This window comes from Bacillus sp. LJBS06, assembly GCF_016924995.1.
Taxonomy (GTDB): domain Bacteria; phylum Bacillota; class Bacilli; order Bacillales; family Bacillaceae; genus Bacillus; species Bacillus stercoris.
This window is the reverse complement of record NZ_CP070483.1, coordinates 2,905,744-2,962,785: the sequence shown is the minus strand read 5'-3', so window position 1 is coordinate 2,962,785 and position 57,042 is coordinate 2,905,744. Positions and strand designations below refer to the sequence as shown.

General features: G+C 44.1%; 58 protein-coding genes, 2 pseudogenes and 1 other annotated feature (2 of these 61 cut by a window edge). Of the genes and pseudogenes, 48 read left to right on the top strand and 12 right to left on the bottom strand.

All coding sequences use genetic code 11. The features are described 5' to 3' along the window. The 9 genes from JQX68_RS15055 to motS all read left to right on the top strand — a co-directional run. Positions 1-2,540, top strand: partial view of a DNA translocase FtsK gene (locus JQX68_RS15055; protein WP_147772367.1) — the 3' portion only. 304 nt of this gene lie to the left of the window's left edge; only the last 2,540 of its 2,844 coding nucleotides appear in the window; its start codon lies off the left edge, out of view; it ends in the stop codon at positions 2,538-2,540. A 249-nt stretch (positions 2,541-2,789) separates the two neighbouring features. Continuing rightward, a complete protein-coding gene (gene murC, locus JQX68_RS15050) occupies positions 2,790-4,088 on the top strand; it encodes a UDP-N-acetylmuramate--L-alanine ligase (RefSeq protein WP_014665012.1) in 1,299 nt (432 codons plus the stop codon). A gap of 161 nt (positions 4,089-4,249) precedes the next feature. Beyond that, positions 4,250-4,672, top strand: a complete 423-nt coding sequence (locus JQX68_RS15045; RefSeq protein ID WP_136654351.1) for a DUF948 domain-containing protein — start codon at positions 4,250-4,252, stop codon at positions 4,670-4,672. A gap of 30 nt (positions 4,673-4,702) precedes the next feature. Then, complete coding sequence (locus JQX68_RS15040) at positions 4,703-5,155, top strand: YtxH domain-containing protein (protein ID WP_040082123.1); 453 nt, start codon at positions 4,703-4,705, stop codon at positions 5,153-5,155. A 23-nt stretch (positions 5,156-5,178) separates the two neighbouring features. Beyond that, positions 5,179-5,505 carry a bacillithiol system redox-active protein YtxJ gene (gene ytxJ / locus JQX68_RS15035; RefSeq protein ID WP_014665009.1) on the top strand — a complete coding sequence of 109 codons (327 nt, stop codon included), beginning with the start codon at positions 5,179-5,181 and terminating at the stop codon, positions 5,503-5,505. A gap of 237 nt (positions 5,506-5,742) precedes the next feature. Next, on the top strand, positions 5,743-6,819 hold the full coding sequence (locus JQX68_RS15030) for a bifunctional 3-deoxy-7-phosphoheptulonate synthase/chorismate mutase (RefSeq protein ID WP_040082124.1): 1,077 nt from the start codon (positions 5,743-5,745) through the stop codon (positions 6,817-6,819). Between the two features lie 275 nt (positions 6,820-7,094). Beyond that, the gene (gene ccpA / locus JQX68_RS15025) at positions 7,095-8,099 is read left to right on the top strand and encodes a catabolite control protein A (RefSeq protein WP_136654350.1); all 1,005 of its coding nucleotides are present in this window, start codon (positions 7,095-7,097) and stop codon (positions 8,097-8,099) included. Between the two features lie 62 nt (positions 8,100-8,161). Continuing rightward, positions 8,162-8,980, top strand: a complete 819-nt coding sequence (motP, locus tag JQX68_RS15020; RefSeq protein WP_040082125.1) for a flagellar motor protein MotP — start codon at positions 8,162-8,164, stop codon at positions 8,978-8,980. Then, positions 8,970-9,698: a flagellar motor protein MotS gene (motS, locus tag JQX68_RS15015; RefSeq protein WP_014665005.1), complete on the top strand. Its 729-nt coding sequence runs from the start codon at positions 8,970-8,972 to the stop codon at positions 9,696-9,698. The genes motP and motS overlap by 11 nt, the downstream gene beginning before the upstream one ends. A 10-nt stretch (positions 9,699-9,708) precedes the next feature. On the opposite strand, the gene JQX68_RS15010 is transcribed toward motS, so the two are convergent. Genes JQX68_RS15010 through acuA form a run of 3 tightly spaced genes read right to left on the bottom strand, consistent with a single transcriptional unit; the run spans position 9,709 to position 12,172 of the window. After that, a complete protein-coding gene (locus JQX68_RS15010; RefSeq protein ID WP_069150083.1) occupies positions 9,709-10,872 on the bottom strand; it encodes an acetoin utilization protein AcuC in 1,164 nt (387 codons plus the stop codon). Continuing rightward, the gene (locus JQX68_RS15005; protein ID WP_014665003.1) at positions 10,869-11,513 is read right to left on the bottom strand and encodes an acetoin utilization AcuB family protein; all 645 of its coding nucleotides are present in this window, start codon (positions 11,511-11,513) and stop codon (positions 10,869-10,871) included. The genes JQX68_RS15010 and JQX68_RS15005 overlap by 4 nt, the downstream gene beginning before the upstream one ends. A gap of 26 nt (positions 11,514-11,539) precedes the next feature. Beyond that, entirely contained in the window at positions 11,540-12,172 is a 633-nt protein-coding gene (acuA, locus tag JQX68_RS15000; RefSeq protein ID WP_014665002.1) for an acetoin utilization protein acetyltransferase AcuA, read from the bottom strand. Between the two features lie 159 nt (positions 12,173-12,331). On the opposite strand from acuA, the gene acsA reads away from it, so the two are divergent. The 3 genes from acsA (at position 12,332) to sr7p (ending at position 15,921) form a co-directional block, all read left to right on the top strand. Continuing rightward, complete coding sequence (acsA, locus tag JQX68_RS14995) at positions 12,332-14,050, top strand: acetate--CoA ligase (protein ID WP_014665001.1); 1,719 nt, start codon at positions 12,332-12,334, stop codon at positions 14,048-14,050. 54 nt (positions 14,051-14,104) lie between these two features. Further along, positions 14,105-14,342, top strand: a binding site (T-box leader). Between the two features lie 50 nt (positions 14,343-14,392). Further along, entirely contained in the window at positions 14,393-15,661 is a 1,269-nt protein-coding gene (gene tyrS / locus JQX68_RS14990; protein ID WP_095432436.1) for a tyrosine--tRNA ligase, read from the top strand. A 131-nt stretch (positions 15,662-15,792) separates the two neighbouring features. Continuing rightward, positions 15,793-15,921: a small protein SR7P gene (gene sr7p, locus JQX68_RS21880; RefSeq protein ID WP_041521401.1), complete on the top strand. Its 129-nt coding sequence runs from the start codon at positions 15,793-15,795 to the stop codon at positions 15,919-15,921. Positions 15,922-15,942: 21 nt separating this feature from the next. On the opposite strand, the gene rpsD is transcribed toward sr7p, so the two are convergent. Beyond that, positions 15,943-16,545, bottom strand: a complete 603-nt coding sequence (gene rpsD, locus JQX68_RS14985; protein ID WP_014664997.1) for a 30S ribosomal protein S4 — start codon at positions 16,543-16,545, stop codon at positions 15,943-15,945. A gap of 295 nt (positions 16,546-16,840) precedes the next feature. On the opposite strand from rpsD, the gene JQX68_RS14980 reads away from it, so the two are divergent. Then, the gene (locus JQX68_RS14980; protein ID WP_205440331.1) at positions 16,841-18,580 is read left to right on the top strand and encodes a diguanylate cyclase domain-containing protein; all 1,740 of its coding nucleotides are present in this window, start codon (positions 16,841-16,843) and stop codon (positions 18,578-18,580) included. 37 nt (positions 18,581-18,617) lie between these two features. On the opposite strand, the gene JQX68_RS14975 is transcribed toward JQX68_RS14980, so the two are convergent. Continuing rightward, positions 18,618-19,109 (bottom strand): GAF domain-containing protein, encoded by a 492-nt coding sequence (locus JQX68_RS14975; RefSeq protein ID WP_014664995.1) that lies wholly within the window; start codon positions 19,107-19,109, stop codon positions 18,618-18,620. Between the two features lie 126 nt (positions 19,110-19,235). Here JQX68_RS14975 and refZ point away from each other — a divergent pair, with 126 nt between their 5' ends. After that, positions 19,236-19,859 (top strand): transcriptional regulator RefZ, encoded by a 624-nt coding sequence (gene refZ / locus JQX68_RS14970; RefSeq protein WP_205440330.1) that lies wholly within the window; start codon positions 19,236-19,238, stop codon positions 19,857-19,859. Here the strand turns inward: refZ and hisJ are convergent. Continuing rightward, positions 19,856-20,662, bottom strand: a complete 807-nt coding sequence (gene hisJ, locus JQX68_RS14965; RefSeq protein WP_014664993.1) for a histidinol-phosphatase HisJ — start codon at positions 20,660-20,662, stop codon at positions 19,856-19,858. The genes refZ and hisJ overlap by 4 nt on opposite strands. Before the next feature lie 196 nt (positions 20,663-20,858). Between hisJ and ezrA the strand changes: the two genes are divergently transcribed. After that, positions 20,859-22,562: a septation ring formation regulator EzrA gene (ezrA, locus tag JQX68_RS14960; protein WP_148343553.1), complete on the top strand. Its 1,704-nt coding sequence runs from the start codon at positions 20,859-20,861 to the stop codon at positions 22,560-22,562. Between the two features lie 104 nt (positions 22,563-22,666). Here the strand turns inward: ezrA and brnQ are convergent, their stop codons facing one another. Next, on the bottom strand, positions 22,667-24,004 hold the full coding sequence (brnQ, locus tag JQX68_RS14955; protein WP_069840125.1) for a branched-chain amino acid transport system II carrier protein: 1,338 nt from the start codon (positions 24,002-24,004) through the stop codon (positions 22,667-22,669). Between the two features lie 201 nt (positions 24,005-24,205). Between brnQ and JQX68_RS14950 the strand changes: the two genes are divergently transcribed. From JQX68_RS14950 to JQX68_RS14930, 5 genes are all read left to right on the top strand, one after another. Continuing rightward, entirely contained in the window at positions 24,206-25,351 is a 1,146-nt protein-coding gene (locus tag JQX68_RS14950; RefSeq protein ID WP_014664990.1) for a cysteine desulfurase family protein, read from the top strand. 3 nt (positions 25,352-25,354) lie between these two features. Beyond that, on the top strand, positions 25,355-26,560 hold the full coding sequence (gene thiI, locus JQX68_RS14945; RefSeq protein ID WP_014664989.1) for a tRNA uracil 4-sulfurtransferase ThiI: 1,206 nt from the start codon (positions 25,355-25,357) through the stop codon (positions 26,558-26,560). 93 nt (positions 26,561-26,653) lie between these two features. Beyond that, positions 26,654-26,863, top strand: coding sequence for an alpha type acid-soluble spore protein SspA (gene sspA / locus JQX68_RS14940; protein ID WP_003223491.1), 210 nt, complete (start codon positions 26,654-26,656; stop codon positions 26,861-26,863). 178 nt (positions 26,864-27,041) lie between these two features. Beyond that, positions 27,042-28,631 carry an acyl-CoA synthetase MbcS gene (gene mbcS, locus JQX68_RS14935; RefSeq protein ID WP_205440329.1) on the top strand — a complete coding sequence of 530 codons (1,590 nt, stop codon included), beginning with the start codon at positions 27,042-27,044 and terminating at the stop codon, positions 28,629-28,631. Positions 28,632-28,650: 19 nt separating this feature from the next. Further along, positions 28,651-30,240, top strand: coding sequence for an amidohydrolase (locus tag JQX68_RS14930; RefSeq protein WP_205440328.1), 1,590 nt, complete (start codon positions 28,651-28,653; stop codon positions 30,238-30,240). Between the two features lie 32 nt (positions 30,241-30,272). Here JQX68_RS14930 and JQX68_RS14925 read toward each other — a convergent pair whose 3' ends face one another. Beyond that, a complete protein-coding gene (locus JQX68_RS14925; protein ID WP_134975939.1) occupies positions 30,273-31,076 on the bottom strand; it encodes an NAD kinase in 804 nt (267 codons plus the stop codon). A 185-nt stretch (positions 31,077-31,261) separates the two neighbouring features. Between JQX68_RS14925 and sppA the strand changes: the two genes are divergently transcribed. From sppA to JQX68_RS14860, 14 genes and pseudogenes are all read left to right on the top strand, one after another. After that, complete coding sequence (sppA, locus tag JQX68_RS14920; protein WP_205440327.1) at positions 31,262-32,269, top strand: signal peptide peptidase SppA; 1,008 nt, start codon at positions 31,262-31,264, stop codon at positions 32,267-32,269. Positions 32,270-32,281: 12 nt separating this feature from the next. After that, positions 32,282-32,776, top strand: coding sequence for an RDD family protein (locus JQX68_RS14915; protein WP_014664983.1), 495 nt, complete (start codon positions 32,282-32,284; stop codon positions 32,774-32,776). Between the two features lie 74 nt (positions 32,777-32,850). Then, a complete protein-coding gene (locus JQX68_RS14910; protein WP_041521400.1) occupies positions 32,851-33,531 on the top strand; it encodes a DUF2953 domain-containing protein in 681 nt (226 codons plus the stop codon). Positions 33,532-33,544: 13 nt separating this feature from the next. Beyond that, the gene (ytfJ, locus tag JQX68_RS14905) at positions 33,545-34,000 is read left to right on the top strand and encodes a GerW family sporulation protein (protein ID WP_040082144.1); all 456 of its coding nucleotides are present in this window, start codon (positions 33,545-33,547) and stop codon (positions 33,998-34,000) included. A gap of 108 nt (positions 34,001-34,108) precedes the next feature. Further along, a complete protein-coding gene (tpx, locus tag JQX68_RS14900; RefSeq protein WP_003223506.1) occupies positions 34,109-34,612 on the top strand; it encodes a thiol peroxidase in 504 nt (167 codons plus the stop codon). 59 nt (positions 34,613-34,671) lie between these two features. After that, complete coding sequence (locus JQX68_RS14895) at positions 34,672-35,661, top strand: class I SAM-dependent methyltransferase (RefSeq protein ID WP_103030837.1); 990 nt, start codon at positions 34,672-34,674, stop codon at positions 35,659-35,661. Next, positions 35,633-35,834 (top strand): annotated as a pseudogene (locus JQX68_RS14890) (hypothetical protein). The gene JQX68_RS14895 and the pseudogene JQX68_RS14890 overlap by 29 nt, the downstream one beginning before the upstream one ends. A gap of 172 nt (positions 35,835-36,006) precedes the next feature. Beyond that, positions 36,007-37,194 carry an acetate kinase gene (locus JQX68_RS14885; protein ID WP_003223511.1) on the top strand — a complete coding sequence of 396 codons (1,188 nt, stop codon included), beginning with the start codon at positions 36,007-36,009 and terminating at the stop codon, positions 37,192-37,194. Between the two features lie 84 nt (positions 37,195-37,278). After that, on the top strand, positions 37,279-37,791 hold the full coding sequence (locus JQX68_RS14880; RefSeq protein ID WP_003229354.1) for a MogA/MoaB family molybdenum cofactor biosynthesis protein: 513 nt from the start codon (positions 37,279-37,281) through the stop codon (positions 37,789-37,791). A 169-nt stretch (positions 37,792-37,960) separates the two neighbouring features. Continuing rightward, complete coding sequence (locus tag JQX68_RS14875; protein ID WP_014664976.1) at positions 37,961-39,172, top strand: argininosuccinate synthase; 1,212 nt, start codon at positions 37,961-37,963, stop codon at positions 39,170-39,172. Beyond that, the gene (argH, locus tag JQX68_RS14870; RefSeq protein WP_014664975.1) at positions 39,169-40,554 is read left to right on the top strand and encodes an argininosuccinate lyase; all 1,386 of its coding nucleotides are present in this window, start codon (positions 39,169-39,171) and stop codon (positions 40,552-40,554) included. Before JQX68_RS14875 ends, argH begins: the two co-directional genes overlap by 4 nt. A 64-nt stretch (positions 40,555-40,618) precedes the next feature. Next, a complete protein-coding gene (locus JQX68_RS21875) occupies positions 40,619-40,750 on the top strand; it encodes a hypothetical protein (RefSeq protein WP_041521399.1) in 132 nt (43 codons plus the stop codon). A 125-nt stretch (positions 40,751-40,875) separates the two neighbouring features. Next, positions 40,876-41,643 (top strand): SDR family oxidoreductase, encoded by a 768-nt coding sequence (locus JQX68_RS14865; protein ID WP_069150069.1) that lies wholly within the window; start codon positions 40,876-40,878, stop codon positions 41,641-41,643. A 62-nt stretch (positions 41,644-41,705) separates the two neighbouring features. Beyond that, positions 41,706-42,389 (top strand): metal-dependent hydrolase, encoded by a 684-nt coding sequence (locus JQX68_RS14860; protein WP_014664972.1) that lies wholly within the window; start codon positions 41,706-41,708, stop codon positions 42,387-42,389. A 50-nt stretch (positions 42,390-42,439) separates the two neighbouring features. On the opposite strand, the gene ytlI is transcribed toward JQX68_RS14860, so the two are convergent. Further along, a complete protein-coding gene (ytlI, locus tag JQX68_RS14855) occupies positions 42,440-43,366 on the bottom strand; it encodes a LysR family transcriptional regulator YtlI (protein WP_014664971.1) in 927 nt (308 codons plus the stop codon). A gap of 152 nt (positions 43,367-43,518) precedes the next feature. On the opposite strand from ytlI, the gene snaA reads away from it, so the two are divergent. From snaA to JQX68_RS14790, 13 genes and pseudogenes are all read left to right on the top strand, one after another. Beyond that, positions 43,519-44,055, top strand: coding sequence for an N-acetyltransferase SnaA (gene snaA / locus JQX68_RS14850; protein WP_014664970.1), 537 nt, complete (start codon positions 43,519-43,521; stop codon positions 44,053-44,055). 13 nt (positions 44,056-44,068) lie between these two features. Further along, positions 44,069-44,878: a sulfur-containing amino acid ABC transporter substrate-binding protein TcyJ gene (gene tcyJ, locus JQX68_RS14845; protein ID WP_069150067.1), complete on the top strand. Its 810-nt coding sequence runs from the start codon at positions 44,069-44,071 to the stop codon at positions 44,876-44,878. A gap of 13 nt (positions 44,879-44,891) precedes the next feature. Beyond that, positions 44,892-45,704 carry a sulfur-containing amino acid ABC transporter substrate-binding protein TcyK gene (gene tcyK, locus JQX68_RS14840; RefSeq protein ID WP_069150066.1) on the top strand — a complete coding sequence of 271 codons (813 nt, stop codon included), beginning with the start codon at positions 44,892-44,894 and terminating at the stop codon, positions 45,702-45,704. Between the two features lie 21 nt (positions 45,705-45,725). Continuing rightward, positions 45,726-46,445: a sulfur-containing amino acid ABC transporter permease TcyL gene (gene tcyL / locus JQX68_RS14835; protein ID WP_069150065.1), complete on the top strand. Its 720-nt coding sequence runs from the start codon at positions 45,726-45,728 to the stop codon at positions 46,443-46,445. A 29-nt stretch (positions 46,446-46,474) separates the two neighbouring features. After that, positions 46,475-47,182: a sulfur-containing amino acid ABC transporter permease TcyM gene (gene tcyM / locus JQX68_RS14830; RefSeq protein ID WP_069150064.1), complete on the top strand. Its 708-nt coding sequence runs from the start codon at positions 46,475-46,477 to the stop codon at positions 47,180-47,182. Continuing rightward, positions 47,179-47,958 carry a sulfur-containing amino-acid ABC transporter ATP-binding protein TcyN gene (gene tcyN / locus JQX68_RS14825; RefSeq protein ID WP_069150063.1) on the top strand — a complete coding sequence of 260 codons (780 nt, stop codon included), beginning with the start codon at positions 47,179-47,181 and terminating at the stop codon, positions 47,956-47,958. The genes tcyM and tcyN overlap by 4 nt, the downstream gene beginning before the upstream one ends. Further along, entirely contained in the window at positions 47,955-48,959 is a 1,005-nt protein-coding gene (locus JQX68_RS14820; protein WP_205440326.1) for an LLM class flavin-dependent oxidoreductase, read from the top strand. Before tcyN ends, JQX68_RS14820 begins: the two co-directional genes overlap by 4 nt. A 14-nt stretch (positions 48,960-48,973) precedes the next feature. After that, positions 48,974-49,257: pseudogene (locus JQX68_RS14815) on the top strand (glutaredoxin family protein). Continuing rightward, the gene (locus JQX68_RS14810) at positions 49,254-50,582 is read left to right on the top strand and encodes an LLM class flavin-dependent oxidoreductase (RefSeq protein WP_147772355.1); all 1,329 of its coding nucleotides are present in this window, start codon (positions 49,254-49,256) and stop codon (positions 50,580-50,582) included. Before JQX68_RS14815 ends, JQX68_RS14810 begins: the two are co-directional and overlap by 4 nt. A gap of 46 nt (positions 50,583-50,628) precedes the next feature. After that, positions 50,629-51,321 (top strand): RNA-binding riboflavin kinase RibR, encoded by a 693-nt coding sequence (gene ribR / locus JQX68_RS14805; protein ID WP_069150059.1) that lies wholly within the window; start codon positions 50,629-50,631, stop codon positions 51,319-51,321. 17 nt (positions 51,322-51,338) lie between these two features. Further along, positions 51,339-52,589, top strand: a complete 1,251-nt coding sequence (gene sndA / locus JQX68_RS14800) for an S-alkyl-N-acetyl-metabolite deacetylase SndA (RefSeq protein ID WP_069150058.1) — start codon at positions 51,339-51,341, stop codon at positions 52,587-52,589. 18 nt (positions 52,590-52,607) lie between these two features. Continuing rightward, entirely contained in the window at positions 52,608-53,510 is a 903-nt protein-coding gene (locus tag JQX68_RS14795; protein ID WP_069150057.1) for a sulfite exporter TauE/SafE family protein, read from the top strand. A 176-nt stretch (positions 53,511-53,686) separates the two neighbouring features. Next, positions 53,687-55,006, top strand: coding sequence for a CBS domain-containing protein (locus JQX68_RS14790; RefSeq protein WP_069150055.1), 1,320 nt, complete (start codon positions 53,687-53,689; stop codon positions 55,004-55,006). An 18-nt stretch (positions 55,007-55,024) separates the two neighbouring features. Here JQX68_RS14790 and JQX68_RS14785 read toward each other — a convergent pair whose 3' ends face one another. Then, positions 55,025-55,327 (bottom strand): YtpI family protein, encoded by a 303-nt coding sequence (locus JQX68_RS14785; RefSeq protein ID WP_014664957.1) that lies wholly within the window; start codon positions 55,325-55,327, stop codon positions 55,025-55,027. Between the two features lie 130 nt (positions 55,328-55,457). Between JQX68_RS14785 and nrnA the strand changes: the two genes are divergently transcribed. Beyond that, a complete protein-coding gene (nrnA, locus tag JQX68_RS14780) occupies positions 55,458-56,399 on the top strand; it encodes a bifunctional oligoribonuclease/PAP phosphatase NrnA (RefSeq protein ID WP_014664955.1) in 942 nt (313 codons plus the stop codon). A gap of 17 nt (positions 56,400-56,416) precedes the next feature. Here the strand turns inward: nrnA and JQX68_RS14775 are convergent, their stop codons facing one another. Both JQX68_RS14775 and ytrI read right to left on the bottom strand, forming a co-directional pair. Beyond that, positions 56,417-56,608, bottom strand: a complete 192-nt coding sequence (locus JQX68_RS14775; RefSeq protein WP_003229407.1) for a YtzJ family protein — start codon at positions 56,606-56,608, stop codon at positions 56,417-56,419. A gap of 102 nt (positions 56,609-56,710) precedes the next feature. Next, positions 56,711-57,042 carry the 3' portion of a sporulation membrane protein YtrI gene (ytrI, locus tag JQX68_RS14770; RefSeq protein WP_003229408.1) on the bottom strand. Its footprint extends 172 nt past the window's final position, so 332 of the gene's 504 nt are visible here — the last part of the coding sequence; its start codon lies off the right edge, out of view — the gene reads right to left on this strand; its stop codon occupies positions 56,711-56,713.

The window sequence follows — 57,042 nt, the reverse complement described above, 5'->3', positions numbered from 1 at the left end:
AGCAGCATACATATCAATCATCAGAGCCGGCGAAGAAACCGTTTAAACCGACAAATATCCCTTCGCCAATCTATGGATTCAATCAAAAACCATCCGTTAAAAAGGATGTGCCGAAAAAGCCTTCTGAAACATTGAACGAACCGGATAAACCGGTAAAAGAGAAGGTAACATTGCTGTCAGAAGAGATCGAACGTGAACGCGGCTATCCTGCTTCAGACACACAGGCGCACTCCAAAAAAGAAAATCCTTTCTTTCCGGATATCCAATTTGAAAAACAGCCTTCTGGCGTTTTAAACAGAAAGGATACAGAGAGTGATGGGGCACCAGGTAATGAAGTGCCATTTGAATCAGGCGTTCAACAGCCGCAAAAAGAGGAGTCTTTCTTCCCAGCTGAACATGCCGAAGGGCAAGCAATGCCTGAGATACTCACAGATACGGCGAATGAAGGCCTTTCAGGCAGTGAAGTAAGCCGCGAAGACATCATGCCTGCAACGGCTGAGGAAAAACAAAGGGAAGAGCAGGCAGAGAAATTTGACGAGCCTGTTTTCTCCGCTGAACTTGATGAACAGCCAACAGCTCCTGAACCTCTGGCAGAGGCAGCATCTGAGGATGAAAAATCAGAAGAGCCGTCAGACAGCACAGTATACAATTGTCACGAAAACGCGGCAGAAGGTGCTGAGTCTCCGTTCGTTCAAGAAGAACAAATGGAATTTCGTCAGGAAGAGCCTTCATTATTTACTGATCACCAGCATTCATCTGGAGCTCTGGATCAAACAGAAACTGAGGCGGAAGAATCAGAAGAGCCATCAGAAAGCATAATAAATAATCAGTATGACATTCCGGCAGAATCTAAGGAAACGAAGATAGATGTTCAGCCAGACAGCCAGACAGAGCTTGAGGAAACTGAACGGATGGACCAAGCTTCCAAACCGCTTTCTGCAACCCATGAAAACCGGCAGGAAATCCGGACAGACAAACCTCACGAAGCTTCAAAAGAGCCGAAACCAAGGCCTGGTGTGCAAGAGAACAGGTCCGAACAAAACGCACCTTCTCAAAAAGGGCCATCCGTTCCTTTTAATGTCATGATGCTGAAAAGAGATACGCATAAACAGCAAAAAGCAGAGGAACGCCGCGGCAGCTATGTATTTCCGAATGTTGCACTGCTAGATGTCCCGCCAGCGCAGGTCCAAGATGATACTGCGTGGATCGAAGAACAGCGTCAGCTTCTTGATTTGACCTTGAAAAATTTCAATGTCCGCGCCAATGTCGTCCATGTAACCCAGGGGCCGTCTGTCACGAGATTCGAAGTGCATCCTGAACCAGGTGTAAAGGTGAATAAAATCACCAACTTGTCTGATGATATTAAGCTCAGTCTCTCAGCAAGAGATATTCGGATTGAAGCGCCAATTCCGGGGAAAAACACGATCGGGATTGAAGTGCCGAACCGCACGAGCAAGGTGGTTGATTTGCGCCAAATGATTCGCAGCTCAGCTTTCAGGACAAGCAAGTCACCGCTTACGGCTGCGCTGGGATTAGATATTTCAGGGAATCCTGTTGTTATCGACTTGAAGAAAATGCCGCATGGCTTGATTGCCGGCGCCACAGGCTCGGGAAAAAGCGTATGCATCAATACAATATTAGTCAGCCTGCTTTATAAAGCTGATCCGAGTGAGGTAAAGGTGCTGCTGATTGATCCGAAAATGGTAGAGCTGGCTCCTTACAATAAAATTCCTCACCTCGTCAGTCCTGTCATTACTGATGCTAAAGCGGCTACAGCTGCTTTGAAATGGGTCGTTGAGGAAATGGAGCGCCGCTATGAGCTGTTCGCCCATTCAGGTGTCCGTGACATTGACCGCTTTAATCAATTAACCGGGGAACACCAAATGGGTGAAAAGCTGCCGTATTTAGTTGTCATTATTGATGAGCTTGCAGATCTGATGATGGTAGCGCCAAACGATGTGGAAGAAAGCATAGCGCGGATCGCCCAAAAAGCAAGAGCATGCGGTATCCATCTTCTCGTCGCAACTCAGCGTCCGTCAGTAGATGTCATTACAGGCCTGATTAAGGCGAATATCCCGACGAGAATCGCCTTTTCTGTTTCAAGCCAGGTTGATTCCCGAACGATTATTGACATCGCCGGTGCAGAAAAGCTTCTCGGAAAAGGGGATATGCTCTTTTTGGAAAACGGCTCGGGAAAACCGGTCCGTCTGCAAGGTAACTTTGTGTCGGATCGTGAAATCGACCGCGTTGTTTCTCACGTCAGAAACCAAATGCCGCCAACCTATTTATTTGAACAAGAAGAGCTCGTAAGACAAGGATCAGCCCTGAAAGAAGAGGATGAACTGTTTTACGAAGCGTGTGAGTTTGTTGTAGAGCAAAACAGTGCGAGCACTTCAAGCCTGCAGAGAAGATTCAGAATCGGTTACAACCGGGCGGCAAGGCTGATCGATATGATGGAAGCGGAAGGCATGATCTCAGAGGCAAAAGGAAGCAAACCCCGTGAGGTGCTGATCACCGCAAGTGATTTAATAAACGAATAATATGGGTTCATTTTCACACCAAACATGGTATGATAGTGTTTAGAGCATTTAACAGCCATGCCGCTTTACAGCAGCTGCGCATAGACAAATCTTGATATCTAGGTTTAATCGGAAAGAAATAACCGGATACTGAACATAACAAAACATATAAAATACGCCGCCAAGGGAAGCTTTTCACCCGCCGCGGTCGCAAATTGAAATGAGCGTCATATACTGGGGAACAGATAGACGTTTGTTGGAGGTACAATTATGACTGTTTATCATTTTGTTGGAATAAAAGGGACAGGTATGAGTCCGCTTGCCCAAATACTTCATGATAATGGATATACTGTCCAAGGATCGGATATCGAAAAATTTATTTTTACGCAAACAGCGCTTGAAAAAAGAAATATTACGATTCTTCCTTTTAGCGCGGAAAATATTAAGCCCGGCATGACAGTTATCGCCGGAAATGCATTCCCAGACACGCATCCAGAAATAGAAAAAGCGATGTCTGACGGAATTCCGGTGATACGTTATCATAAGTTTTTAGGCGACTACATGAAAAAGTTCACAAGTGTTGCCGTTACAGGTGCACACGGCAAAACGTCGACTACGGGTTTGCTGGCTCACGTGATCCAAAATGCAAAACCGACGTCTTTCTTAATCGGAGACGGAACAGGCCAGGGAAATGAAAACAGCGAATACTTTGTGTTTGAAGCGTGTGAATACCGCCGCCATTTCTTAAGCTATCAGCCAGACTACGCGATCATGACGAATATTGATTTTGATCACCCTGATTACTTCTCAAGCATTGACGATGTATTTGACGCTTTTCAAGAGATGGCTCTTCAAGTCAACAAAGGCATTATCGCCTGCGGAGACGATGAGCATCTGCCGAAAATCCATGCGAACGTCCCGGTTGTGTATTACGGCACAGGGGAAGAAAATGATTTTCAAGCCAGAAACATCGTAAAAAGCACGGAAGGGACAACTTTCGATGTCTTTGTCCGCAATACGTTCTATGATACGTTTTATATTCCTGCGTACGGCCACCACAATGTATTAAACTCATTGGCGGTCATTGCGTTATGCCATTATGAAGAAATTGATTCCAGCATCATTAAGCATGCTCTCAAATCCTTTGGGGGCGTCAAACGCAGATTCAATGAGAAGCAGCTAGGGGATCAAGTGCTGATTGATGACTATGCTCATCACCCGACAGAAATAAAAGTGACAATTGAGGCGGCAAGACAGAAATATCCTGATCGTGAAATTGTTGCGGTATTTCAGCCTCATACATTTACGCGAACGCAGCAATTCCTTGACGAATTTGCAGAAAGCCTGAGCGGCGCTGACTGTGTGTATTTATGCGATATTTTCGGCTCAGCCCGTGAAAATGCTGGAAAGCTGACGATCGGCGATCTGCAGGGGAAAATTCATAATGCCAAGCTGATTGAAGAAGATGACACTTCTGTTTTAAAAGCTCATGATAAAGCCGTTCTCATCTTCATGGGGGCAGGAGATATCCAAAAGTATATGAGAGCCTACGAAAACGTCATGGCATAATAAAAAGCAGTGATCTCACTGCTTTTTATTTATCTGACGAGAAAGCTTATTAAAGGATTTTCTTACATAACGGAGAATAGTATGTATACAGCCCAGTACACATGTTTATGATTGAAGAAAACGGGTAAACAGCAGTATATCCTGCAGCAAGGAGGTTTGAGATGATTATTATTCTTTATTTGAGCGTTGCACTCATCGCAATTGCATTTCTCGTATTAGTGATCTACTTGTCTAAAACATTGAAGTCACTGCAGCTGACACTAAAACACGTCGCATCCACTCTTGAAGGGCTGGAGGGACAAATGAAGGGCATCACAACTGAAACAGCCGAGCTTTTACATAAGACTAACCGCCTGGCTGAAGATATTCAGGAAAAATCAGAAAAGCTGAACACGGTCGTTCATGCTGTTCAAGGGGTGGGAACTTCTGTACAGCAGTTCAATACATCCATGAAACAGGCGGCAGGGTCTGTATCGGCATCAGTTAGAGAAAATCAAGACAAGATCAATCAAGTTGTCACATGGAGCCAAGCAGCACTGGAAATTTGGGAGAAATGGAAGCAAAAGAAAAAATCAGCTCTGTAAGAGAAAAAAATACCTAGAGGAGGAATAATGATGAGCAAAGATGGAATTAATAGTAAAGATTTTTTAATCGGAACTTTAATCGGGGGAATCATCGGTGCCACTACAGCTCTTTTTCTAGCGCCTAAATCAGGCAAAGAACTTCGCGACGATCTCGGCAGCCAAGCGGTTGCATTACGGGACAAAACAGATAAAATGACGGCTGATGCGAAGGAAAAAGGCACGCAATATGTCAGCATCGCAAAAGACAAAACTTCCAACATCACACAGCTTGTAGCGGATCAGTCTGGGCAGATCATGAACAAGGTAAAGGATTTAAGAGACCGTTCCAAATCTGACAAAACCGATTCATCAACAATGCAAGATATGAAGGAAGAAGCGATGCAGGCAGCTGGCGAAACAAAAGATCAAGTCCTCCAGGCGAAAGAAGATGTAAAAGACGAACTGAAAGATGCACAAAAACAGGCTGAGCATATGAATCGCTGAGCAGGGAAGGAAGAGCTTGAATCATGGCTAAACAGCTTATTCAATCTGAAGAAGAATTTAAACGGATTGCAGAACAGGAAGGCGCTTTTGTCTTCTTTAAACACAGCACCACATGCCCGATCAGCCAGGCAGCATTTCATGAGTTTGATGCCTTTGCAAATCAGCATGAGGATGTGCCGGCTTACTATCTTCAAGTACAAGAAGCCCGGCCGCTGTCAAATTTCATCGCAGAAACATATGGGGTAAAGCATGAAAGCCCTCAAGTATTCATCATTCAGAACGGTGAAGTGAAATGGCATACCTCACATTCACAAATTACAGAGGCCGCCATTGAGCAGCATTTGTCATAGAAAAAAGCGTCCAGATATTATCTGGACGCTTTTTTTTTGTAAAAAACCCTTGAACATTGCCCTCACATCATGTAGGATAGCTTCATAGATTACTTTATCACTTAAAAGCGTTTGGGTAATAAAGTAGAGTTTTTATAAAATTTTTTGTATTTCAGTATTTCCATTTGGAATTACTTATAGTAAGATGCATGATAACTACAAAATAAAAAATGAATGTGCAGGGAAAGGATGAAAAAAATGAGCAACACAGAGTTAGAGCTTTTAAGGCAGAAAGCAGACGAATTAAACCTACAAATTTTAAAATTAATCAACGAACGCGGAAATGTTGTAAAAGAGATCGGTAAAGCGAAGGAAGCACAGGGTGTCAACCGATTTGACCCTGTCAGAGAACGCACTATGTTAAACAATATCATTGAAAACAATGACGGTCCGTTCGAAAATTCAACCATCCAGCACATTTTTAAAGAGATATTCAAAGCCGGTTTAGAGCTTCAGGAAGAAGATCACAGCAAAGCGCTGCTTGTCTCCCGCAAGAAAAAACCTGAAGATACAATTGTTGATATCAAAGGCGAAAAAATCGGAGACGGCCAGCAAAGATTCATTGTCGGCCCATGTGCGGTAGAGAGCTATGAGCAAGTAGCTGAAGTGGCTGCAGCTGCGAAAAAACAAGGCATTAAAATTTTGCGCGGTGGAGCCTTTAAGCCTCGTACGAGCCCATACGATTTCCAAGGGCTTGGCGTAGAAGGCCTTCAAATTTTAAAACGTGTAGCGGATGAATATGATCTGGCGGTTATCAGTGAAATCGTAACGCCGGCTCATATCGAAGAAGCGCTTGACTACATTGATGTCATTCAAATCGGAGCGCGCAACATGCAAAACTTCGAATTGCTGAAAGCTGCCGGTGCAGTGAAAAAACCAGTGCTTCTGAAGCGCGGCCTTGCAGCAACGATCTCTGAATTCATCAATGCTGCTGAATACATCATGTCACAAGGAAATGACCAAATTATCCTTTGTGAGCGAGGAATCAGAACATACGAAACAGCAACGAGAAACACGCTTGATATTTCAGCTGTGCCGATTTTGAAACAAGAAACGCATTTGCCGGTATTTGTTGATGTTACGCATTCAACAGGCCGCCGTGACCTCTTGCTTCCGACAGCTAAAGCTGCTTTAGCGATCGGTGCAGACGGTGTCATGGCTGAGGTTCACCCTGATCCGTCAGTCGCGCTTTCTGATTCTGCTCAGCAAATGGCGATTCCTGAATTTGAAAAATGGCTGAATGAACTGAAGCCAATGGTGAAAGTCAACGCTTAATTGAACAATCCAAAAGGCCGCGCCTGCGGCCTTTTTTTATGCTTTCTCGTTTATTTAGTTATAAAATCCAAGTATACGTTTTCATCATCTATAAAAACGTGTATAATTTCATGAGAAGTAATTAAATTTGATGAATAATGAAAAATAATGTACACTACTGACTTACGCTTACAAATCATAAACGACATAAATTCGGACATTATGACATTTCTCTACATAAAGTGTTTATGCTATAGATAAGGATAAGTGTATCCAGTAAAAGGAGTGGTTTTAGGATGAGCAATATTACGATCTACGACGTAGCGAGAGAAGCTAATGTAAGCATGGCAACCGTTTCCCGTGTCGTGAACGGCAACCCGAATGTAAAACCGACAACGAGGAAAAAAGTCTTGGAAGCCATTGAACGTCTCGGTTACCGTCCAAACGCGGTGGCAAGAGGGCTGGCAAGTAAAAAAACAACAACTGTTGGTGTCATCATTCCCGATATCTCAAGCATTTTCTATTCAGAGCTTGCACGCGGAATTGAAGATATCGCGACAATGTATAAATACAATATTATTTTGAGCAACTCTGACCAAAACATGGAGAAAGAGCTGCACTTGTTAAACACAATGCTCGGCAAACAAGTGGACGGCATCGTGTTTATGGGCGGAAACATTACGGACGAGCATGTGGCGGAATTTAAGCGTTCCCCAGTGCCGATTGTACTTGCCGCTTCTGTAGAAGAGCAGGAGGAAACACCGTCAGTCGCTATCGATTACGAACAGGCGATTTATGACGCAGTGAAGCTTTTGGTTGATAAAGGACATAAGGATATCGCATTCGTTTCCGGACCAATGACAGAGCCGATCAACCGCTCGAAAAAACTCCAAGGCTACAAACGTGCGCTTGAAGAAGCGAACCTTCCGTTTAATGAACAATTTATAGCTGAAGGGGATTACACATATGATTCCGGACTCGAAGCGCTGCAGCATCTGATGAGCCTGGATAAAAAACCGACAGCCATTCTTTCTGCAACTGATGAAATGGCACTCGGCATTATCCATGCCGCTCAGGATCAGGGCTTATCCATTCCGGAGGATCTCGACATTATCGGCTTTGATAACACAAGATTAAGCCTCATGGTTCGTCCGCAGCTGTCAACAGTTGTTCAGCCGACATATGATATTGGCGCCGTTGCGATGAGACTGCTGACGAAGCTCATGAATAAAGAGCCGGTTGAAGAGCATATCGTCGAACTGCCGCACCGTATCGAACTAAGAAAGTCAACCAAGTCATAAGAAAAACAAAGAGCAAGCTTCACCTTCATGGTGAATTCTTGCTTTTTTCATGGGGAGAAATGATGAAACGTTTTGATTATCTTACACCTGTTGGATTTGTGTTAGGAACGATTATTATTGTTATCGGGATTATTTCGGGATCGGGAGTAAGCGGTTTCCGCTCTTTTCTTGATCTAACCTCTTTCTTCATCGTAACAGGGGGACTATGCGCCGCTGTTTTTATCAGTTTTCCGCCAAGAGAGCTGAAAAAAGCGCCCTCTGTATTAAAGCAGGCATTCATCCGCCAGGAAGACAATGTGAAAGATCTTGTGAAAACCTTTGTCTCCCTTTCCGATCACGCGCGTAAACATGGGCTTTTATCATTGGATGATCAGGCTCGGGGAATCAAAGATCCATTCTTGAAAAAAGGGTTGCTTTTAGCAATTGACGGCTGGGATGAAGAAACGATTCGGCTTGTCATGGATTCAGAAATCGCAGCAATGGAGGAACGGCACCGCAAAGGACGGCGTGTTTTTGAAAAAGCGGGAGAATTTGCTCCGGCGTGGGGAATGATCGGAACACTCGTCGGGCTCGTGCTGATGCTCAAAAACTTAAATGATCCGCATATGCTCGGACCGAATATGGCAGTTGCGCTTCTGACGACTTTATATGGTTCATTACTGGCCAATATGGTCTTCAACCCAATCGCGGCAAAGCTTGAAGAGAAAACAGAAAGTGAAATTTTCATCAAACAGGTAATGGTGGAAGGGATTATCGGTGTTCAATCCGGAAAAAACCCGCGCAACCTTGAAAGCCAGCTGGTCGTTTTCAGTTCACGGGAAGAATGGCAGAAACAGCCGAATCAAGTAAAAACAAAAAAGGGATCTATACATGAAGCTTAGAAGAGAACGTTTTGAAAGAAGGAACGGAAACGGGAAAAACAGTCAATCTTCATCCAGCTGGATGGTTACCTTTACAGATTTGATCACCCTGGTCCTTGTGTTCTTTATTTTGCTTTTTTCGATGTCCCAAATCGATCTTCAAAAATTTAAAGCGGCAGTCGATTCAATTCAGAAGGATGGCGGCGGGCTTCAGCCGGACCAAACGTCCATAGAAAAAAAGAAAACACCTCCATCCGATGCGAAGAAGCAAGCGGATCAGCAGGATCAGCTTCTCAAGAAAGTAAATACATATATAAAAGACAATCACTTGAAGGCCCAAATGACAGCCAAACGGGATGAACGCGGTGTCGTGCTCGTTCTGCAGGAGGCGGTGCTGTTTGATACAGGTGAGGCAAAGGTGCTGAAAAATGCTGAAACACTTCTTCACCAAATCGCCGTACTTCTTCAAACCATTCCAAATGACATTCAAGTCGAAGGCCATACAGACAGCCGAAACATTTCGACATACCGATATCCGTCGAACTGGGAGCTATCAGCAGCACGGGCAAGCGGAGTGATTCAATACTTCACATCAAAAGAAAAACTTCCCTCGAAGCGCTTTATTGCTGTCGGTTATGCGGATACAAAGCCTGTAAAGGACAATAAGACAAACGAACACATGAAAGAAAACCGACGTGTGGAAATCGTCATCAAAAAATCAAAAACGACCTCTTCGTGAAGGTCGTTTTTTACTTTGTTCGTTGTTGCTCGGACCGTATCGCATATAATGCTTTGCTGACGGTTTGGGCATTTTTTTCTGTAATTTCAGGCTTGCGGGGAATCGGAGGATATAAATCAGCAGGATCGCTCCAGCTGGACGGCAGGGCGACGGGGCATTGTTTTTGCCATTTAGCGATCCATTCCGGCGGGATCTCGTGTCCCGGATCAATCCCCTTCATTTCAAGCCATATTCTGGCCCAGGCGCGGGGGACAACTCGCCAAATATCATATCCGCCGCCTCCGACTGCAATCCATTTCCCTCCGCAATATTGGTGAGCCAAAGTATGTGCAAGCCGGGGAATTTCTTCGTATATATTGATTGTTGCTGATAAATGCGTCAGCGGGTCGTAGTAATGGGCATCGGCGCCGTTTTGGCTGATAATGACATCGGGCTCGAAATACGCGGCGACTTCTGAAACTGCTGTCCGGTAAGCTTCAAGAAAAGAATCATCCTCTGTAAAAGCGTCAAGCGGGATATTAAAGGAATAGCCATATCCTTTTCCGCTGCCTTTTTCCTGAATCTGGCCGGTTCCGGGGAATAAATACCTTCCTGTTTCATGAATGGACAGCGTGCATACGTCAGGATTATCGTAAAATGTAAATTGCACACCGTCCCCGTGGTGGGCGTCTGTATCAATATAAAGCACTCTGGCGCTGTATTTTTTCTGAATATATTGAATCGCCACAGCGCTGTCGTTGTATATGCAAAACCCTGAGGCTCTCCCGCGAAAGCCATGATGAAGCCCTCCACCAAGGTTTGCCGCATGCAGGGCTTGTCCTGACATGACCCAGTCTGCGGCCGTTAAAGTGCCGCCGACCAAGAGTGATGCCGCTTCGTGCATGCCGGCAAAGACGGGTGTATCTTCAGTGCCGAGCCCGTAGCTTTCTCCTTCTTCAGCGGGAAGCTTTCCGGCGCCCGCAAGCTTTACGGCCTGAATGTAATCATCCGTGTGGACAAGGGCTAGCTCCTCTTCTGAGGCGAGTCTGGGACTGACAATGTCTCCATCATCAAAGGCATTGATCGTCTGAAGCAAATCATATGTTAACAGAACCCGCTGCTGATTAAAGGGATGCTCTTGATGAAACATGTAGGTTTGATAGGATGGAGAATAGATAAATACACTGTCTCTCATAGCAGATCCCTTTGCTCTGACGGCCATACGACGTGGTGCCCATTTCTTTGCAGTTCCTGCAAAAACGGCAGCGGATTCATGGTTTTTACACGGAAGACGAGCACTTTTACACCGGGATCGTCATGCGGATAAACAAGCACGCTTAATATTTTCACTTGAAGGTCTTGGCAAAGGCTGCTGATCTCAGCGAGGCTTTTGGTGATGTCGTTTACTTTTATTTCAATTTGCGAGCCCGGCTGGTCAGCGCCCGTCAATTTGACAAACGTCCGCAGCAAATCGGTTTTTGTCAAAATGCCTACTAATTTTTGATGCTGTACGACTGGAAGGCAGCCAATGCCATGCTCGTAGAACACCGCAGATATTTCTTCGACAAAATCTAACGGGTGGGCGCAGACGACCTCTTTTTTCATAATTGAATCTACGCTTCGTGTGAGAAATAGGCTTCGTTTGTTTTCTTCAAAAATACTGGGGCTCGCCTGTTTCATGTCTCTGTCTGTAATCATGCCGATCACGTGTCGTTCTTCATCTACAACAGGCAGATGCCTGATATGGAATTCCTTCAGTTTGCATATTGCTGTTTCAAGCGTATCCGTCTTCGTTAATGTAATGACATCTCTTTTCATGATTTGCTCAACAATCATTATTTTTTCCCCTTTGTCAGTGTCAGTTAATACATATAACGATGATAAAAACGGAGCCTGTCAAATTGTTCAATTGATTCTTGGCTGACGTTTTTTCCGATGCGGGCCATCAGACAGTTTGCAGGGTGGGAGCTGATCTCCGGCTCATCCGTTGCAAACCAGACCAATCCGCCTGCATTCATCATCTTTTCCATGATCTTTCTGTATTCCCACACATCTTTTTTCATCCCTTTTAAATCCCAATGCCAGTAATATTCTGTTGTCATCACAATGTAGTTTTCCATTTGTTCATCCATCATGCTGACGGTCAGAAGGGTCTTTCCGACAGCGCATCCCCGATAGTCCGGCGCTACTTCGATGGCTCCGAGCTCAAGCAAATCCTCCATATTTCCTTCAGACCATCTTTCGAGCGGGTCAGGATATAAATACGTGACATAGCCGACAATGGTTCGGCCGTCTCTGGCAATAATAATGCGCCCTTCTGGAAGGCCTGCAATATCGACTAGCGCTTCATGCTGCTCGCGAGGCGGGCGAAATGCGGTTAAATCTTTATGAAACTCATAACCTGCCAAATCCTCTGGAGAGACAGGCCCTTCTATCAGTAAAGAGCCGGTTGCTGTTTTGATGTTTGCTGAATGGTATGTTTTATGATGTTCCACTAATTCACCGTCCCATCAATTCTTATAAAAATACATGCCTTCTTTAAGAATACCAAAATATAAAGCGTTTTCAACATGATTTATATTTTAAAAATTGAGAAGAATATGAATTTATACTATAATAATTGTGACAACTTCAGCAAAGGGGGATGTTTGGGCATGAATTTGAAAGCGTTACCAGCAATAGAGGGGGATCATAACTTAAAAAACTATGAAGAAACGTACCGGCATTTTGATTGGGCCGAGGCAGAGAAACATTTCTCTTGGCATGAGACAGGGAAACTGAATGCGGCGTATGAAGCGATTGACCGCCATGCCGAATCGTTTCGAAAAAACAAAGTAGCACTTTATTATAAAGACGCAAAACGGGATGAAAAATACACATTTAAAGAAATGAAGGAAGAATCAAACAGAGCCGGGAATGTGTTGAGACGGTATGGAAATGTGGAAAAAGGGGACCGCGTTTTTATTTTTATGCCGAGATCACCCGAGCTTTATTTTATTATGCTTGGCGCTATCAAAATTGGCGCCATCGCCGGGCCGCTGTTCGAAGCATTTATGGAGGGAGCGGTGAAGGACCGGCTTGAAAACAGTGAGGCAAAGGTTGTTGTCACAACGCCTGAGCTGCTGGAGAGGATACCGGCAGACAAACTGCCTCACTTGCAGCATATATTCGTAGTCGGCGGAGAGGCTGAGAGCGGCACAAACCTCATCAATTATGATGAAGCAGCGAAACAGGAGAGCACAAGACTGGATATCGAATGGATGGATAAAAAAGATGGTTTTCTGCTTCACTATACATCAGGTTCCACTGGAACGCCAAAGGGCGTGCTGCATGTCCATGAAGCGATGATTCAGCAATATCAAACAGGAAAGTGGGTCCTTGATTTAAAGGAAGAAGACATTTATTGGTGCACAGCTGATCCAGGCTGGGTGACAGGTACGGTATACGGCATTTTTGCACCGTGGCTGAACGGGGCGACAAATGTCATCGTCGGCGGACGTTTCAGCCCGGAAAGCTGGTATGGAACGATTGAACAGCTTGGCGTCAATGTCTGGTACAGCGCGCCGACCGCTTTTCGGATGCTGATGGGAGCGGGAGATGAAATGGCTGCGAAATATGATTTAACCTCACTCCGGCATGTACTCAGTGTTGGTGAGCCGCTAAATCCGGAGGTCATCAGATGGGGACACAAAGTTTTTAACAAACGAATCCATGATACATGGTGGATGACCGAAACGGGCAGTCAGCTCATCTGCAATTATCCTTGCATGGATATTAAACCCGGTTCGATGGGTAAGCCGATTCCGGGAGTGGAGGCTGCGATTGTTGACAATCAAGGAAATGAGCTTCCGCCATACCGAATGGGCAATCTCGCTATCAAAAAGGGCTGGCCTTCCATGATGCATACCATTTGGAATAACCCTGAAAAGTATGAATCGTATTTCATGCCGGGCGGCTGGTATGTGTCTGGTGATTCTGCTTACATGGATGAAGAGGGATACTTCTGGTTCCAAGGCAGAGTAGATGACGTTATCATGACCTCCGGTGAGCGCGTAGGTCCATTTGAAGTGGAGAGCAAGCTTGTCGAACACCCGGCCATTGCAGAAGCTGGTGTAATCGGAAAGCCTGATCCGGTACGGGGAGAAATCATTAAAGCCTTTATTGCACTCAGGGAAGGATTTGAGCCGTCTGACAAACTGAAAGAAGAGATCCGCCTATTTGTAAAGCAGGGTCTTGCAGCCCATGCGGCTCCGCGTGAAATTGAATTTAAAGATAAGCTTCCGAAAACCCGAAGCGGAAAGATCATGAGACGCGTGCTGAAGGCATGGGAGCTTAATCTCCCAGCCGGTGATCTGTCAACGATGGAGGATTAAAAGGCGGCGTTGACACGGGATTTTATTTATGTTAAAAATGATATAGCTTCATATGAAAAGGTAAAGATTGAGACAAGTAGAATATCCTTACGTTCCAGAGAGCTGATGGCCGGTGAAAATCAGCACAGACGGATATATCGAATACACTCATGAACCGCTTTTGCAAACAAAGCCGGCTAGGCTTTCAGTAGTGAAAGAACGGACCTGATCCGTTATCAGGCAAAGTGATAAGACGAATGTTTTGCATTCTCTTATTAGTAGGGTGGTACCGCGATAATCAATCGTCCCTTCGTGTAAACGAAGGGGCGTTTTTTATTTTAATCAAAAAAGGAGCTTTATCTTATGACAAACTTACTTGAAGATTTATCCTTCCGCGGATTGATTCAGCAAATGACAGATGAAGAGGGATTAAATAAACAGCTGAATGAAGAAAAGATCCGCTTGTACTCAGGTTTTGATCCGACAGCAGACAGCTTGCATATCGGACACTTGCTGCCTATTTTAACACTTCGCCGTTTTCAGCTTGCAGGGCATCATCCGATTGCACTTGTTGGCGGCGCTACGGGTCTCATCGGTGATCCAAGCGGAAAAAAAGCAGAGCGTACTTTAAACACTGCTGACATCGTTTCCGAATGGTCCCAAAAAATCAAAAACCAGCTGTCCAGATTTCTAGATTTTGACGCAGCAGAAAACCCAGCTGTCATCGCAAACAACTTTGACTGGATCGGCAAAATGAATGTGATCGATTTCCTTCGTGATGTCGGTAAAAATTTCGGCATCAATTACATGCTGGCAAAAGACACGGTCAGCTCAAGAATCGAATCCGGCATCTCGTACACGGAATTCAGCTACATGATTCTTCAATCTTATGATTTCTTAAATCTTTACAGAGACAAAAACTGTAAACTGCAAATCGGCGGTAGCGATCAGTGGGGCAACATCACAGCGGGTCTTGAACTGATCAGAAAATCAGAAGAAGAAGGAGCAAAAGCGTTCGGCCTTACGATTCCGCTTGTCACAAAAGCAGACGGCACGAAGTTCGGAAAAACGGAAGGCGGCGCGATCTGGCTTGATAAGGAAAAAACATCACCATATGAATTCTATCAATTCTGGATCAACACAGATGACCGTGATGTTATCAAATACTTGAAATACTTTACGTTCCTATCAAAAGAGGAAATTGAAGCATACGCTGAAAAAACAGAAACAGCGCCGGAAAAACGTGAAGCGCAAAAACGCCTGGCAGAAGAAGTGACATCGCTTGTTCACGGACGCGAGGCGCTGGAGCAAGCCATCAACATCTCCCAAGCGCTGTTCAGCGGCAATATTAAAGAGCTTTCCGCTCAAGACGTAAAGGTAGGCTTTAAAGATGTTCCTTCTATGGAAGTTGACAGCAGCCAAGAGCTTTCACTTGTAGATGTGTTGGTGCAATCTAAATTATCTCCTTCTAAACGTCAAGCGCGTGAAGACATCCAAAACGGAGCTGTTTACATTAACGGCGAACGCCAGACAGAAATAAATTATACCCTATCGGCTGAAGACCGCATCGAAAATCAATTTACTGTTCTGCGCCGCGGGAAGAAAAAATACTTCCTTGTGACATATAAATAAGAAAAAGATCCTTTGCCACTGAAGGCAAAGGATCTTTTTGTTTACCGCATAGGAATGAAAGGAAAAGAGTATATTAGATAGGGCAAACACGATCAACCACATCACCTTTTAAAAGAAAGGAGCGCTAAAGCGTGAATCTCATGTGCACGATTGCTAAAGAACGGATACAGCGGGATTATTGGGAGCGGCAGGCGCAAGATAGTGTTGGCCAGCAAGAGGCGAAAGACGAAACAGACGATAAAAAAACCCCAACCGCATAGCGGCAGGGGTTTTTAAAACGATTAACGAGAGTAGAACTCAACGATAAGCGCTTCGTTAATTTCCGGAGCAAGTTCAGAACGCTCAGGAAGACGAGTGAAAGTACCTTCAAGCTTTTCAGCGTCGAAAGTAAGGTATTCAGGAACGAAGTTGTTCACTTCAACAGATTCTTTGATGATAGAAAGGTTTCTTGATTTTTCGCGAACACCGATTGTTTGACCAGGCTTTACTTGGTAAGACGGGATGTCAACGCGGCTTCCGTCTACAAGAATGTGACCGTGGTTAACCAATTGGCGAGCTTGACGGCGAGTACGTGCTAAACCTAGCTTGTACACAACGTTATCAAGACGAGAATCTAAAAGAACCATGAAGTTTTCACCGTGTTTACCAGCTAGTTTGCCAGCTTTGTCAAACAAAGTGCGGAATTGGCGTTCGTTTACACCGTACATGTGACGAAGCTTTTGCTTTTCTTGCAATTGCAAACCGTATTCTGATAATTTTTTACGTTGTCCTGGGCCGTGTGGACCTGGAGCGTAAGGGCGTTTTTCTAATTCTTTTCCTGTACCGCTAAGAGAGATTCCTAGACGGCGGGACAGTTTCCAAGATGGACCTGTATAGCGAGCCATAATGTGACTCCTCCTTTGGGTTTTATTTTTGTGGAAAATAAAAACCGTCTGCTCTATTCGACCATGCACATTTTGTTTTCATGTATCCTCGCTCCAGCAGCAGAGAGTTACACGATACACCTTATGGATAAGGAACAAAATGAAAACATAGAAGCTGAACAAAAAGGCTGCAATATTTCACACAAAGGTCATTATATAATTTATTTGTTTTGAAGTCAACCATTCCTCCATTATTGCTTCACCGTTTATGATATAATAAACAAAAATTAGTGGTAAACTTTTAGGTGATAAAAACATGGTAGAACAAACTAAAGATCAATTATCCGCCTTTCATTATCATATGCTCGATTTTTTATTAACCAAATCGGAAAAAGTCACATTCACCGACTCTTTCATATGGCTGACTTCGGCTATTCAAACCTATTTTTCAACCCTTTGTGTTTCGCTTACACCGTCATCATCAGACTTTGTGACAAAACTGGCAGATGGTGAAGCCCGTTTTTCCGTTTCAGAAATAAACGCTTCATGTTATCTGATAGAGGACGGCTCAGGCAGGCGTTTCCATCTTGCATGCAGGCAGGATGAAGAGATTCCTGAAGGGCTTCCGGATGTGGTTGCTTCATTTTTAAACCAGTCGATGAAACAAGAAAGACTCTATAACAAAACGATCTACCAAAAAAAAATATACAAAATGACAGAGCTGTTCCATTCACTGCTTGATCAGACAGATGTGCTGAAGCAGCTTTTAGAAAGCTTGACAAGCACATTTTCTCTTTTTGAGTTCTCTTTATTTATATCGCACGATCAAGACCAATGTTTAGGGGTTCCTGCAAAAGAGCTGTATATGGAAGGGGAAAAATCCGATTCCTTTGCGCTCAAAGTGTATTTGTCCGGGGATATTTTGCGGAAAAATGAATCGGCCGCCTATATTCCGATCAAAGGACAGCAGGGCACATACGGGGTGTTGAAGGCTGAGGGAACGGGTGACAGCTTTCTTACTGATGCCTGCCTTGATGAAATGTCGCTGTTAGCAAATGCGGCGGGAAAAGCGTTTGAAAATGCCCAGCTCTACGAACAATCCAAAGCAAGCATCGCAAATTTGGAATTGATCAATGAAACATCACGCCGCTTGAATCAGCGGCTGACACTGACTGATACAATGAATGATCTGGCTGTGAGAATGGCAGAATCGTTTCAGGCAGAAGAAGTGGGATTTTTTCATATCGACCATTTTGAAAATCTAGCATTGCTCCCAGGAAGCACAGCATTTTTTAAAGAAGCGAAGCCATCAGACTTTTATAATGAGCTGAAAGAAAAGCTGTATGAAGGTGAAAAAGGGGTTTTCATCGGGAATGGCCAGTCTGTTTTTGGGCAGGCGGGGTACGGCTCGCTAATGGCTGCTCCGATGATTCAAAACGACCGTCTTTTAGGCTTTGCGGTTTTATTGAAACAGGAGCTATACGCTTTTACATTTGAAATGTACAAGCTGTTTCAGGCGCTGATTCATCACGCGACACTGGCTGTAACCAATTCAATGCTTCGCGACCGTTTGGAGCATCTCGTAAAAACAGATCAGCTGACTGAACTGTATTCACGGGCGTATTTGGATGAAAAAATTCAATACAGCATGAAAATCCACCAAAAGGGTGTTTTTATTCTAGTTGATATTGATAATTTCAAGAATGTAAATGATACGTACGGCCATCAGACTGGGGACGAGATTTTAATTCAAGTTGCTTCAGTGATTAAAAGCAACATCCGAAAGCATGATGTCGGTGCCCGCTGGGGAGGCGAGGAGCTGGCGATTTATTTGCCAAATGTGCCGGTTGCGGTGGGGAAACGGATTACCGAGCGGCTGGTTTATGCTGTCAGAAAAAATACGAAACCCAAGGTAACCATTTCCTGCGGTATCTCATGCTGGACGACAGAAACAAGAAAGTCTCTGAAAGAGCTTGTGCATGAGGCTGATGAAGCGCTCTATAGCGCGAAACGGAGCGGGAAAAACCGCTTGATGATTCATGACTCAATAAAATGAAAAAAGCCCAAAACGATATCAGTTTTGGGCTTTTGTATTACTGCGCTAATGCTTTTTCTAGCTTTTCGGCAAATTGAGTTAAGTATTTTTCATCAATTTCGTCGAAACGGTTTTTCACGGGGCTGTCGATATCCAAGACGCCGACCATTTTTCCGTCTACACGAATCGGAAGCACAATTTCTGATTGAGACGCTGCATCGCAGGCGATATGTCCCGGAAACGCGTTTACATCCTCCACACGCTCCACTTTTCCGTTTGCGTACGCTGTGCCGCAAACCCCTCTGCCGAAAGGAATCCGAACACATGCCGGAAGGCCTTGGAATGGACCTAACACAAGCTGTCCATCCTCTTCTTTGGCAAAATAGAAACCAGCCCAGTTGACCTCAGGCAGCGAATGATACAGCAGTGCTGAGGCATTTGCATAGTTAGCTATTGGATCTGTTTCGTCTTCGGTCATGGCTTCGAGCTGTTTTAGCAGAAGCTGATAGTCTTTTTCTTTATCTCCAGATTGTTTTTCGACATGGAACATGGAAAACCCTCACTTTTTCTATAATATAAAACAAAGTTCCGGCTTTTCTGCCGGCATTTGTCGATAAGTTCTTACAGGAACAGCGGCTTCCTGCTTGAATAATATCAAGAGGAAGGAGTGAGCCGTATGAAAGTAAGCACCAAAGACAAAATTATTGAATCTGCTGTCATGCTTTTTAACCAAAAAGGATTTTCTGGCACGTCTGTCCGTGAAATCGCAAAGTCAGCTGATGTAAATGTTGCGCACATCTCCTACTATTTTAAAGGCAAAGGAGGCTTGATGGAACACTTAGTTTCAGAGTTTTATGAAGGCTACAGCAAAACGCTTGAAACAGCGGCAAGCAATATCTGTTCTCATAGCACGCAGGAACAGCTTCTCCAATTGGTTTTCGATATTTTATCCTATCAGCATAATCATCGTCAATTAACTCGTTTTGTCTACCGGGAAGTCACAATTGACTCCACGTTAATCAGGGAAATTATGTCGACATATTTAATGAAGGAAAAGTATATCTTCCAGCTGATCATTGAGGAAGGAGAAAAACGGTGTGAACATTTAACACTGCCGCTGCCTCATTTTATTCTTCAATTAAAATCTCTCTTGATGATGCCCTATCTCCAGCCTCAATATATTTCAGAAGTGCTCTACATGCAGCCGCACGAGCCATATTTTTATAAAATGTATTTTGAAGAGATCAAGATTTGGATCAAAAGCGTCTTCCGGACAGGAGACGTGGCGCTCACCAATTAGCATCGTTCCAAAAACGCCTCATACGCATATCCGACATCTCCCGCTTGATGGGCATCAGACCCAAACACAAGCGGGATCTTCTTTTGCTTCGCTTCATTCAGCATCCAATCCTCGATATAAATACCGCCAGCGTACATTTTTCTTAAGCCGGAAGTATTGAAGTCGAGCTCCATTCCGTTTTTTTCAATGGCATCCAGACACTCAGAAACGAGACCGCGAATATGCTCTGACATGCTATACGGAAACAGCTTGATGAATTTTTGGACGAGTGTGATGTGACCGACTCTTTTTGGCTTATAGACGCCGAGAGATGCTACAATGGAAGAATAGATACTCCGGTAATATTGTTCATATACAGCTTCAATGCTTCCGCAGGCTGAAATCAGCTCTTTAAAGGTATGCTCGTCATAATCAAGGCACAGATAGGAAGAGCCTGTGCGCAAAAAATGAACGGATAAGATGCTGTCATCTAAATATGGCCCGTATGTATCCAGGAATAATGTAATTTCATCTTCAAATCCAGCAATATAATCGACTTCAAGCCCCGTCCGGATAGAAAGCTGTCCGCCATATTCTTTTTTTAATCCGGAAATTTCATGAATATAGCGTTCCAAAGAAGCTTGCGCCATCGCGCTGTCCTTCAGCGGCGTGGGATCGGTGAAAGAGGGCGGCAATGGGGCGTGTTCGGTAAAAGTAATCGATTCGAACCCTTTTTTTAAGGCTTCTTCTGCATATTGTCTGAGTGTGTCACTGGAGCCGTGAGGGCAAAATGGTGTGTGAATATGTCCGTCTCGCTTTTGCATTGATGTCACCCCATGAAAAAATAGTCAAATCCTGCCGATTTTGCACAAAAAGTTTTTGATTTCTGGTCAAAAAATGTTTGTTACATGGTATCATAATAACAATGAAAACGACAGTTTTTCTCAATACATATCCTGAAATCTTTCTGAATAAATAAAACACCCTGACAGATTAAGGTAAACAGCAAGGGGGCTCATTATGGAGTTTGTCATTGGATTATTAATTGTACTGCTTGCGCTGTTTGCGGCAGGCTACTTTTTCAGGAAAAAAATCTACGCCGAAATCGACCGGCTGGAATCGTGGAAGATTGAAATTCTGAATCGGTCGATTGTGGAAGAAATGTCCAAAATTAAACATTTAAAAATGACGGGTCAGACAGAAGAGTTCTTTGAGAAGTGGCGTGAAGAATGGGATGAGATTGTCACAGCCCACATGCCGAAAGTTGAAGAGCTCCTTTATGATGCCGAGGAAAATGCAGACAAATACCGGTTTAAAAAGGCCAATCAAGTGCTCGTTCATATCGACGACTTGCTGACAGCGGCGGAATCAAGCATTGAAAAGATTCTTCGGGAAATCAGCGACCTTGTCACAAGTGAGGAAAAGAGCCGTGAAGAGATTGAACAGGTGAGGGAGCGCTATTCGAAATCTCGAAAAAACCTGCTGGCATACAGCCACCTTTACGGGGACCTTTATGACAGCCTTGAAAAGGATCTGGACGAAATTTGGAGCGGCATCAAACAATTTGAAGAAGAAACAGAAGGCGGAAACTATATTGCTGCACGAAAAGTATTGCTTGAGCAGGACCGGAATCTTGACCGGCTTCAGTCATACATAGATGACGTGCCGAAGCTGTTAGCTGATTGTAAGCAGACGGTGCCGGGCCAGATTGCAAAGCTCAAGGACGGCTATGCCGAGATGAAAGAAAAAGGGTACAAGCTTGAACATATCCAGCTTGATAAGGAATTAGAAAATCTGTCAAATCAGTTAAAACGGGCGGAGCATGTCCTGATGACTGAGCTGGATATTGATGAAGCGTCCGCAATTCTGCAGCTTATTGATGAAAATATTCAATCTGTTTATCAGCAGCTGGAGGGCGAAGTTGAAGCCGGTCAATCTGTACTAAGCAAAATGCCTGAATTGATTATTGCTTATGACAAGCTTAAAGAAGAGAAAGAGCATACGAGAGCGGAAACTGAGCTGGTGAAGGAAAGCTACAGGCTGACAGCCGGCGAGCTCGGCAAACAGCAGGCTTTTGAAAAGCGCCTTGATGAAATTGGCAAGCTGCTGTCATCTGTTAAAGATAAGCTTGATGCAGAGCATGTCGCCTACTCACTTTTAGTAGATGAAGTTACTTCAATAGAGAAGCAGCTTGAAGAAGTGAAAAAAGAGCATGCCGAGTATCGTGAAAATCTGCAAGCGCTCAGAAAAGAAGAGCTTCAGGCGAGGGAGACGCTCAGCAATTTGAAAAAAACAATTTCTGAGACAGCAAGACTGTTGAAGACTAGCAACATTCCAGGCATTCCGGGCCGTATTCAAGAGATGCTGGAGAACGCGCATCATCACATTCAAGAGACAGTCAATCAACTAAACGAACTTCCATTAAATATGGAAGAAGCCGGAGCCCATTTGAAGCAAGCAGAAGATATCGTCAACAGAGCAAGCCGGGAATCAGAAGAACTTGTCGAGCAGGTCATCCTCATTGAAAAAATCATTCAGTTCGGAAACCGGTTCAGAAGCCAGAATCATATTTTATCTGAACAGCTGAAAGAAGCGGAAAGACGTTTTTACGAATATGATTACAATGAAGCGTATGAAATAGCAGCAGCCGCAGTTGAAAAAGCCGCACCGGGTGCTGTCCGAAAAATAGAATCGCAAAAGACAAAAGAGCATCAATACCAATAAAGAGTATATAAAAGGCCGGCGCATACATGCTCGGCCTTTTATATGTATTCAGAATATAAAAAAGCCTTATTGGATGTGTATCCAATAAGGCTTTTTGGTTTTCGCTAGTTGATATTAGCTGGTTTTTTATTCGAACCGGTAACAAGAGAAATCAGATAACCGGCAACGCCTCCAATGATTGCAGGTAGGACCCAGCCAAATCCTAAGCTGTAAAGCGGCAGCGATTGACTGAGAACTTTATTTAAAGAACCGAGAGGAATGCTTGCGGCATTCAGGCCATCGATAATGCTAAAAATACCAGTTGCGATCAAACAAAGAATATATACTTCACGTCTGCCTTTAAATGATTTTTCAATAAATGAAAGCAGAATGATAACAATTGCTAACGGATAAATAGCTGATAAAATAGGAACTGAGAACAAAATGATATTTGACAGCCCAAAGTTAGAAATAATAAAGCTGAACACAGTGACAATCGTTACAACGGCTTTATAAGATAAAGAAGGAATCAGCTTTGAGAAATAATTTCCGCATGAAGAGACAAGGCCAATGCTTGTAGTCAAGCACGCGAATAGGATAGCGACGCCTAAAATGATATTTCCTAATGATCCGAACAGGTGCTGTGAAGATTCAGATAAAATTTTGCTTCCTGAACCGAGGAGTCCTACAGAATCTGTGCTTGTTGCTCCTAAATAGGCGAGTGAAACGTAAACCAGACCGAGTCCCGCTGCTGCAACAAGTCCCGCTTTAATACATACAGAAGCAACTGATTTACGGCTGGTGATGCCTCTGTCCTTAACAGCATTGACAACGACAATTCCGAACACAATAGAAGCAAGTGCATCCATTGTTTTATAGCCTTCTAAAAATCCTTTAAACAATGATCCGGAAGCATACGCTTCAAGCGGTGACCGAATGTCCCCCATCGGCGTTACGATGCTTTTGATGACTAATATAGCAATAACAGCAAGCAAAATAGGTGTTAAAACTTTTCCAATACGGTCAACAAGCTTTGTAGGATTTAAAGCCAGATAGTACGTAATAGCGAAAAAAATAAATGTGAAAACAAGCAGCGCGACCCAAGAAGGTATCCCGCTTACAAACGGTACAGCGGCAATCTCATAAGAGACTGTGCCTGTCCGCGGAATCGCGAACAGCGGTCCGATTGTTAAATAAAGAACGACAGTAAAAATTGTTCCGAAGACCGGATGTGCTTTATCAGCAAGGCCTTTGGCATCCGTCCCTGTTAAAGCGACAGCTACAACACCTAAAAGCGGCAAACCGACACCCGTCACGAGAAAGCCAGCCATCGCTTTCCAAACATTTTCCCCGGCTGCTTGTCCAAGTTCCGGCGGAAATATCATATTTCCTGCACCAAAGAACAGTGCAAAGAGCATAAGCCCAATCGCGATCGTTTCCTTGGCTGATAGTGTTGATTTCATAATGTATAAGTCCTCCTAATTTTACTATGGTAGAATATTCTGTCAATTAATTGTCAGATAATATGACGAAAGTAACAAATCTAATTATAGGTGAATGCATGAAGAAGTCAATAGTAATTTTATTTACTTTTTCAGCAGTAATTTGTTATGGTAACATATAAAATTAGTTTTGTATCGCTTTCATATTAAAGGAGTAAAATGATGTTATATTTAGACAATAGTTCAACAACGAAGCCTTATGATGAAGTCTTGAACGTGTATGAACAGACAAGCAGCCGATATTTTGGCAATCCTTCATCTTTGCACCGATATGGAGCCGAAACGGAACAGCTGCTTCAGGCAGCCAAAAATCAAATCAAAAGGTCCTTAGGCCTAAAAAAATATGATATTGTATTTACGTCAGGCGCCACAGAAGCCAATAATGCGGCTTTAAAAGGAGCCGCTTTGTCAAAAATAAAAACAGGCAAACATATCATTACCACTTCTATTGAACATCCATCCGTTACGGAATCGTTAGAACAGCTGAAAGAGTTGTTCGGGTTTGATGTTACTTATCTTTCTGTAAACGAAGACGGATTTGTTTCTATTGAAGAACTAAAAAAAGCCATCCGTCCCGATACCGTCCTAGTCAGCATGATGCATGTGAACAATGAAGTTGGTTCCGTGCAGCCGATTGAAGAGGCAGGAGAAGTGCTGAAAGAGCACTCGAACATTTTGTTTCACGTTGATTATGTGCAGGGCATCTATAAAGTGCCCTTGGCAATTGAAAAGGCCGGCATTGATCTATGTTCAATATCAGGGCATAAATTTCACGGTCTAAAGGGGACAGGCGCACTTATTGTAAAAGAAGGAACACGCCTTATTCCGCTCATAACGGGAGGCTCTCAGCAAAAAGGCATACGGGCCGGAACGGAACATACTGCCGGTGCGGTTTCGCTTGCCAAGGCCATTAATCTTGCCGCTGCTGATTTTGCTGCACGGCTTGACACGATGACTGCCGCAAAGGAATTGTTTATGAAAAGGCTGAGTGAAATTGAGGGCGTCGTTATCAACACGCCTCAAATGAATAGCGCACCGCACATTATTAATTTCTCTGTTCCGGGGATTAAAGCAGAAGTGCTTTTACACATGCTTGAAGAACAGGATATATTCGTCTCCACAACGTCTGCTTGCTCAGCAAAAGAACATAAGCCCAGTAAAGTTCTTTTAGAGATGGGCAAAGGAGAGCAGATTGCCGGAAGCAGCATCAGAATCAGTTTAAATTACAGCCAGACAAGCGATGTGGCAGAACCGTTTATAAACGCGCTTCGTCCTGGCATCAAAAAATTAAGGGAAATGATGAGGTAGAACATGAATTACGATCATATATTAATTCGTTTTGGGGAAATTTCGACCAAAGGCAAAAACAGAAAAAGCTTTATTGAGCGCTTAAAACAAAACGTGAGACTCGTTTTGAAAGACTATCCGAATTTGAAATACTTTTCCAATAGGGATCGCATGACGATTACATTAAATGGTGAGGACCCTGAGGCTCTTTTTCCTCATTTAAAGCAGGTGTTTGGGATTCAAAGCTTCAGCCTGGCGATTAAGTGTGACAGCCGCCTTGATGATATTAAGGCAACTGCTTTGCAGGCTATCAAGGATCAGTATAAACCAGGTGATACGTTTAAAGTTGCGACAAAGAGAGCGTATAAACAATTTGAATTAGATACAAACCAGATGAACGCTGAAATCGGCGGCCATATTTTGCGAAATACAGAAGGCTTGACGGTCGATGTCCGCAACCCAGACATCCCGCTCAGAATCGAAATCAGGGAAGAAGCAACATTTTTGACAATTCGTGATGAAAAAGGTGCAGGCGGGCTGCCGGTTGGTTCAGCAGGAAAAGCGATGCTCATGCTTTCCGGCGGTTTTGACAGTCCTGTGGCCGGTTTTTATGCGATGAAACGGGGGCTGTCGGTAGAAGCTGTTCATTTCTTCAGCCCGCCATACACGAGTGAGCGCGCAAAGCAAAAGGTAATGGATCTGGCAAAATGCCTGTCCCGTTTTGGGGGAAGCATGACGCTTCATATCGTTCCATTTACAAAAACGCAAGAGCTCATCCAAAAACAAATTCCTGAAAATTACACGATGACGGCAACCCGCCGCCTTATGCTCCAGATCGCCGACAGAATCAGAGAAAAGAGAAACGGGCTTGCCATCATTACGGGAGAAAGCCTCGGTCAGGTAGCGAGCCAAACGCTTGAAAGCATGTATGCGATTAATGCGGTGACGTCAACACCGATTTTGCGCCCGTTAATCGCCATGGATAAAACAGAAATCATCGAAAAATCACGGGAAATCGGCACTTATGAGACAAGCATTCAGCCGTTTGAAGATTGCTGCACGATCTTTACGCCGCCAAGCCCGAAAACACGCCCTAAAAAAGAGAAAATTGAACACTTTGAAAGCTTTGTTGATTTCGAGCCGTATATTCAAGAAGCGGTTGATAACATTGAGACAATGACCCTGTATAGCGAACAAGAGGCTAACGATAAATTCGCTGAACTCTTTTAAAGCCATTTCTAGCTCCTGTATACAATTACCAAAGTTTTTGTGAATGAAGCCATGTGTTTTAACACATTCTATACTCACAAGGAGGTGAGACACATGGCTAACAATAACTCAGGTAACAGCAACAACCTTTTAGTACCAGGAGCTGCTCAAGCGATCGACCAAATGAAATTAGAAATCGCTTCTGAATTCGGTGTAAACCTTGGAGCAGACACAACTTCTCGCGCTAACGGTTCTGTTGGAGGAGAGATCACAAAACGTCTTGTATCTTTTGCTCAACAAAACATGGGCGGAGGACAATTCTAATTTACAATTTCACATAATGGCTTTGGAGTGGGGGAATCCCCACTCCTTTTCATTTTTTACATATAAAAAAGGACCAGCGGCCTATAAAATCTATGTTTACAGAGGTTGTTTTTAGGCATATCCTTACGGAAAGAGCCTGTATTTATGTATAATGGGTGGAGAAAGTGAGGAGTTGTTCGTGTTAAAACGTGAAGATTTAATTGCCCCTATGCAATATAATTTAGTGAATGAAATGGAAAAGTTCAGTGCCGCTGGACAAAAAACCGCTCTTCTATGGGAGGACGAGTCGGGCAAGCAAGAATTATGGTCTTATGAAAAGCTGATGGAAGAAACAAATAAAATCGGAGCGGTCTTAGCTGATCTTGGATTTAAAAAGGGAGACAAGCTGATTGTAATGGTTCCGCGGGTGCTAGAAGCCTATGCAGTTTATTTGGCTATCCTGAAATCTGGAATGGTTGTCATTCCGTGCTCCGAAATGCTTCGCGCGAAGGATCTTGAATACCGGATTGAACATGCAGAGGTAAAAGGCGCCATCGTCTACTCCGAATTTATTGGCGCTTTCCGTGATGTCAGTACGGCTGACAAACTGATTACACTGTCTATTGGTGAGAATGATGCCGGCTGGAAAAATCTCTTATCAATTGAAGCGGACGGAAGCCAATTTAAAACAGCTGACACAACAAGAGATGATATGGCTTTCTTATCTTATACTTCCGGGACAACAGGTCAGCCGAAAGGTGTTGTACATACACACGGATGGGCATTTGCTCATTTAAAAACTTCTGCCGGCGCTTGGCTTGATATTTCTGAAAAGGATATCGTCTGGGCGACTGCTGCCCCAGGCTGGCAAAAGTGGGTGTGGAGCCCATTTTTAGCGGTGCTAGGCAGCGGAGCAACGGGTTTTGTGTACCACGGCAGATTCAAAGCAGAAAAATATTTAGAGCTTTTAAACCGCTACAAAATCAATGTTTTCTGCTGTACGCCGACAGAATACCGCTTAATGGCGAAGGTCGAAGGCTTGGACCGCTTTGATCTTTCTGCCCTTCACAGCGCTGTTTCCGCAGGCGAGCCACTCAACCGTGAAGTCATTGATGTTTTCCAAAAGCACTTTGGCATTAAGGTACGGGACGGATACGGCCAAACAGAAAGCACGCTTTTAGTCGGTGTTTTGAAAGATACGGCTATTAAACCGGGAAGCATGGGAAAACCAACACCGGGAAATCAGGTGGAAATCATTAATGAAGACGGTGAAGTCTGCAAACCTGGTGAGGTTGGCGATATCGCTGTTCACCTCAGCACGCCTGCGCTCTTTAAGGAATATTTTAAAGATCCGGAAAGAATGAAAACACAAATTCGCGGCGATTATTTCCTAACGGGAGACAGAGCGAGAAAAGATGAGGAAGGTTACTTCTGGTTTGAAAGCCGAAATGACGATATCATTATCAGCTCCGGCTACACGATTGGGCCATTCGAGGTGGAAGACGCGCTTGTTAAGCACCCTGAAGTAAAAGAGTGTGCTGTTGTCGCAAGCCCTGATGAAATCAGAGGCTCCATCGTTAAGGCATACGTTGTCCTGCAAAATCATGAAAAACGAAGTGATGAGCTTGTCAAAATACTGCAAAATCATGTGAAGACGATTACCGCTCCATACAAATACCCAAGAGAAATTGAATTTGTGGAAAGCCTGCCGAAAACGGCTTCTGCAAAAATCAGACGAGTGGAATTAAGAAAACGTGAAGAACAGCTCAAAGCCAATAAAAAGGCGTAAAGAAAGAGAGTGAATGTGAATGAAGGCGATATGGCACGGCGGTTTCATTTATACGATGCTCGAAGAAGGCGATCGGACAGAGGCAGTTTATGTTGAGGATGGTGTCATAAAAGGCACCGGCAGCTATGAACATCTGAAGGAAAAGTACGGCTCCCCGGAAACAGAAGAAATCAGCCTGAATGGAGCAGTGATGTTCCCCGGTTTTGTTGACAGCCATCTACATTTGATTGGCCACGGCGAAAAACAGCTTCAGCTTGATCTGTCCGCACTGACGTCTAAAGAAGCGATTGTACAGGCTGTAAAGGAAAGAGAGCGGCAGCTACTTAAAGACGAGTGGCTCATTGGAGAGGGCTGGAATGAAAATCAGTTTGAGACACCGGACTATTTGAATAAGCATGATCTAGACCGCCTGTTTCCAGACAGGCCCGTCTTGCTCAAGCGAGTATGCAGGCATGCAATAGCCGTTAATTCTGCGGCTCTTCAAGCGGCGGGAATTTCAAGAAACACTCCTGATCCTGACGGCGGCGTCATCGTAAAAGACGCAAATGGAGAGCCGACGGGCCTTCTTTTTGATAAGGCGCAGGATTTGATTCTGAAGGCTGTCCCGCCAGTCTCCCAGCATTATGTTGATGAGGCATTAACGGCTGCAATAGAGGACTGCTGGACAAAAGGCCTGACAGGCGGACATTCGGAAGACTTGTCCTATTATGGTGATGTTTCGGTGCCGATGAAAGCTTATGAGAAAGCTGCCGCTAGCGGAAAGTATCCGTTCCGCTGTCATCTGCTCGTTCATCATGAGGCTGTCGACCGATGGGAGGAGCTGGAGAAGCCGTCCGGCCCGTATGTGGAGTTTGGAGCGATGAAAATCTTTGCGGACGGGGCGCTTGGCGGGAGAACGGCTTTATTGAAAGAACCATATCTGGATGATCCATCAACTCAGGGGGTTCAGGTTCATGATGACGAAACCCTTGGCCGGCTCATTCGCAAAGCGAGAGAAAAAGGGATGGAGGTTGCTGTTCATGCAATCGGCGATCTTGCTTTTGAAAAAGTGCTCCACGCAATAGAAAAGCATCCGCCCCAAAACGGCCGGCATGATCGGCTTATACATGCTCAAGTACTTGATAGCGAATTAATCGAGAGAGCAGCAAACATGCCGATCGCGCTTGATCTTCAGCCGCATTTCGTTGCAAGCGATTTTCCGTGGGTCATTGACCGTCTCGGAAAAGACCGGATGAAGACTGCATTTGCCTGGAAAACCTTGATGTCTAAAGGCATTTTATGCGCTGGCGGTTCAGACGCTCCGATTGAGCCTGTTGACCCGCTTCTTGGGATCCAGTCCGCGGTGCTTCGCAAGAGCATTCATGAGCATAACGGGCCAAGCTATAATGAAAGTGAATGTTTATCTGTATATGAAGCGATAAAGCTTTATACAGAAGGAAGCGCCGGAATCATTTATAAAGAGAAGTCACGCGGAAAAATTGCGGAAGGCTATGACGCGGATTTTACAGTTCTCAGTGGCGATCCGTTTGCCATTGACCCCGCACAGCTTCATCTTTTAGATATTAAAAAAACCGTGATTAACGGCCAGATTGTATATGAGAAATCATAAAAGGACAGGCAGCAGCCTGTCCTTTTAATTTTTTATAAAAAAGTACGCTTCACTTTTTCCCAAAATGAATTGTCCTTTAGTTTGACTGTTTTTATTTTTTTATTAGACAGTTTGATTTCGATCGTTTTCACATTTCTCGTGCTGAGTGCTTCATTGTCCAAGCCGATGATTGGGTGTTCGTTGCCGTCTTGCACCACACGAAGGGTCAGCTTTCGGTCAGAGCTGAGGACAAATGGCGAGCCGAGTGTCCGGTAGGTGTTATTGTTAAGGGATGCAAGCTCTGATACCTGCATGCATGGAAGCAGCGGATCAACAACCGCTCCTGCAACAGACTTGTTATAGGCGGTGCTGCCTGTAGGCGTTGAGATAATCATCCCGTCACCTCTAAACGTTTCAAAGTGCAGATCGTCAATCAGCACGTCCATCACAAAGGTTTTAATGATGCTTGAACGGATGGATACCTCGTTTAAGCAGTGAAAAGGACTGGCATGATCCACTGTCACTTCAATCAGCGGATATTTTCTGACTTCAATTTGTTCAAACGTCATGGCATCGACCATTTTTTCTCGCTCATCACTATGAAAGTCGCAATATAAATGAGCTTTCCCCTTTTTGGTAATGCCGACGTACAAGCAGTCGTCGCGAAAATTCGTTTTTCTGACTGCCTGCAAAAATGTGCCGTCCCCGCCAATGCTGGCAATAATATTGGCATCTGAGTGCTGGTTCACAACGGTAAATCCATGCTCTTCAGCCAATTGTGTTAACGAGCGGGCTTGTTCGTTTGTTTTCTGGTCCTGTTTGTGAAAAAAATAAACATTACGGCGTTGTTCGGTCATATCCCATTTCCCCTTTGCTGTCATATTTAAGTTTTTCTACCATCCAGTATTTGTGATAAAATACCTTTGGCCATAAGTGTACCACGTTTGCCGGCAGCCCGTTAAGCCGGAGCTTTCTCATGAAGTGAAACATTTTTCATATTGAATCGTATAATGAGAGAGTTTGGGAAAAAGGAGGAGAAAAAATGAATGCAAAAAGATGGATCGCATTAGTGATAGCTCTGGGGATTTTCGGCGTGTCTATTATCGTCAGCATCTCTATGAGTTTCTTTGAAAGCGTCAAAGGCGCTCAAACGGATCTTACATCATTGACGGATGAATCGCAGGAAAAGACGCTGGAAAACGGCAGTCTCTCAAGTAAAATTGCCGTATTAGAGGTCAGCGGCACCATCCAGGATAATGGGGACTCAAGCAGTCTGCTTGGTGCAGACGGATATAACCACAGAACGTTTTTAAAAAACCTTGAGCGCGCAAAAGATGACAAGACGGTCAAAGGCATTGTTCTGAAGGTGAATTCTCCGGGCGGCGGAGTATATGAAAGTGCTGAAATACATAAGAAGCTGGAAGAAATCAAGAAAGAAACAAAAAAACCGATTTATGTGTCAATGGGCTCGATGGCGGCATCCGGAGGCTATTACATCTCAACGGCGGCTGATAAGATTTTTGCGACACCGGAAACCCTGACCGGGTCACTCGGCGTCATTATGGAAAGCGTCAATTATTCAAAGCTTGCCGATAAGCTCGGCATTTCTTTTGAAACAATTAAGAGCGGGGCTCATAAGGACATTATGTCTCCTTCCCGTGAGATGACGAAAGAAGAAAAAAACATCATGCAATCGATGGTTGATAATTCGTATGAGGGCTTTGTTGATGTTATTTCAAAAGGCCGCGGCATGTCGAAAGCAGAGGTAAAGAAAATTGCGGACGGCCGCGTGTATGACGGGCGTCAGGCGAAAAAACTGAATCTCGTTGATAAGCTTGGTTTTTATGATGACACTATTTCGGCGATGAAAAAGGATCACAAGGATTTGAAAAACGCTTCTGTCATTTCTTATGAGGAAAGCTTCGGATTAGGCTCATTGTTTTCCATGGGCGCGAACAAAATGTTTAAAAGTGAAATTGATTTTTTAAATATGAGAGAAATGCTTTCGCAATCCGGTTCGCCGAGAATGATGTATCTCTATGCGAAGTAGGAGGGAACAATAATGGACGCGACATATGAAGAGTTAGAGCGCAATGACATCAAAGGCCCGCAAGAAGCGGAGCAGCTGACACATGCCTATGCTGGCTTTTGGGTTCGTTTCTGGGCTTTCCTGCTTGATTGGCTCGTGGTATGGGGATTAAACCATTTACTCGTTTCTCCCCTCTTTACCGTAATGGATCTGCCGAAATCATCCGGCATGTTTACCTTCTCGGCCTACAGTGTGACAACGCTTATTGTTTATCTTGCCTATTTCGCACTAATGACAAAATACTTTAGGCAGACGCTGGGTAAAATGGTGTTCGGCCTCAAAGTGGTTTCTGTGAAGCAAGATTGCAAGCTGACATGGAGTACAGTGATTTTTCGTGAAGTGGTTGGACGGTATATTGATAAGATTTGGATTTTATATATCGTTGTTGCTTTTTCACCTACAAAACAAGGGATTCATGATTACATCGCGGATACCACCGTGGTGCATGAAAAATTATACCGCAAATAACTGATAACCCGGACCTCTGTCCGGGTTTATTTTTTTAGGATTTGGCGATAATGCTCCTAGAGGAAGTGAAGAATATGGTGTATGCACTGACAGCCATTCTTATTCTCATAGGGGTCGTACTGCTTCTCAGAATGAAAATCCATGTTGCGCTGGAGTATCTTCATGCCGATGATAATGACAAATTGACATTGAAGATTACGGCGCTGTTTGGCCTGATAAGGATCAAAAAAACAATCCCGGCGATTAAGCTGAACAAAGAAGACGGAACAGTGGATATCAAACAAAAAACTGAATCTAAAATGAAAAAAAGCAGCGGAAAGAAGAAAATCACACAAAACGATGTGCAGCAAAGCATTAGTAAGATTGAAATGCTTTTGCATCAGGTCACCAGATTACGGAAAATAAGTGCCTCTTTTCTCGCGCATTTACATATCACAAAGCTGGAATGGATTACAGTTATCGGAATTCAGGACGCGGCAGTGACAGGTGTGATAACAGGTGCTGTATGGGGTGTGAAAGGCGGTATCGCAGCGATGCTCTACGACCATCTGGACTTTGTAAATAAACCTGTTTATGAGGTGATCCCTTCGTTTCAAGTCCCGGTTTCCAAGACCCATTTTCAGTGTATATTCTTTTTTCGCTTTGGACATGCTATGCTTGCAGCTTTCAAATTCGTCAAATACGGACGGGAGCTATCCGTATTAAAGAAGAATCCGTCGGCTCGAATGACTTCAAAGAATGATTCATCAGTTTAAGGAGGAAGCGTATATGGCAGACCATCCCATCCAAGGTTTAATGAAAACCGCAATGGAAAACTTGAAGGAAATGATTGATGTTAACACCATCATCGGAGATCCAGTAGAAACGCCTGATGGAAGTGTGATTTTAACTGTTTCTAAAGTCGGATTCGGATTCGCCGCAGGCGGAAGCGAGTTTGGCGGAAAGCCAGCAGAAAAGAAATCGGAAGACGATGAGACAAGAGAACAGAAACTTCCTTTCGGAGGCGGAAGCGGGGGCGGTGTGTCCATTACGCCGATCGCGTTTTTAATTGTCGGATCGACAGGGATCAGAATGCTTCATTTAGATGAAAATACTCATTTAATAGAGAAAATTTTAGACGCAGCCCCTCAAACACTTGAACGCATTCAGCAAATGTTCAAGAAAAATAACAAGAACCAAGGCCAGGGCCAAAGTCAAAACCAAATGAACAATATGAATTATTAAAAAAGGTTAACTGCGCCGGCCGCAGTTAACTTTTTTTTGGCATAAACTTTGCAGTTTGCAGGAAACTTTACTATGATAGAGACATACATACAAAAGGGAGGAATTATAATGGCTGAAATTACATTCAAAGGCGGTCCGGTTACACTTGTCGGACAAGAAGTGAAGGTAGGAGATCAAGCTCCTGATTTCACAGTGCTGACTAACAGCCTTGAAGAAAAATCGTTAGCTGACATGAAAGGAAAGGTAACGATTATTTCTGTTATCCCTTCAATTGATACAGGTGTTTGTGATGCACAAACACGCCGTTTTAACGAAGAAGCTGCAAAGCTTGGAGATGTCAACGTCTACACAATCAGTGCAGACCTTCCATTTGCACAAGCGCGCTGGTGCGGTGCTAACGGAATCGACAAAGTGGAAACACTGTCTGACCACAGAGATATGTCATTTGGCGAAGCGTTCGGTGTGTATATTAAAGAACTTCGTCTGCTTGCGCGTTCCGTATTTGTCCTTGATGAGAACGGAAAAGTCGTTTACGCTGAATATGTAAGCGAAGCAACAAACCACCCGAACTATGAAAAGCCAATTGAGGCTGCTAAGGCATTAGTGAAGTAAGCAGGGAAAAAAGCTCCAGGCTGCCGCCGGAGCTTTTTTCATGGCAAGGAGGAACACATATGCAAAAAGACCATGTAGGTGCGGTGTATGAGCTGTTAGACGAAGCCGCGATTATGATAAAGAATGAATTGCAGATTTCATATATAGAGGCCCTGGCCGAAGCAGGAGAAATGTATTTTCTTGAAAAAACAGATCAGCTGAAACTGCCTGCTGATCAGAAAACCAAACAGCTTCAGGCTCTGCTTGAAAAAGCGGAATTCGGCACATATGAGCATGAGTGGGTGCGCAAAGCTTTTCAGCTTGCCGTCCTTAAAGGAATGAAGGATATCTCTCATCCGAACAGACAAATGACGCCGGATACGATCGGGCTTTTCATCAGCTATTTGGTGAATAAGTTTATGGCGGATAAAAAGGAACTGACCGTTCTTGATCCAGCCTTGGGAACCGGAAACCTTCTGTTTACCATGCTGAACCAGCTGTCTGGAAAAACGGCAACCAGCTTTGGCATTGAAATTGATGATGTGCTCTTGAAGATCGCGTATGCCCAAGCGAACCTACTGAAAAAAGAGCTTGAGCTTTTCCATCAGGACAGCCTTGAGCCGTTGTTTATCGATCCAGTGGACACGGTCATTTGTGATTTGCCAGTCGGCTATTATCCAAATGACGAAGGAGCAGAAGCGTTTGAGCTCAAAGCTGACGAAGGTCATTCCTTCGCGCATCATCTGTTTATTGAACAGAGCGTTAAGCATACCAAACCGGGCGGCTACTTATTTTTTATGATTCCGAATCATTTGTTTGAGAGCTCCCAAAGCGGCAAGCTGAAACAGTTTTTAAAAGATAAGGTTCATATCAACGCGCTGTTGCAGCTGCCAAAATCTATTTTTAAAGACGAAGCTCATGCCAAAAGCATCCTTGTGCTTCAGAAACAAGGAGAGAAGACGAAAGCGCCTGGGCAAATTCTGCTTGCGAATCTTCCGTCTTTCTCCAATCAAAAGGCGATGCTTGATATGATGGCTCAATTTGATGAATGGTTTAAAAAAGAAAAGTAATTGTTTTAAAAGCAGCTTAGGCAGCCGTATGAGATGGATGCCTAAGCTGTTTTTATTTGTCTTTTGAAGATCGGACTGACGAATTGAATCCAGCTTTGAAACACAAAATACAGAGAGAAAAACCGCAAATTGTAAGCGTTCATCAATACAAAACCTATAGGGAATGTGTCTGAAAATAACGACTTCTTATTGTAAGCGTTATCAATACGCAAGTTGACTTGAAAAGCCGACATGACAATGTTTAAATGGAAAAGTCAGATATTTTTCGGAGAAGATGTTGATATTCACCGGGAAAAAAGTACGAAAAACGAAGTTGTTGATACAGAGTATAAAGGAGCGTCAATCATGTCCAAAATTATTGCAATTAACGCAGGAAGCTCGTCTTTGAAATTTCAGCTTTTCGAAATGCCTTCAGAAACCGTTTTAACGAAGGGTTTAGTTGAACGAATCGGTATCGCCGACAGCGTATTCACAATTTCTGTGAACGGCGAAAAAAATACAGAAGTAACTGATATTCCGGATCATGCGGTAGCTGTTAAAATGCTGCTGAATAAGTTAACGGAATTTGGCATTATTAAAGACTTGAATGAAATTGACGGAATTGGCCACCGTGTCGTTCACGGCGGAGAAAAATTCAGCGATTCTGTTTTATTAACGGATGAAACCATTAAGGAAATCGAAGATATTTCTGAATTGGCACCACTTCACAACCCGGCAAATATCGTTGGAATTAAAGCGTTCAAAGAAGTGCTTCCAAATGTTCCTGCGGTAGCTGTTTTTGATACGGCATTCCACCAAACAATGCCTGAGCAGTCTTACCTTTACAGCCTGCCGTATGAATACTATGAAAAATTCGGCATCCGTAAATACGGCTTCCACGGCACTTCACATAAATATGTAACTGAGCGTGCGGCAGAGCTTCTTGGCCGTCCGTTAAAAGACCTGCGCCTGATTTCCTGCCACCTTGGAAACGGAGCAAGTATTGCTGCTGTTGAAGGCGGAAAATCAATTGATACTTCAATGGGCTTTACGCCGCTTGCCGGTGTTGCAATGGGTACGCGCTCTGGAAACATCGACCCTGCCCTGATCCCATACATCATGGAGAAAACAGGCCAAACGGCTGACGAAGTACTGAATACATTAAACAAAAAAAGCGGACTGCTCGGCATTTCCGGCTTCTCTAGCGATCTTCGTGACATCGTTGAAGCAACGAAAGAAGGAAATGAGCGCGCGGAAACGGCTCTTGAAGTATTCGCAAGCAGAATCCACAAATACATCGGTTCTTATGCTGCTAGAATGAGCGGTGTAGATGCGATCATCTTTACTGCCGGTATTGGTGAAAACAGTGTGGAAGTCAGAGAACGCGTTCTTCGCGGTTTAGAATTCATGGGCGTATACTGGGATCCTGCGCTTAATAACGTGCGCGGCGAGGAAGCTTTCATCAGCTATCCGCATTCTCCAGTAAAAGTCATGATCATTCCGACTGATGAAGAAGTCATGATTGCGCGCGACGTTGTTCGTTTAGCAAAATAAATCGCATGAAAGCACATTCTCTTGAATGTGCTTTTTTGTTGATGCATGATAGTGACAGACAGAAAACATAAAAGAGGTGGGCCAATGAGCGTTCAAGAGCATAAACAAGAAGCTCCCGATATCGTTCGGTGTAAAGTGATTACTGTCAGTGACACGAGGACAGAGGAAACCGATAAAAGCGGCAAGCTGATGATCTCATTTTTAGAAGAAGCCGGTCATCATATTGCTGCATATGAAATTGTAAAAGACGAAAAGGATGCTTTGCAGCGTTCAGTGCTTGCGGGCTGCATGGATGAACAGACAGACGCGGTGCTCTTAAACGGAGGGACAGGCATAGCAGATCGGGATGTCACAATTGAAGCCATAACGCCGCTGTTTTCGAAAGAGCTGCCCGGTTTTGGAGAAATATTCAGGATGCTGAGTTATACAGAGGATATCGGTTCTGCCGCAATCATGTCGAGAGCAACAGCCGGTGTCATTCAGCATACCGCTGTTTTCTCAACGCCAGGCTCAAGCGGTGCGGTTAAGCTGGCAATGAATAAGCTGATTATTCCCGAACTTGCACATGTGGTCAGAGAAATCAGAAAAGACAAGTAAATGAATAAATACTACGAAACTTCACCTGAAATTTAGGTGAAGTTTTTTTGATAAAAGGCTTGAAAAAACGAAACGTACTTGTTAAAGTGTATACATACAAAATGCATTTTTATTAAAAATAATTTATTTTTATACAAAATAGAAACACAGTTGAGAGGGGATTTTTATCATGTCAGAACAGAAAAAAGTCGTATTAGCATACTCAGGGGGCCTTGATACTTCCGTCGCAATAAAATGGCTTCAGGAGCAAGGATATAATGTCATCGCCTGCTGTCTGGATGTCGGTGAAGGCAAAGATTTGGCCTTTGTTCAGCAGAAAGCGCTTGAAGTCGGCGCGACAAACTCCTACGTGATCGATGCAAAAGAGGAATTTGCACAGGACTACGCGCTTATCTCTTTGCAGGCCCACACGATGTATGAAGGAAAATACCCGCTTGTTTCAGCATTATCTCGGCCGCTGATTGCGAAAAAGCTGGTTGAAATTGCGGAACAAGAAGATGCACAGGCGATTGCTCACGGATGCACGGGGAAAGGAAATGACCAGGTTCGTTTCGAAGTCTCCATTAAATCATTAAACCCTGACCTTGAAGTCATCGCGCCGGTTCGCGAATGGCAGTGGTCACGTGAAGAAGAAATTGAATATGCGGCGAGCCGCGGCATTCCGATTCCGATCAATCTTGACAGCCCGTATTCTATCGACCAAAACCTCTGGGGACGCGCGAATGAGTGCGGCATTTTAGAAGATCCATGGGCGGCGCCGCCAGAAGGTGCATACGATTTAACAGCTCCGCTGGAAAAAACGCCGGACACGCCGGAAGTGATTGAAATTGCATTTGAACAAGGTGTGCCTGTCTCCATAGACGGCGTATCTTACACGCTTTCTGAACTGATTTTGAAACTGAATGAAATGGCAGGCGCACACGGTGTCGGACGTATCGACCACGTGGAAAACCGCCTCGTCGGCATTAAATCCCGGGAAGTATACGAATGCCCTGGTGCGATCACACTGATCAAAGCGCATAAAGAATTAGAAGATTTGACACTGGTGAAAGAGGTTGCACACTTTAAACCGATCATCGAGCAAAAAATGTCAGAAATCATTTACAACGGCTTATGGTTCTCGCCGTTAAAAGACGCGCTGCACGCTTTCCTAAAAGAAACGCAAAAGCATGTCACAGGCATCGTTCGCGTGAAGCTGTTTAAAGGCCATGCAATCGTAGAAGGACGTAAATCAGAATATTCTCTATATGATGAAAAACTTGCAACATATACAAAAGACGATGCGTTTGATCACCATGCGGCAATTGGCTTTATTGAGCTTTGGGGCCTTCCGACAAAAGTGAACAGCATCGTGAAAAAGAAGGAGCAGATTAAAGCATGAAGAAGCTTTGGGGAGGCCGGTTTCAAAAAACACCGGAAAAATGGGTCGACGAGTTCGGCGCATCCATATCATTTGACCAAAATTTAGTCACTGAAGACATAACAGGGTCTCTCGCACATGCTGCCATGCTGAAAAAATGCGGTATCCTGACAGCGGAAGAAGAGCTGAAAATCCGCGAGGGACTGAATACCCTTTTGCAAAAAGCAGAGGAGGGAGCATTGGAATTCTCAGTCGATTATGAAGATATTCATTTGAACATAGAGAAAATGCTGATTGACGAAATCGGCCCGCTCGGCGGCAAGCTGCATACCGGCAGAAGCCGGAATGACCAGGTGGCGACTGACATGCATTTATACTTGAAGAATCATGTCGGCCACATCATCGAGCTGATTGAGGCATTCCAAAGTGCGCTGATTGAAAAGGCGGAAGCGAACGTTGAAACGATTCTGCCGGGCTACACACATCTGCAGCGCGCCCAGCCGATTTCATTCGCTCACCATCTGCTTGCGTATTTCTGGATGTTAGAGCGCGACAAGGAGCGTTTTCAGGATTCGATGAAGCGGATTAACAAATCTCCGCTCGGCTGCGGGGCGCTCGCGGGAACAACCTTCCCAATCGACCGTGATTATTCAGCCGAACTGCTCGGCTTTGATTCTATTTATGAAAACAGCTTGGATGGCGTCAGCGACAGAGACTTCATTTTGGAGTTTTTAAGCAACAGCAGTATGCTGATGATGCACCTATCCCGTTTCTCTGAAGAAATCATTTTATGGTGCTCGCAGGAGTTTAAATTCATCGAGCTTGATGATGCGTACGCAACAGGAAGCAGCATGATGCCGCAAAAGAAAAACCCTGATATGGCGGAGCTGATCCGCGGTAAAACAGGGCGCGTATACGGTGATATGATGGGGCTGTTTACGATCATGAAAGGACTTCCGCTTGCTTACAACAAAGATCTGCAGGAAGACAAAGAGGGCATGTTTGACACGGTGAAAACGGTGGAGGGCAGCCTGCAAATCTTCACAGGCATGATCCAAACAATGATTGTAAACAAAGACGTCATGAAGCAAGCGACAAAACAAGACTTTTCAAATGCGACGGAACTGGCCGATTATTTAGCCAAGAAAGGAATGCCGTTCAGAGAAGCGCATGAAGTGGTCGGAAAACTTGTGTACACCTGCATCGAAAGAGGAATCTATTTAAGCGATATGCCGTTTGGCGAGTTTCAGCAGGCGAGCACACTATTCGAAGAAGATATTTACACTGTGTTAGACCCTTACTACGCAGTTGAAAAAAGAATGAGCGCCGGGGGCACCGGATTCAAACAGGTGGAGCAAGCGCTTGAGAAAGCGAAAGCTTGCGTCGCAACAGGAGTTTGTTAAAATTTCCTTCATAAAATCCCGTCATTATAGCCAACCTACCTCTATAATGATGGGAGGCAGAATGATGAAAAAAGAAACGGAACGCTATATTTATGATGAACAAGAAAGCCAGGAGACAACAAGGCTCATTTCAGAAGCATATCAAAGCGGTTATGTCGATATGCCTGATCAGGAGTCTTCATCTTCTGCAGAATAAGCTGTCTATACAGGCAGCTTTTTTGTATGCCAAAGTGTAAAAAGTGATATTGCAAGCCTTTTATAGTAAAGTAGAAGAAGAAACACTTTATTGAAAGCGGCGACGTTGCTTTGGGAGGTATTCATGTGCGACATGCTTTAATTACTGCCGGTTCGAAGGGTTTAGGCCGCAAAGTGACTGAAACGTTGCTTGCAAAGGGGTATTCAGTAACAGTCAATTACAGACAGGATGAGGAGGCAGTCAGCCGCCTGAAGAAAGCCTGTCCCGATTGTCTTGACCGGCTGCAATTTGTAAAAGGTGATGTCACCAAAAAAGAAGATCTGCTGCGTATTGCAGAGACTGCCTTAAACCGCTTTGGAAGGATCGACTTTTTGATTAACAACGCGGGACCATACATATTTGAACGTAAAAAGTTAGCCGATTATACTGATGATGAATGGTACGGCATGCTGGAAGGAAATTTAAGCGCCGTTTTTCATTTATTCAAAGCGGTTATTCCTATTATGAGAAAACAGCAATTCGGACGCATCATTACGTACGGATTCCAAGGTGCGGCTCACGCGCCAGGCTGGCTTCATCGCTCGGCATTTGGCGCTGCGAAAGTGGGCTTGGCTTCTTTGACGAAGACAATCGCCATTGAAGAAGCCGAATTCGGCATAACCGCCAACATGGTTTGCCCGGGAGACATTGTCGGCGACATGAAAGAAGCATCGATAGAGGAAGCCAGAATGAGAATCGGCAAAGAAAAAACGCCGATAGGAAGGTCTGGAACAGGCGAGGATATCGCCCGGATTATCGCTTTCTTGTGTGAGGAGAACTCAGACCTTGTGACTGGGACTGTCATTGAAGCCACCGGAGGCCTCAATGTTATTAACAAGAATCAAACGACATAAGTTTTTCAGCTTTTGAAAAAGGGAAAATAAAAAAATCAAAATCACGTGACGAGGTGAAAGAAATGAAAGTGACATATCACGGACATTCTGTAATTACAGTGGAAACGAAGGACCACCATATTATATTTGATCCGTTTTTAACAGGGAATTCATTAACGGATATCAAGCCGGAGGATGTAAAAGCGGATGTCATCTTATTAACGCACGGCCACAATGACCATGTCGGTGATACTGAACAAATCGCCAAGCAAAATAACGCGCTGGTTATAGCACCGAACGAGCTCGCTGTGTACTTAGGCTGGAAAGGCTTGAATGTTCATCCGATGCACATCGGGGGCTCCCGCCAGTTCGATTTTGGAAAAGTGAAGCTCACACAGGCCTTTCATGGATCAGCCATCACAGATGAAGAAAACAAAACGATCACTTACACAGGCATGCCAGCCGGTATTTTGCTGACTGTAGAAGGTAAAACGATTTTCCATGCGGGTGATACGGCTCTATTCTCTGATATGAAACTCATTGGCGAATTGAATCATATTGATCTTGCTTTCCTGCCGATTGGCGATAACTTTACGATGGGGCCTGAGGACGCCAAGCTTGCCGCTGAATGGCTGCGCGCAAAACAGGTCGTGCCGGTGCATTACAATACATTCCCGGTCATCGAGCAAGACCCAGAAGCATTCGCTGACAGCCTTCCGGGCGGAGTCGGCAAAGTCATGTCGGTCGGTGAGACGATCGAGCTGTAAGCGGTGAAACCATCTCCTGATGAATCAGGAGGTGGTTTTTATTTTTTCAGTTATCCTGTAATGGTCTTATCAGAGGTTCCTTCCAATTCTTTGCTGCGTTGCTGAAAACGTTTGGTTATCCGAGCGATCAAGTCCTTCGTGGCGCGGTCAAAATGAACTTCTTTTTGATTTGTCAACAGCCCTATGGGCGGGGTGATATCCAGGTTCAGAATTGGAATAACTTTAGTGCCGTTGAACGGTTTAGAATGTGCGGTGCTGGTAAAGATTGAAATTCCGATGTTTTCACGTACGTAATATTCATGTGACATGCTGCTTGTGAGCTCCATTTTTTTGTAGCGATTACCGAGTTCTCTATGTAAATGCTGTTCAATTTGTAAGCGAATGGGGCAATTGGCGGGCGTAAATATGAAGCGCTCTTCTGCTAAATCAGACAAATGGACAGCCTTCTTCTCAGCGAGCGGATGTTGATCAGATACAATCACATTTAATGTGTCATAAAAAAATGGATGGTAGTAATTTTCAAGAATCAGCTCCGGCTCGCCGCAGACCGCAAAATCAATCGTCCCGTCTAAGAGCTTTTGACTGCAAGTATTGGCGTCATCAACCTTGATATTAACCGTTATCTTTGGGTAATCCTTTAAGAAATCCTTTAAAATCTCGGGGAATATCAGACTGGCGGTCGGCTCTGAAATCCCTATGTTGATAATGCCTGCCTCTTCTTCCTTTAAGTCGGAGAGGTTGTGTTTAAGCGCCTCGTATTGTGTCAAAAGATCTCCTGTTCGTTCATAAAAAAGTTTCCCTGCTTTTGTCAACTGCAGGCTTTTTCCTCTTTCAAACAGCAGTACGCCTAAATCCTGCTCCAATTGCTTCATACGCATCGATATCGTCGGCTGCGAGTAGTTGAGTATTTCTGCAGCTTTATAGAAGCTTCCAAATTTCACAATCGTATGAAACGTTTTGATTGAGCGTAACTCCAATGTGCTCCCTCCTGTTTTTCATCATTAAAATTACTGAAGTGAAGGTTTACTTTTTTTGATTAGTCAAAGATCAGAGTATGCTTTATAGTATAAACAATAAAAGCTTAGTAAACAAATCGGGATTATATATTTTGTGAAGAGGAGTGACAAAAATGAGTGAGGATATTTTTCGACTGGCAACTGTTGAAGATGCACCGGAGCTGCTGAAACTGGTTAACAGCGCATTTTCGCCCATTCGGCAGCTAGATATTGATTGGCCATCCACGAGAGCTGATATCCAAATGGTATCAGAAAATATTGAACATCATTCAGCGATTGTGCTGGAGCGGGATGGGAAGCTGATTTCAACGATTACAATCAGGTTCCCGTGGGAGAGTGAGACGCCTCCTTCAAAATATCCGTTTGTGTGGTGGTTTGCGACACTGCCGGAATATAAAGGACAAGGCGCCGGAAGTAAGCTGCTTACGTATGTTGAAGAAAAAGTGCTTCGAGATATGCTGAAGGCTCCTGCCCTGACACTCGGCACATCGGCGCGCAAGCATCCTTGGCTTGCTGACATGTACAGAAGGAGAGGGTATGAAGTGTATTTTGAGCAGGAAAAAGACGGGGACATAGGCGTGATGATGCACAAGGTTCTGATTCCGGAACGATTTAACCCAACGCTTTTAGGTGCGCCCAGCTGGGCATGATGTGAGGCAGCCTATGAATAAGCGCAAAGGATTGGTTTTGCTGCTGTCAGTGTTTGCATTACTTGCCGGGGGATGTTCGCAAACAAAAAACAAAACAGATCGTCAGGCTCAAACAGTCATAGTCGGCACTGGAACAGATTTTCCGAATATTGCGTTTTTAGATGAAAAAGGCGATTTGACCGGGTATGACATTGAAGTGATAAGAGCCATCGATAAGGAGTTGCCTCAATATACATTTGAATTTAAAATGATGGATTTCTCAAATTTGCTGACGAGTCTCGGAAATAAAAAAATTGATGTGATTGCGCACAATATGGCCAAAAATAAAGAACGAGAAAAGCGTTTTTTGTATCATAAAGTCCCATATAACTACTCGCCGATGTACATCACGGTGAAAGAGGATAATCACAAGATTCATACATTAAAAGACTTGCACGGAAAAACAGTCATAGTTGGCGCCACGTCAAATGCGGCAGATTATATTACAAAGTACAACAAAACGCACGGCAGCCCAATTCATTTAAAATATGCGGGACAGGGAAGCAATGACACCGCCAATCAAATTGAAACTGGGCGCGCAGATGCAACGATAGCTACACCGTTTGCCGTCGATTTTCAGAATAAAACGCACGCCTTCCGCCAAAAGACAGTCGGTGACGTGTTATTAGATACCGAGGTGTACTTTATGTTTAATAAAGGCAGCCAAACCTTGGCGGATGACACGGATCAAGCGATTAAAAAGCTGGAGAAAAACGGAACGCTAAAAAAACTAAGCCGAAAATGGCTCGGGGCAGATTATTCAAAATCAAGTTTTGAAAAATAAATGGGGCGATGAGATGAAAACGAAAGCAGCATTCATGGCAATATTATTTTCCCTTATAACAGTTCTGTCAGCTTGCGGTGCAGACAGTCAAACGACGGGAGCCGGGCAAAAGAAGGTACAGACGATCACGGTTGGAACTGGAACCCAATTTCCCAATATTTGCTTTATCGATGAAAAAGGCGATTTAACCGGTTATGATGTCGAACTGATCAAAGAGCTTGATAAGCGCCTGCCAAATTATAAATTCACATTTAAAACGATGGAATTTTCCAACCTGCTTGTCAGCCTCGGACAGCATAAAGTCGATATTGTGGCACATCAAATGGAGAAAAGCAAAGAGCGAGAGAAAAAATTTCTGTTTAACAGGGTTGCCTACAACCATTTCCCTTTAAAAATTACTGTGCTTCAAAATAACGATACGATCCGTGGAATTGAAGACTTAAAAGGAAAACGGGTGATTACGAGTGCAACATCCAACGGAGCGCTGGTACTGAAAAAGTGGAATGAGGAAAATGGGCGGCCGTTTGAGATTGCCTATGAGGGCCAAGGCGCAAATGAGACTGCGAATCAGCTGAAATCGGGGCGTGCGGACGCAACGATCTCTACGCCTTTTGCAGTAGACTTTCAAAACAAGACGAGCGCTATTAAAGAAAAAACCGTCGGTAATGTGCTTTCAAATGCCAAAGTGTATTTTATGTTTAACAAAAATGAACAAACGTTAAGTGACGATATTGATAAAGCCTTACAGGAAATCATTGATGACGGAACGCTGAAAAGGCTCAGTTTGAAATGGCTTGGTGACGACTATTCCAAAGAGCAGTATTAGGTAAAAAGAGAGGGAGCAGTGATGGAAAAAGCGTTTGATATGAACATGATTGGAGATTTTGTGCCGACGTTAACCGCTTATTTACCGGTTACATTATACATTTTAACACTGTCCTTGCTTTTCGGTTTTGTATTAGGACTCTTTCTGGCACTGCCCCGCATCTACAATATTCCAATTGTAAATCAATTGGCAAAAGTGTATATCTCGTTTTTCAGGGGAACGCCTATCATGGTGCAGCTTTTCATCGTGTTTTACGGAATCCCGGCGCTTACTGGGCTTATCGGGATTGATACATCAAAAATGGATCCGTTTTATGCTGCGGTCGCAACCTATGCGTTAAGCAATGCAGCGGCAGCCGCAGAAATCATTCGAGCGGGAGTGGGCAGTGTAGATAAAGGCCAAACGGAAGCGGCGTACAGTATTGGCTTAAGCGGTAGTCAGGCCTTCAGGCGAATCGTTCTGCCTCAGGCACTTGTCCAAGCGTTTCCGAATATGGGAAACATGGTGATCAGTTCTTTAAAAGATACGTCTCTAGCCTTTTCAATTGGTGTTATGGATATGTCCGGAAGGGGCCAAACATTGATCACCTCAAGCAACCATTCTCTTGAAGTTTACATTGCGCTATCGATTGTTTATTATGCTGTAGCGGTTTTATTCGAATGGTTCTTTCGAGTGGCAGAAAAACGAATCAAGAAGAATCAAACAAGGATTGTTACTGTTTTTGACATGAACATACAATGATATATTTCTTCGGATGAGGGGGGAGAAGATTGCAATTTGACTTTCCATTTATCGTTTCCGCCATGAAAGAAATGGTAAAGACCATTCCTCTGACATTGATGATGGCTGTTTTGCCGATTGTGTTTGGATTTCTCGTGGCTCTTGGAAATATAATTGTTAGAATTTTTAGAATTAAGATCTTGGTGGCTTGCTCAAGGTTTTATGTGTCTTTCTTTCGAAGTACACCTGCAATCCTTCACATTATGTTGATTTATTTAGGGATACCTCCTGTTGCAGATCAAGTCAGCAGTTTTTTTCATCTCGGCTGGTCCGCCAATGAGATACCGGTCTCCATGTTTGTCATCATGGCCTTGTCTTTAACTGCCGGAGCTTATCTGACAGAAATCATCCGGTCGGGCATTCTGGCGATGGATACCGGACAGGTCGAAGCGGCTTATTCAATCGGCTTGACACACAGCCAAACCTTTCGGCGTGTAATATTGCCGCAGGCGCTGATGGTTTCCATCCCAAACTTCACAAATTTGGGTATCGGCTTTTTGCATACCACCTCTATCGCGGCTATAGTGGCTGTCCCAGAGATTACAGGGACGGCGACTATCGTTGCTTCTGATAATTATGCATTTTTAGAAGCGTTTATCGGAGCAGCCATTATCTATTGGGTGCTGACTCTAATCCTAGAATCAGTAAATGGAGTATTAGAGAGAAAGGCAGCCAGATTTCAAGGAGGCACTTTATGATTGAGATTAAAAATATCCATAAACAGTTTGGCATCCACCATGTATTAAAAGGGATAAATCTCACGGTACGCAAGGGAGAAGTTGTGACGATTATCGGGCCGAGCGGATCAGGGAAAACCACCTTTTTACGGTGCCTGAATTTATTAGAACGTCCAGACGAAGGGATCATTTCTATACATGACAAAGTGATTAATTGCAGCTTTCCGTCCAAAAAAGAGGTTCACTGGCTCAGAAAACAGACGGCAATGGTATTTCAGCAATACCACCTGTTTGCTCACAAAACGGTGATTGAAAATGTCATGGAGGGCTTGACGATTGCCCGGAAAATGAGAAAACAAGACGCGTATGCCGTAGCGGAAAATGAACTGAGAAAAGTCGGGCTTCAAGATAAATTGAACGCTTATCCAAGTCAGTTATCGGGAGGACAAAAGCAGAGGGTTGGGATAGCAAGGGCGCTTGCCATTCATCCTGATGTGCTGCTGTTCGATGAACCGACGGCAGCACTTGACCCGGAGCTGGTCGGTGAAGTGCTTGAGGTAATGCTGGAAATCGTGAAAACCGGAGCCACCATGATTGTTGTTACACATGAAATGGAGTTTGCAAGAAGGGTCTCTGATCAAGTTGTTTTTATGGATGAAGGAGTCATTGTTGAACAAGGAACCCCGGAGGAAGTCTTCCTCCATACCAAAAAAGACAGAACGAGGCAGTTTCTCCGCCGTGTTTCGCCGGAATATTTATTTGAACCAAAAGAACACATAAAGGAGCCGGTGATATGATCCGCTTAAGTATTTTAGACCAAAGCTTGATTGGTGAAGGGGAGACAGCAGCTGATACATTACAACATACAGTGAAATTGGCACAAATGGCTGAAGCTTGTGGATATCACCGGTTTTGGGTGGCTGAACATCACAACAATGATGAGGTTGCAGGATCTGCGCCCGAGGTTCTTTTAGGCTATCTTGCTGCAAGCATAAGGAAAATTCGCTTAGCCTCAGGCGGAGTGATGCTGCAGCATTACAGCCCTTACAAAGTGGCGGAGCAGTTCTATCTTCTATCAGCGTTAGCTCCCGGCCGTATAGATCTTGGAGTGGGCAAAGCGCCCGGCGGGTTTCAGCTGTCCACAGACGCGCTGCAGGCCGAATATGAAAAACCGGTGCGTCAGTTTGATGAAAAACTGGAGGAGCTTACTCATTTCGTACGGGATGATTTTCCTGATACCCACCGCTATGCCGCATTGCGTCCTAGGCCGCAGGTTGATCTGAAGCCGGGTATTTTTCTATTGGGAGGAAGCACAGAGAGTGCCATTTCGGCTGCAAAACTGGGTATCTCTTTTGTCTTTGCTTACTTCATTAACGGTGAAGAGGAAGTGCTGAAGGAAGCCCGCCGAGCATTTGACGCGCATCTCCCCCCAGGATCTGAGGCTGAATTTCATCTTGCTCCCGCTGTTTTTGCGGCACATACAAAAGAAGAAGCGGAAAAACATATTGTGTCGCGTGAATCGATAAAAGTGGTTTTGAAAGACGGGCGTAAGGTCAACGTCGGTTCCCGCGAACAGGCTGAGGCCTATCTGGAAAACGTCACAGAGCCATATGACATCATCGTGCAAAAAACCGGGATTATTGCCGGAACGAAGGAAGAAGTGGCAGAAGAATTAACACGTTTATCAGGCACATACAAAATTAATGATTTTGTTATTTTTACACCGATCAAAAATGCTGAAGAAAAACAGCTGTCTTATCAGCTGCTGAGCGATGCAGTTTTAGCTGCAAAACGTTAAGGAGGGACAGAAGAATGAGTGATGTTGTGAACATTGTGGTTTGGAGTAAAAAAGGCTGTTCGTATTGTGAGGAAGTCAAGAATTATTTGAATGAAAAAGGGTTCCCGTTCCAACATATCGATGTTTCAGAGAAAGAAAAGCTTCGAGATATTTTACAGGTGAAATATGGGGTGCGCCATGTGCCTGTGGTCGAAATCGGGCGCGGCAATCAGTATCAAGGGATAACTGAGATCGGCATTGAACACCTTGATCTGGCACTTGCGAATTATATCCAAAGATAAAGGAGGCAAAAAGATGACACGTTCAGATTTTATTCAGTTTGGAGCGATGATTCACGGTGTCGGGGGAACAACTGACGGCTGGCGCCATCCCGATGTTGATCCCTCGGCCAGCACGAATATTGAATTTTACATGAAAAAGGCACAAACAGCTGAAAAAGGTTTGTTTAGTTTTATTTTCATTGCAGACGGCTTATTTATTTCTGAAAAATCGATTCCTCATTTTTTAAACCGTTTTGAACCGATCACCATTTTATCTGCGCTAGCATCGGTTACCAAAAATATTGGGTTAGTAGGGACGTTCTCTACATCTTTTACTGAGCCATTCACGATCTCCAGACAATTGATGTCGCTGGACCATATCAGCGGGGGCAGGGCAGGCTGGAATCTTGTTACTTCTCCACAGGAAGGAGCGGCGCGCAACCATAGTAAGTCTAATTTGCCAGAACACACTGAACGTTACGAGATCGCACAAGAGCATTTGGATGTTGTGCGCGGGCTGTGGAATTCCTGGGAGCATGACGCATTTATTCACAATAAGAAAACAGGGCAGTTTTTCGATCCGGCGAAGCTTCATCGCCTGAATCATAAAGGAAAGTATTTTCAAGTAGAGGGGCCCTTGAATATCGGGCGCTCTAAGCAGGGAGAGCCTGTAGTGTTTCAAGCGGGTTCATCAGAAACAGGCCGGCAGTTTGCTGCCAAAAATGCGGATGCGATTTTTACCCATTCCAATTCATTAGAAGAGACAAAAGCGTTTTACGCGGATGTGAAAAGGCGAGCTGCTGATGAAGGGCGGGATCCTTCAAATGTGCGGATTTTTCCGGGGATCAGCCCGATTGTGGCAGATACGGAAGAAGATGCGGAAAAGAAGTATCGTGAATTTGCAGAATTAATACCGATTGAAAATGCTGTTACTTATTTGGCCCGTTTTTTTGATGATTATGATCTGAGTGTTTACCCGTTGGATGAGCCATTTCCCGATATTGGCGATGTGGGAAAGAATGCGTTTCAAAGCACAACAGACCGGATTAAGCGAGAAGCAAAAGCCAGAAATCTGACATTGCGGGAGGTAGCACAGGAAATGGCTTTTCCGCGGCCTCTATTCATCGGAACACCAGAGCGTGTCGCATCCTTAATTGAAACTTGGTTCAACGCTGAGGCGGCGGATGGGTTTATCATTGGGTGTGATATACCGGGAACACTTGATGCTTTTGTAGAAAAGGTGATTCCGATTCTTCAAGAAAGAGGGCTTTATCGTCAAGATTATCGCGGCCGGACATTGCGGGAAAATCTCGGCCTTGGCATTCCGCAGCATCAAGCCGTTTTACATTCATCACATCATTAGGTTTCGTCTGATCGAATGCGGAAGCTGAGAGGGGAGGCTGACTTTTTTGACGATCATTGCCGGTACGGTTGTGAAAGGAAAACAATTAGGCAGAAAGCTTGGATTCCCCACGGCAAATGTAGATGCAAAAATGCATGGGCTGCGTAATGGAGTTTATGGGGTTCTGGCGACAGTCAATCATCAATTTTATTTAGGGGTTATGAATATCGGTGTGAAACCGACGGTCGGCTCTAACCTTAAAAAGACATTGGAGATTTTTTTGTTTGACTTTCATAGAGACATCTATGGAGAAAAAATCGAATGCAGTATTCTCTTTAAAATTAGAGAAGAAAGAAGGTTTGATTCTTTGGAGTCGTTAACAAAGCAAATTAAAAAGGATATTTCGTGCGTTGCAAAACGCTTTGAGCTGATTGGGATTATGGCACCAAACAAAAAAGAAAGCCTCCTTTCCCATCAGGAGTTAAATCTTCCGGATCTCTGCTTTTACAAGAAATGTAACAACCTATATGGCGTCAACCGGGGCGTATACAATGTCATTGATAACTGGTTTTTTGAGTACGGAATTACACAAGTAGCTTACAGGCGCATTTATATTTTATCTTTTTTAAGCTTTTTGAAAGAAGATAATCCGAAGGTTTCCAGCAAGTATATAAAATTTGGGGCGGGCGGTCTTAATGATAAATTGAACCGATTTATTTCATCTTATGTTGAAGAGTCTGAAGAAAATATATTGGGATAGGGAAAGGAGCAGAACATATGTCTTTGGATTATTGGAGAAATATAGAAGGCTCCTATCCTTATCAGACTACAGGAAATGACATCCTGAAGTTTAAAGGGGAGTATAATCCCGTAAATCTCTCAACGCTAGAAAAGCAGCTCATCGGCATTCGCCGGCACTTGCACCAATATCCTGAACTGTCAAAAGAAGAATTTGAAACAACTGCTTTTATAAAAAAATGCCTTAAAGAAAAGGGGATAAAGATTCGCCCTACTGCTCTAAAAACGGGTGTGTTCGCAGATATAGCAGGGGAGTCAGAAGGCCCGGCGATTGCTTTGAGGGCTGATATTGACGCCTTGCCAATTGAAGAAAAAACAGGATTGCCTTATGTGTCTAAACATAAAGGGATCATGCATGCGTGTGGTCATGATTTTCATACGGAAGCGCTTCTTGGTGCGGCCTTTTTATTGAAGGAAAATCAAGACAGTCTGAAAGGGAAAATTCGTTTATTATTTCAGCCGGCAGAGGAAGCAGGTGCCGGCGCTGCAAAAGTGATAGAGGACGGCCAACTGGATGGCATTGATGCAGTTATTGGGCTTCACAATAAACCGGATATCGCGGTTGGGACTGTAGGGTTAAAAACAGGCCCGCTTATGGCTGCTGTTGACCGTTTTAAAGTAGAGATAGAAGGGAAAGGAGCTCATGCAGCATTGCCGCATAATGGTTTTGATCCAATTGTCGGCGCCTCTCAGCTTATTGTCGCCCTGCAAACGATTGTAAGCAGAAATGTAAACCCGCTGCAAAGCGCGATTTTAACGGTAGGGAAAATCAATGGCGGCAGCACTTGGAATGTCATTCCGGATACAGTTTTCATTGAGGGCACTGTTCGTACATTTGATTCAGAGGTTCGTAATCAAGTGAAACAGCGTTTTTTGGCAGTCACAGAGCAGGTTTCTGCCGCTTTCTCGTTAAAGGCAAATGTGAAGTGGCATTCCGGACCGCCGCCGCTTTGTAATGATGAGGCAATAACGGGGCTGGTGCGAGACGCTGCGCATAAAGCGAAACTTCAAGTCATTGATCCCGACCCATCAACCGCGGGGGAAGATTTTGCTTATTATCTTGAGCATATTCCGGGGTCCTTTGCGTTTTTTGGAACAGACGGTGATCATGATTGGCACCATCCTGCATTTACAATTGATGAAACTGCCATTATCAAAGCCTCTTATTTTTTATATGAAAGCGCCAAGAGATTGTTAGATTCGTATGAAGAATCAAAAATATCTGATTGATATAGATGGGGTGTGCTGATGAAGAAATTAATCGTTTTTGCATTTATTGGTTTATTGTCGCAGTTAATAGACGGTTCGTTAGGTATGGCTTATGGGGTTACCTCAACTTCTTTGTTATTGGCGTTCAGCATCACCCCTGCTGTGGCTTCAGCTTCTGTGCATTTAGCGGAAGTCGTAACGACTGCCGCATCGGGAGTGTCGCATATTAAATTTGGCAATGTTGACAAACAAACCGTTTATCAGCTTGTCATTCCCGGCTCTATAGGCGCTTTTTTAGGCGCGGCATTCCTCAGCCAATTACCTGGAGATGTGGCGAAACCCTATATTTCTTTGTTTTTGCTCCTTCTGGGCGGATATGTATTGATCAGGTTTTTATTTCAATATAAGCCGGCTCTTGAGAAGAAGCATGTGCCGTTAAACCGAAAACAATCCATCCCATTGGGAGTGATCGCTGGTTTTGCAGATGCCACAGGCGGAGGCGGCTGGGGGCCGGTGACCACTCCAATTTTATTATCCCGCAAAGGCTTGAGCCCGAGGAAAGTTGTCGGGACTGTAGACACAAGTGAATTTGCCATCGCGGTATCTGCAACTGCCGGTTTTCTTATTTCATTAGGATGGGAGGACGTCAATTGGTTATGGGTGTTTTCACTTATGGCCGGCGGAATTATCGCTGCCCCTATCGCAGCATGGCTGGTGCAGAAGTTTCATCCGCAATTGATGGGTGTGCTTGTAGGAGGATTTATTATTCTTGTAAATGCCAGAACATTAATAAATGAATGGATCGCAAACACAGCTGTTTATCCATTGATCTATACGGCCATAGGGGCGATATGGCTATTCGCAGTTTTCTTTGTTTTATCTAAAATAGGGAATCGAAATATTGTTAAGACAGCGGTTGATGTCCATTTAAAAGAAAAATAAGGGGTTTTTCCGCTTTACGATGTAAAAGGAATCACGAGGTCCTTGCGCTTGACTGGAACGAAATCAACGCTGTAAGAAGCCGGTCGGGCTTCTTTTTTATTTTCCAGCCTCATTGCGTATAAATCCTTTGAAACCTTATAATAAAAACAAGAAGACTGTCCTTAGAGGTGAAAGGCTTGGCAACGAAGCATGAACAAATTTTAACGTATATCGATTCACTGCCTGTCGGCGAAAAAATTTCTGTGCGAAGAATTGCAAAGGAAATGAAAGTAAGCGAAGGAACCGCGTACAGAGCGATCAAGGAAGCAGAAAATAAAGGGTTTGTCAGCACGATTGAACGTGTGGGCACAATCAGAATTGAACAAAAGAAAAAAGAGAACATTGAAAAGCTTACCTATGCAGAGGTTGTAAATGTTATAGACGGACAAGTGCTCGGAGGCCGGGCGGGGCTCCATAAGACATTGAATAAATTCGTCATCGGCGCGATGGAACTGGACGCGATGATGCGTTATACCGCAGCGGGGAATCTTTTGATTGTCGGAAACAGAATCAATGCACACAGGCAGGCGCTTGAAGCGGGCGCGGCCGTATTGGTGACTGGGGGCTTTAACACGGATGAAAGCATTGTACTGCTGGCAGATGAGCTTGAACTGCCGATTTTATCCACGAGCTATGACACCTTTACAGTCGCTGCGATGATTAACAGGGCAATTTATGACCAGCTGATCAAAAAAGAAATTGTTTTGGTGGAGGACATCCTAACACCCGCTGACCGCACGGTATATCTTTCGCCTAAGGATAAACTTGAAAAATGGTATGAGAAAAATTTTGAAACGGGCCACGGCCGCTTCCCGGTTGTCGACGATCAAATGAAAATCCACGGCATTCTGACATCAAAAGATATTGCCGGCCATGACCGAAATGCATCCATAGAAAAAGTCATGACCAAAAATCCCGTTACGGTGATTGGGAAAACATCTGTCGCCTCAGCCGCGCAAATGATGGTATGGGAAGGAATCGAAGTGCTTCCCGTCACTGACGGCCACCAAAAACTGATCGGGATGATCAGCCGCCAAGATGTGTTGAAAGCCCTTCAAATGATTCAAAAGCAGCCGCAGGTCGGGGAGAAGCTTGATGATATCGTTTCAAGAGGTTTTAAAGACGAGGGTGATGATAAAGAGGATCAAACGGTTTACGAGTATGAAGTCACGCCGCAAATGACAAATCAGCTTGGAACCATTTCATATGGTGTATTTACAACCATATTGACGCAGGCGGCAAACCGATTTTTGCGCTCGAAAAAACGCGGCGAACTCGTAATCGAGAGCATCACCATTTTCTTTTTGAAGCCTGTGCAGATGGAATCGGTCATCGAAGTCAAACCGCGTATCTTGGAGGCCGGCAGAAAGTTCGGGAAAATGGAAGTGGAAGTGCACAGCCAAGGCCATATCGTGTCGAAAGCGATGCTGATGGTTCAGCTGATGGAAAGAAGCTAAGGGACGTTCAGGCGCCCCTTACGCGTGATCTCTTTCAGCTTCTTTGGCGTGAAGGGGATTGTAATGCCTGTAGGCTTTATAACCTGCCCAAGCGCTTCCTGCTCCTATGACGATAAAGATACCGCCGATTACTAACGTTAATACTGAATGGAATAATATCATTTGGTTGAGCCCGTAGAACAGGACTAGTGACCCTAAGGCCATGCTTGATTTTGCTGAATAGATTTCCTTTGCCAAAGATGGCTTTGCCCGTACGCCTTTTACTTTATAGTACACATAAAAGCAGGCTGAAAGCCCAATCAAAAAAACAAGAACCAGCATAAATGAAATCCTCCATCGTAAAAGTTTACAAACCCATTCTATACAAAAACGGGCTTGGTTTTGACGTTATTTTTCTTTTCCGTCGGCAGAGAATGTGATTTAATGAATAAAAACAATAAAGGAGAATCAAATGAAAACAGAACTGATCAGAACCATATCATTATATGACACGATTATCTTACATAGACATGTGCGTCCTGATCCGGATGCCTACGGATCACAGTGCGGGCTTACGGAAATCCTGCGTGAAACATATCCTGAAAAAAATATTTTTGCGGTTGGCACGCCTGAACCGTCCCTTTCCTTCTTATATTCCCTTGATGAGGTGGACAATGAAACATATGAAGGCGCACTTGTCATTGTCTGCGATACGGCAAATCAGGAAAGAATCGACGATCAGCGTTATCCTTCAGGCGCCAAACTAATGAAAATCGACCACCATCCGAACGAAGATCCATACGGTGACCTTCTTTGGGTCGATACAAGCGCCAGCTCAGTAAGTGAAATGATTTACGAGCTGTATTTAGAAGGAAAAGAGCACGGCTGGAAGCTGAATACGAAAGCGGCAGAGCTGATCTATGCCGGCATTGTCGGAGATACCGGACGCTTTTTATTTCCGAATACCACGGAAAAAACATTAAAATATGCAGGCGAGCTCATTCAGTATCCATTCTCTTCCTCAGAGTTGTTTAATCAATTGTATGAAACAAAACTGAATGTGGTGAAGCTTAACGGCTTTATCTTTCAAAATGTGTCTTTGTCCGAAAATGGCGCCGCTTCTGTTTTCATCAAAAAGGATACGCTTGAAAAATTCGGCACAACGGCTTCTGAAGCGTCGCAGCTTGTCGGGACGCTTGGCAATATCTCAGGTATCCGAGCTTGGGTGTTTTTCGTAGAAGAAGACGATCAAATCAGAGTCAGATTCCGTTCGAAGGGGCCTGTCATTAACGGACTTGCCCGCAAATATAACGGCGGAGGGCATCCGTTTGCTGCCGGCGCCTCTATTTACAGCTGGGATGAAGCCGATCGGATTTTAGCTGATCTGGAAACATTATGTAAAGAACACGAGTAGAGGGGAGACCCTCTCTCTTAGTGTTCATCTGTGACGGGGATGAACCAGCAGCCGAAATCAGTAAGGTCCTCGTAGACTTGGAGATTGTGAGATTGAAGTTCTTTTTTAATGAGGGAAGCGAGTGAGTTTGTTTCGGCATATGCAGAAAAACCTTGTCTGAGACGGGCTGCTTGATCTTTTGCTAACTGACGGTCACTGTAAACCTCCATTTCCCTTTCCTCCTTCCTTTCGCCATGAAGCCTCACATATAGTTTATAAAAAAGAATGGGAAAAAGCGACAGAAGTTTGGAGAATTTAAAAAAAATCCATAATTATGTGGCGAATGATATTTCAAGTTCTACTGTCAGCCTCGTATAAATAATCAATTCTCTGACGGTTGCCTCGTATTTTTTTTCATTGATCATATAGACTTTATTTTCAATTGTCCGTTTCAAAAGATCCTTTGTTTGATAGACGCTTTCTATGTCTTTGGTAATGACCTCTGAAATATCATCCTTTACATGCTCCTCGAATTTCGTTTTATCCGGCTGCGATATTTTATATTTATCCCCATTCAGCAACTTAACGCTGACGCTTTGAATCAGCAGTTTTCTTTTATTATCTTCATTCAGTTTATGGAGGTCTTCCTGATAGATCGAAATTT

What these genes read in the sequence shown, in the direction of transcription:
- murC (WP_014665012.1), top strand. Translation starts at nt 2,790, where the DNA reads ATGACTGTTTATCATTTTGTTGGAATAAAAGGGACAGGTATGAGTCCG.
- JQX68_RS15045 (WP_136654351.1), top strand. Translation starts at nt 4,250, where the DNA reads ATGATTATTATTCTTTATTTGAGCGTTGCACTCATCGCAATTGCATTT.
- JQX68_RS15040 (WP_040082123.1), top strand. Translation starts at nt 4,703, where the DNA reads ATGAGCAAAGATGGAATTAATAGTAAAGATTTTTTAATCGGAACTTTA.
- ytxJ (WP_014665009.1), top strand. Translation starts at nt 5,179, where the DNA reads ATGGCTAAACAGCTTATTCAATCTGAAGAAGAATTTAAACGGATTGCA.
- JQX68_RS15030 (WP_040082124.1), top strand. Translation starts at nt 5,743, where the DNA reads ATGAGCAACACAGAGTTAGAGCTTTTAAGGCAGAAAGCAGACGAATTA.
- ccpA (WP_136654350.1), top strand. Translation starts at nt 7,095, where the DNA reads ATGAGCAATATTACGATCTACGACGTAGCGAGAGAAGCTAATGTAAGC.
- motP (WP_040082125.1), top strand. Translation starts at nt 8,162, where the DNA reads ATGAAACGTTTTGATTATCTTACACCTGTTGGATTTGTGTTAGGAACG.
- motS (WP_014665005.1), top strand. Translation starts at nt 8,970, where the DNA reads ATGAAGCTTAGAAGAGAACGTTTTGAAAGAAGGAACGGAAACGGGAAA.
- JQX68_RS15010 (WP_069150083.1), bottom strand. Translation starts at nt 10,872, where the DNA reads ATGAGAGACAGTGTATTTATCTATTCTCCATCCTATCAAACCTACATG.
- JQX68_RS15005 (WP_014665003.1), bottom strand. Translation starts at nt 11,513, where the DNA reads ATGATTGTTGAGCAAATCATGAAAAGAGATGTCATTACATTAACGAAG.
- acsA (WP_014665001.1), top strand. Translation starts at nt 12,332, where the DNA reads ATGAATTTGAAAGCGTTACCAGCAATAGAGGGGGATCATAACTTAAAA.
- tyrS (WP_095432436.1), top strand. Translation starts at nt 14,393, where the DNA reads ATGACAAACTTACTTGAAGATTTATCCTTCCGCGGATTGATTCAGCAA.
- rpsD (WP_014664997.1), bottom strand. Translation starts at nt 16,545, where the DNA reads ATGGCTCGCTATACAGGTCCATCTTGGAAACTGTCCCGCCGTCTAGGA.
- JQX68_RS14980 (WP_205440331.1), top strand. Translation starts at nt 16,841, where the DNA reads ATGGTAGAACAAACTAAAGATCAATTATCCGCCTTTCATTATCATATG.
- JQX68_RS14975 (WP_014664995.1), bottom strand. Translation starts at nt 19,109, where the DNA reads ATGTTCCATGTCGAAAAACAATCTGGAGATAAAGAAAAAGACTATCAG.
- refZ (WP_205440330.1), top strand. Translation starts at nt 19,236, where the DNA reads ATGAAAGTAAGCACCAAAGACAAAATTATTGAATCTGCTGTCATGCTT.
- hisJ (WP_014664993.1), bottom strand. Translation starts at nt 20,662, where the DNA reads ATGCAAAAGCGAGACGGACATATTCACACACCATTTTGCCCTCACGGC.
- ezrA (WP_148343553.1), top strand. Translation starts at nt 20,859, where the DNA reads ATGGAGTTTGTCATTGGATTATTAATTGTACTGCTTGCGCTGTTTGCG.
- brnQ (WP_069840125.1), bottom strand. Translation starts at nt 24,004, where the DNA reads ATGAAATCAACACTATCAGCCAAGGAAACGATCGCGATTGGGCTTATG.
- JQX68_RS14950 (WP_014664990.1), top strand. Translation starts at nt 24,206, where the DNA reads ATGTTATATTTAGACAATAGTTCAACAACGAAGCCTTATGATGAAGTC.
- thiI (WP_014664989.1), top strand. Translation starts at nt 25,355, where the DNA reads ATGAATTACGATCATATATTAATTCGTTTTGGGGAAATTTCGACCAAA.
- sspA (WP_003223491.1), top strand. Translation starts at nt 26,654, where the DNA reads ATGGCTAACAATAACTCAGGTAACAGCAACAACCTTTTAGTACCAGGA.
- JQX68_RS14930 (WP_205440328.1), top strand. Translation starts at nt 28,651, where the DNA reads ATGAAGGCGATATGGCACGGCGGTTTCATTTATACGATGCTCGAAGAA.
- JQX68_RS14925 (WP_134975939.1), bottom strand. Translation starts at nt 31,076, where the DNA reads ATGACCGAACAACGCCGTAATGTTTATTTTTTTCACAAACAGGACCAG.
- sppA (WP_205440327.1), top strand. Translation starts at nt 31,262, where the DNA reads ATGAATGCAAAAAGATGGATCGCATTAGTGATAGCTCTGGGGATTTTC.
- JQX68_RS14915 (WP_014664983.1), top strand. Translation starts at nt 32,282, where the DNA reads ATGGACGCGACATATGAAGAGTTAGAGCGCAATGACATCAAAGGCCCG.
- JQX68_RS14910 (WP_041521400.1), top strand. Translation starts at nt 32,851, where the DNA reads ATGGTGTATGCACTGACAGCCATTCTTATTCTCATAGGGGTCGTACTG.
- ytfJ (WP_040082144.1), top strand. Translation starts at nt 33,545, where the DNA reads ATGGCAGACCATCCCATCCAAGGTTTAATGAAAACCGCAATGGAAAAC.
- tpx (WP_003223506.1), top strand. Translation starts at nt 34,109, where the DNA reads ATGGCTGAAATTACATTCAAAGGCGGTCCGGTTACACTTGTCGGACAA.
- JQX68_RS14895 (WP_103030837.1), top strand. Translation starts at nt 34,672, where the DNA reads ATGCAAAAAGACCATGTAGGTGCGGTGTATGAGCTGTTAGACGAAGCC.
- JQX68_RS14885 (WP_003223511.1), top strand. Translation starts at nt 36,007, where the DNA reads ATGTCCAAAATTATTGCAATTAACGCAGGAAGCTCGTCTTTGAAATTT.
- JQX68_RS14880 (WP_003229354.1), top strand. Translation starts at nt 37,279, where the DNA reads ATGAGCGTTCAAGAGCATAAACAAGAAGCTCCCGATATCGTTCGGTGT.
- JQX68_RS14875 (WP_014664976.1), top strand. Translation starts at nt 37,961, where the DNA reads ATGTCAGAACAGAAAAAAGTCGTATTAGCATACTCAGGGGGCCTTGAT.
- argH (WP_014664975.1), top strand. Translation starts at nt 39,169, where the DNA reads ATGAAGAAGCTTTGGGGAGGCCGGTTTCAAAAAACACCGGAAAAATGG.
- JQX68_RS21875 (WP_041521399.1), top strand. Translation starts at nt 40,619, where the DNA reads ATGAAAAAAGAAACGGAACGCTATATTTATGATGAACAAGAAAGCCAG.
- JQX68_RS14860 (WP_014664972.1), top strand. Translation starts at nt 41,706, where the DNA reads ATGAAAGTGACATATCACGGACATTCTGTAATTACAGTGGAAACGAAG.
- snaA (WP_014664970.1), top strand. Translation starts at nt 43,519, where the DNA reads ATGAGTGAGGATATTTTTCGACTGGCAACTGTTGAAGATGCACCGGAG.
- tcyJ (WP_069150067.1), top strand. Translation starts at nt 44,069, where the DNA reads ATGAATAAGCGCAAAGGATTGGTTTTGCTGCTGTCAGTGTTTGCATTA.
- tcyK (WP_069150066.1), top strand. Translation starts at nt 44,892, where the DNA reads ATGAAAACGAAAGCAGCATTCATGGCAATATTATTTTCCCTTATAACA.
- tcyL (WP_069150065.1), top strand. Translation starts at nt 45,726, where the DNA reads ATGGAAAAAGCGTTTGATATGAACATGATTGGAGATTTTGTGCCGACG.
- tcyN (WP_069150063.1), top strand. Translation starts at nt 47,179, where the DNA reads ATGATTGAGATTAAAAATATCCATAAACAGTTTGGCATCCACCATGTA.
- JQX68_RS14820 (WP_205440326.1), top strand. Translation starts at nt 47,955, where the DNA reads ATGATCCGCTTAAGTATTTTAGACCAAAGCTTGATTGGTGAAGGGGAG.
- JQX68_RS14810 (WP_147772355.1), top strand. Translation starts at nt 49,254, where the DNA reads ATGACACGTTCAGATTTTATTCAGTTTGGAGCGATGATTCACGGTGTC.
- sndA (WP_069150058.1), top strand. Translation starts at nt 51,339, where the DNA reads ATGTCTTTGGATTATTGGAGAAATATAGAAGGCTCCTATCCTTATCAG.
- JQX68_RS14795 (WP_069150057.1), top strand. Translation starts at nt 52,608, where the DNA reads ATGAAGAAATTAATCGTTTTTGCATTTATTGGTTTATTGTCGCAGTTA.
- JQX68_RS14785 (WP_014664957.1), bottom strand. Translation starts at nt 55,327, where the DNA reads ATGCTGGTTCTTGTTTTTTTGATTGGGCTTTCAGCCTGCTTTTATGTG.
- nrnA (WP_014664955.1), top strand. Translation starts at nt 55,458, where the DNA reads ATGAAAACAGAACTGATCAGAACCATATCATTATATGACACGATTATC.
- JQX68_RS14775 (WP_003229407.1), bottom strand. Translation starts at nt 56,608, where the DNA reads ATGGAGGTTTACAGTGACCGTCAGTTAGCAAAAGATCAAGCAGCCCGT.